The organism is Planococcus koreensis (genome assembly GCF_004761975.1).
Lineage (GTDB): Bacteria > Bacillota > Bacilli > Bacillales_A > Planococcaceae > Planococcus > Planococcus koreensis.
The window spans coordinates 1-57,671 of record NZ_RQII01000053.1 but is presented as its reverse complement, the minus strand read 5'-3'; the positions used below and the strand labels follow the sequence as shown (position 1 = coordinate 57,671).

General features: G+C 50.0%; 56 protein-coding genes, 1 pseudogene and 1 other annotated feature (1 of these 58 running past the window's edge). Of the genes and pseudogenes, 46 read left to right on the top strand and 11 right to left on the bottom strand.

Annotated elements, in window-relative coordinates; all coding sequences use genetic code 11:
* From EGV91_RS17540 to EGV91_RS12380, 4 genes and pseudogenes are all read left to right on the top strand, one after another.
* Nucleotides 1-229 (top strand): annotated as a pseudogene (locus tag EGV91_RS17540) (cytochrome c oxidase assembly protein); it begins 475 nt to the left of the window's first position.
* A gap of 134 nt (nt 230-363) precedes the next feature.
* Complete coding sequence (locus EGV91_RS12390) at nt 364-822, top strand: CopY/TcrY family copper transport repressor (protein WP_135504195.1); 459 nt, start codon at nt 364-366, stop codon at nt 820-822.
* 22 nt (nt 823-844) lie between these two features.
* The gene (locus EGV91_RS12385; protein ID WP_135504193.1) at nt 845-3,301 is read left to right on the top strand and encodes a heavy metal translocating P-type ATPase; all 2,457 of its coding nucleotides are present in this window, start codon (nt 845-847) and stop codon (nt 3,299-3,301) included.
* A 24-nt stretch (nt 3,302-3,325) separates the two neighbouring features.
* Nucleotides 3,326-3,607, top strand: a complete 282-nt coding sequence (locus tag EGV91_RS12380; RefSeq protein ID WP_135504191.1) for a glutaredoxin family protein — start codon at nt 3,326-3,328, stop codon at nt 3,605-3,607.
* Nucleotides 3,608-3,646: 39 nt separating this feature from the next.
* Here the strand turns inward: EGV91_RS12380 and EGV91_RS12375 are convergent, their stop codons facing one another.
* Nucleotides 3,647-4,693 (bottom strand): bifunctional glycosyltransferase family 2/GtrA family protein, encoded by a 1,047-nt coding sequence (locus tag EGV91_RS12375; RefSeq protein WP_135504190.1) that lies wholly within the window; start codon nt 4,691-4,693, stop codon nt 3,647-3,649.
* Between the two features lie 205 nt (nt 4,694-4,898).
* Here EGV91_RS12375 and EGV91_RS12370 point away from each other — a divergent pair, with 205 nt between their 5' ends.
* Nucleotides 4,899-5,597 carry an ABC transporter ATP-binding protein gene (locus tag EGV91_RS12370; protein ID WP_135504188.1) on the top strand — a complete coding sequence of 233 codons (699 nt, stop codon included), beginning with the start codon at nt 4,899-4,901 and terminating at the stop codon, nt 5,595-5,597.
* Entirely contained in the window at nt 5,587-6,858 is a 1,272-nt protein-coding gene (locus EGV91_RS12365) for an ABC transporter permease (protein ID WP_135504187.1), read from the top strand. Before EGV91_RS12370 ends, EGV91_RS12365 begins: the two co-directional genes overlap by 11 nt.
* 153 nt (nt 6,859-7,011) lie before the next feature.
* On the opposite strand, the gene EGV91_RS12360 is transcribed toward EGV91_RS12365, so the two are convergent.
* Nucleotides 7,012-7,566: a M15 family metallopeptidase gene (locus tag EGV91_RS12360; protein WP_135504185.1), complete on the bottom strand. Its 555-nt coding sequence runs from the start codon at nt 7,564-7,566 to the stop codon at nt 7,012-7,014.
* Nucleotides 7,567-7,668: 102 nt separating this feature from the next.
* Here EGV91_RS12360 and nfsA point away from each other — a divergent pair, with 102 nt between their 5' ends.
* The 4 genes from nfsA (at nt 7,669) to EGV91_RS12340 (ending at nt 10,285) form a co-directional block, all read left to right on the top strand.
* Nucleotides 7,669-8,400: an oxygen-insensitive NADPH nitroreductase gene (nfsA, locus tag EGV91_RS12355; RefSeq protein WP_135504184.1), complete on the top strand. Its 732-nt coding sequence runs from the start codon at nt 7,669-7,671 to the stop codon at nt 8,398-8,400.
* A gap of 11 nt (nt 8,401-8,411) precedes the next feature.
* Nucleotides 8,412-9,026: an NAD(P)-dependent oxidoreductase gene (locus EGV91_RS12350; protein WP_135504182.1), complete on the top strand. Its 615-nt coding sequence runs from the start codon at nt 8,412-8,414 to the stop codon at nt 9,024-9,026.
* Between the two features lie 24 nt (nt 9,027-9,050).
* Nucleotides 9,051-9,773 carry an alpha/beta hydrolase gene (locus EGV91_RS12345; protein WP_135504180.1) on the top strand — a complete coding sequence of 241 codons (723 nt, stop codon included), beginning with the start codon at nt 9,051-9,053 and terminating at the stop codon, nt 9,771-9,773.
* A gap of 92 nt (nt 9,774-9,865) precedes the next feature.
* Nucleotides 9,866-10,285 (top strand): hypothetical protein, encoded by a 420-nt coding sequence (locus EGV91_RS12340; protein WP_135504179.1) that lies wholly within the window; start codon nt 9,866-9,868, stop codon nt 10,283-10,285.
* Between the two features lie 53 nt (nt 10,286-10,338).
* Here the strand turns inward: EGV91_RS12340 and EGV91_RS12335 are convergent, their stop codons facing one another.
* Complete coding sequence (locus EGV91_RS12335) at nt 10,339-10,593, bottom strand: hypothetical protein (RefSeq protein ID WP_135504177.1); 255 nt, start codon at nt 10,591-10,593, stop codon at nt 10,339-10,341.
* Nucleotides 10,590-11,747: a class I SAM-dependent methyltransferase gene (locus EGV91_RS12330; RefSeq protein WP_135504176.1), complete on the bottom strand. Its 1,158-nt coding sequence runs from the start codon at nt 11,745-11,747 to the stop codon at nt 10,590-10,592. Before EGV91_RS12330 ends, EGV91_RS12335 begins: the two co-directional genes overlap by 4 nt.
* Nucleotides 11,748-11,910: 163 nt before the next feature.
* Between EGV91_RS12330 and EGV91_RS12325 the strand changes: the two genes are divergently transcribed.
* The 5 genes from EGV91_RS12325 to cydC all read left to right on the top strand — a co-directional run bounded on the left by EGV91_RS12325 (nt 11,911) and on the right by cydC (nt 19,072).
* Nucleotides 11,911-13,554 carry an AMP-binding protein gene (locus EGV91_RS12325; protein WP_135504174.1) on the top strand — a complete coding sequence of 548 codons (1,644 nt, stop codon included), beginning with the start codon at nt 11,911-11,913 and terminating at the stop codon, nt 13,552-13,554.
* 194 nt (nt 13,555-13,748) lie between these two features.
* Nucleotides 13,749-14,363: an NAD(P)H:quinone oxidoreductase gene (wrbA, locus tag EGV91_RS12320; protein ID WP_135504173.1), complete on the top strand. Its 615-nt coding sequence runs from the start codon at nt 13,749-13,751 to the stop codon at nt 14,361-14,363.
* 208 nt (nt 14,364-14,571) lie between these two features.
* Nucleotides 14,572-15,180 carry a hypothetical protein gene (locus tag EGV91_RS12315; protein WP_338325052.1) on the top strand — a complete coding sequence of 203 codons (609 nt, stop codon included), beginning with the start codon at nt 14,572-14,574 and terminating at the stop codon, nt 15,178-15,180.
* 464 nt (nt 15,181-15,644) lie between these two features.
* Entirely contained in the window at nt 15,645-17,369 is a 1,725-nt protein-coding gene (gene cydD, locus EGV91_RS12310) for a thiol reductant ABC exporter subunit CydD (RefSeq protein WP_135504170.1), read from the top strand.
* Entirely contained in the window at nt 17,366-19,072 is a 1,707-nt protein-coding gene (gene cydC / locus EGV91_RS12305) for a thiol reductant ABC exporter subunit CydC (RefSeq protein ID WP_135504168.1), read from the top strand. Before cydD ends, cydC begins: the two co-directional genes overlap by 4 nt.
* A 38-nt stretch (nt 19,073-19,110) precedes the next feature.
* Here cydC and EGV91_RS12300 read toward each other — a convergent pair whose 3' ends face one another.
* The gene (locus EGV91_RS12300) at nt 19,111-19,341 is read right to left on the bottom strand and encodes a hypothetical protein (RefSeq protein WP_135504167.1); all 231 of its coding nucleotides are present in this window, start codon (nt 19,339-19,341) and stop codon (nt 19,111-19,113) included.
* Nucleotides 19,342-19,540: 199 nt separating this feature from the next.
* Between EGV91_RS12300 and desA the strand changes: the two genes are divergently transcribed.
* From desA to EGV91_RS17485, 4 genes are all read left to right on the top strand, one after another.
* On the top strand, nt 19,541-20,557 hold the full coding sequence (gene desA / locus EGV91_RS12295; RefSeq protein ID WP_135504166.1) for a Delta(5) desaturase DesA: 1,017 nt from the start codon (nt 19,541-19,543) through the stop codon (nt 20,555-20,557).
* 93 nt (nt 20,558-20,650) lie between these two features.
* Nucleotides 20,651-21,787: a sensor histidine kinase gene (locus EGV91_RS12290; protein WP_135504164.1), complete on the top strand. Its 1,137-nt coding sequence runs from the start codon at nt 20,651-20,653 to the stop codon at nt 21,785-21,787.
* On the top strand, nt 21,784-22,383 hold the full coding sequence (locus EGV91_RS12285; protein WP_135504162.1) for a response regulator transcription factor: 600 nt from the start codon (nt 21,784-21,786) through the stop codon (nt 22,381-22,383). The genes EGV91_RS12290 and EGV91_RS12285 overlap by 4 nt, the downstream gene beginning before the upstream one ends.
* A gap of 403 nt (nt 22,384-22,786) precedes the next feature.
* Complete coding sequence (locus EGV91_RS17485; protein ID WP_277751545.1) at nt 22,787-22,918, top strand: hypothetical protein; 132 nt, start codon at nt 22,787-22,789, stop codon at nt 22,916-22,918.
* A gap of 45 nt (nt 22,919-22,963) precedes the next feature.
* Here the strand turns inward: EGV91_RS17485 and EGV91_RS12280 are convergent, their stop codons facing one another.
* Both EGV91_RS12280 and EGV91_RS12275 read right to left on the bottom strand, forming a co-directional pair.
* A complete protein-coding gene (locus tag EGV91_RS12280) occupies nt 22,964-24,049 on the bottom strand; it encodes an IS4 family transposase (protein ID WP_135504160.1) in 1,086 nt (361 codons plus the stop codon).
* A 446-nt stretch (nt 24,050-24,495) separates the two neighbouring features.
* Complete coding sequence (locus tag EGV91_RS12275; RefSeq protein WP_135504158.1) at nt 24,496-24,861, bottom strand: DUF2188 domain-containing protein; 366 nt, start codon at nt 24,859-24,861, stop codon at nt 24,496-24,498.
* 111 nt (nt 24,862-24,972) lie between these two features.
* On the opposite strand from EGV91_RS12275, the gene putP reads away from it, so the two are divergent.
* From putP to hflX, 3 genes are all read left to right on the top strand, one after another.
* Complete coding sequence (gene putP, locus EGV91_RS12270) at nt 24,973-26,463, top strand: sodium/proline symporter PutP (RefSeq protein ID WP_135504156.1); 1,491 nt, start codon at nt 24,973-24,975, stop codon at nt 26,461-26,463.
* A 108-nt stretch (nt 26,464-26,571) separates the two neighbouring features.
* The gene (locus EGV91_RS12265) at nt 26,572-27,294 is read left to right on the top strand and encodes a VOC family protein (RefSeq protein ID WP_135504154.1); all 723 of its coding nucleotides are present in this window, start codon (nt 26,572-26,574) and stop codon (nt 27,292-27,294) included.
* Between the two features lie 110 nt (nt 27,295-27,404).
* Nucleotides 27,405-28,676, top strand: coding sequence for a GTPase HflX (hflX, locus tag EGV91_RS12260; RefSeq protein WP_135504152.1), 1,272 nt, complete (start codon nt 27,405-27,407; stop codon nt 28,674-28,676).
* Between the two features lie 59 nt (nt 28,677-28,735).
* Here hflX and EGV91_RS12255 read toward each other — a convergent pair whose 3' ends face one another.
* Nucleotides 28,736-30,454 carry an ABC transporter ATP-binding protein gene (locus tag EGV91_RS12255; RefSeq protein WP_135504150.1) on the bottom strand — a complete coding sequence of 573 codons (1,719 nt, stop codon included), beginning with the start codon at nt 30,452-30,454 and terminating at the stop codon, nt 28,736-28,738.
* A gap of 512 nt (nt 30,455-30,966) precedes the next feature.
* Here EGV91_RS12255 and EGV91_RS12250 point away from each other — a divergent pair.
* The 5 genes from EGV91_RS12250 to EGV91_RS12230 all read left to right on the top strand — a co-directional run bounded on the left by EGV91_RS12250 (nt 30,967) and on the right by EGV91_RS12230 (nt 35,392).
* Nucleotides 30,967-31,917 (top strand): ABC transporter permease, encoded by a 951-nt coding sequence (locus EGV91_RS12250; RefSeq protein ID WP_135504149.1) that lies wholly within the window; start codon nt 30,967-30,969, stop codon nt 31,915-31,917.
* Nucleotides 31,910-32,860 carry an iron chelate uptake ABC transporter family permease subunit gene (locus EGV91_RS12245; RefSeq protein ID WP_135504147.1) on the top strand — a complete coding sequence of 317 codons (951 nt, stop codon included), beginning with the start codon at nt 31,910-31,912 and terminating at the stop codon, nt 32,858-32,860. The genes EGV91_RS12250 and EGV91_RS12245 overlap by 8 nt, the downstream gene beginning before the upstream one ends.
* On the top strand, nt 32,857-33,618 hold the full coding sequence (locus tag EGV91_RS12240; protein WP_135504144.1) for an iron ABC transporter ATP-binding protein: 762 nt from the start codon (nt 32,857-32,859) through the stop codon (nt 33,616-33,618). Before EGV91_RS12245 ends, EGV91_RS12240 begins: the two co-directional genes overlap by 4 nt.
* 40 nt (nt 33,619-33,658) lie before the next feature.
* The gene (locus tag EGV91_RS12235; RefSeq protein WP_135504142.1) at nt 33,659-34,609 is read left to right on the top strand and encodes a siderophore ABC transporter substrate-binding protein; all 951 of its coding nucleotides are present in this window, start codon (nt 33,659-33,661) and stop codon (nt 34,607-34,609) included.
* Between the two features lie 168 nt (nt 34,610-34,777).
* Nucleotides 34,778-35,392, top strand: a complete 615-nt coding sequence (locus EGV91_RS12230) for a phosphatase PAP2 family protein (protein ID WP_135504140.1) — start codon at nt 34,778-34,780, stop codon at nt 35,390-35,392.
* 45 nt (nt 35,393-35,437) lie between these two features.
* Here EGV91_RS12230 and EGV91_RS12225 read toward each other — a convergent pair whose 3' ends face one another.
* The gene (locus EGV91_RS12225) at nt 35,438-36,718 is read right to left on the bottom strand and encodes an ammonium transporter (protein ID WP_135504138.1); all 1,281 of its coding nucleotides are present in this window, start codon (nt 36,716-36,718) and stop codon (nt 35,438-35,440) included.
* A gap of 12 nt (nt 36,719-36,730) precedes the next feature.
* The gene (locus EGV91_RS12220) at nt 36,731-37,072 is read right to left on the bottom strand and encodes a P-II family nitrogen regulator (RefSeq protein ID WP_135504136.1); all 342 of its coding nucleotides are present in this window, start codon (nt 37,070-37,072) and stop codon (nt 36,731-36,733) included.
* A gap of 132 nt (nt 37,073-37,204) precedes the next feature.
* Here EGV91_RS12220 and EGV91_RS12215 point away from each other — a divergent pair, with 132 nt between their 5' ends.
* From EGV91_RS12215 to EGV91_RS12125, 19 genes are all read left to right on the top strand, one after another.
* Entirely contained in the window at nt 37,205-37,849 is a 645-nt protein-coding gene (locus tag EGV91_RS12215; RefSeq protein ID WP_135504134.1) for a uracil-DNA glycosylase, read from the top strand.
* A gap of 101 nt (nt 37,850-37,950) precedes the next feature.
* The gene (zupT, locus tag EGV91_RS12210) at nt 37,951-38,760 is read left to right on the top strand and encodes a zinc transporter ZupT (RefSeq protein ID WP_135504132.1); all 810 of its coding nucleotides are present in this window, start codon (nt 37,951-37,953) and stop codon (nt 38,758-38,760) included.
* Between the two features lie 192 nt (nt 38,761-38,952).
* On the top strand, nt 38,953-40,170 hold the full coding sequence (locus EGV91_RS12205; RefSeq protein ID WP_135504130.1) for an MFS transporter: 1,218 nt from the start codon (nt 38,953-38,955) through the stop codon (nt 40,168-40,170).
* A gap of 190 nt (nt 40,171-40,360) precedes the next feature.
* Nucleotides 40,361-41,206, top strand: coding sequence for a GNAT family N-acetyltransferase (locus tag EGV91_RS12200; protein WP_135504128.1), 846 nt, complete (start codon nt 40,361-40,363; stop codon nt 41,204-41,206).
* 233 nt (nt 41,207-41,439) lie between these two features.
* Entirely contained in the window at nt 41,440-43,080 is a 1,641-nt protein-coding gene (abc-f, locus tag EGV91_RS12195; protein WP_135504126.1) for a ribosomal protection-like ABC-F family protein, read from the top strand.
* Between the two features lie 79 nt (nt 43,081-43,159).
* On the top strand, nt 43,160-44,128 hold the full coding sequence (locus EGV91_RS12190; RefSeq protein ID WP_135504124.1) for an ABC transporter ATP-binding protein: 969 nt from the start codon (nt 43,160-43,162) through the stop codon (nt 44,126-44,128).
* On the top strand, nt 44,125-44,763 hold the full coding sequence (locus EGV91_RS12185; RefSeq protein ID WP_135504122.1) for an ABC transporter permease: 639 nt from the start codon (nt 44,125-44,127) through the stop codon (nt 44,761-44,763). Before EGV91_RS12190 ends, EGV91_RS12185 begins: the two co-directional genes overlap by 4 nt.
* Nucleotides 44,764-44,776: 13 nt before the next feature.
* Nucleotides 44,777-45,685 (top strand): ABC transporter substrate-binding protein, encoded by a 909-nt coding sequence (locus tag EGV91_RS12180; protein ID WP_135504120.1) that lies wholly within the window; start codon nt 44,777-44,779, stop codon nt 45,683-45,685.
* Between the two features lie 147 nt (nt 45,686-45,832).
* Nucleotides 45,833-46,981 (top strand): thiolase family protein, encoded by a 1,149-nt coding sequence (locus tag EGV91_RS12175; RefSeq protein ID WP_135504118.1) that lies wholly within the window; start codon nt 45,833-45,835, stop codon nt 46,979-46,981.
* Nucleotides 46,982-46,999: 18 nt separating this feature from the next.
* Nucleotides 47,000-47,770: an SDR family NAD(P)-dependent oxidoreductase gene (locus EGV91_RS12170; RefSeq protein ID WP_135504116.1), complete on the top strand. Its 771-nt coding sequence runs from the start codon at nt 47,000-47,002 to the stop codon at nt 47,768-47,770.
* 19 nt (nt 47,771-47,789) lie between these two features.
* A complete protein-coding gene (locus EGV91_RS12165; RefSeq protein WP_135504115.1) occupies nt 47,790-48,938 on the top strand; it encodes an acyl-CoA dehydrogenase family protein in 1,149 nt (382 codons plus the stop codon).
* Entirely contained in the window at nt 48,939-49,925 is a 987-nt protein-coding gene (locus tag EGV91_RS12160) for a CaiB/BaiF CoA transferase family protein (RefSeq protein WP_135504113.1), read from the top strand. It abuts the gene before it with no gap.
* Between the two features lie 21 nt (nt 49,926-49,946).
* Nucleotides 49,947-51,563, top strand: coding sequence for a long-chain fatty acid--CoA ligase (locus tag EGV91_RS12155; protein WP_135504111.1), 1,617 nt, complete (start codon nt 49,947-49,949; stop codon nt 51,561-51,563).
* A gap of 129 nt (nt 51,564-51,692) precedes the next feature.
* Nucleotides 51,693-51,925, top strand: a binding site (T-box leader).
* A 63-nt stretch (nt 51,926-51,988) separates the two neighbouring features.
* A complete protein-coding gene (gene trpD / locus EGV91_RS12150; protein WP_135504109.1) occupies nt 51,989-52,981 on the top strand; it encodes an anthranilate phosphoribosyltransferase in 993 nt (330 codons plus the stop codon).
* Nucleotides 52,978-53,751 carry an indole-3-glycerol phosphate synthase TrpC gene (gene trpC / locus EGV91_RS12145; protein WP_135504108.1) on the top strand — a complete coding sequence of 258 codons (774 nt, stop codon included), beginning with the start codon at nt 52,978-52,980 and terminating at the stop codon, nt 53,749-53,751. Before trpD ends, trpC begins: the two co-directional genes overlap by 4 nt.
* Nucleotides 53,748-55,544: a tryptophan synthase subunit beta gene (gene trpB, locus EGV91_RS12140; RefSeq protein WP_135504105.1), complete on the top strand. Its 1,797-nt coding sequence runs from the start codon at nt 53,748-53,750 to the stop codon at nt 55,542-55,544. Before trpC ends, trpB begins: the two co-directional genes overlap by 4 nt.
* Complete coding sequence (trpA, locus tag EGV91_RS12135; protein ID WP_135504103.1) at nt 55,541-56,311, top strand: tryptophan synthase subunit alpha; 771 nt, start codon at nt 55,541-55,543, stop codon at nt 56,309-56,311. Before trpB ends, trpA begins: the two co-directional genes overlap by 4 nt.
* Before the next feature lie 23 nt (nt 56,312-56,334).
* On the top strand, nt 56,335-56,925 hold the full coding sequence (locus EGV91_RS12130) for a DNA-3-methyladenine glycosylase (protein ID WP_135504101.1): 591 nt from the start codon (nt 56,335-56,337) through the stop codon (nt 56,923-56,925).
* Between the two features lie 68 nt (nt 56,926-56,993).
* Nucleotides 56,994-57,515 (top strand): type 1 glutamine amidotransferase domain-containing protein, encoded by a 522-nt coding sequence (locus EGV91_RS12125; protein ID WP_135504290.1) that lies wholly within the window; start codon nt 56,994-56,996, stop codon nt 57,513-57,515.
* 58 nt (nt 57,516-57,573) lie between these two features.
* On the opposite strand, the gene EGV91_RS12120 is transcribed toward EGV91_RS12125, so the two are convergent.
* Nucleotides 57,574-57,671, bottom strand: a 98-nt coding sequence (locus EGV91_RS12120; protein WP_135504099.1) for an IS3 family transposase, incomplete at its 5' end; no start/stop codon positions are given.

Here is a 57,671-nt window from a genome sequence, read left to right as displayed (position 1 = left end):
CTTGCGTTCGGCAGTCTTGATGGCCGCATTGGCCGCGCATAAAATCCTGGCCAAGCTGATTTACGCTGCACCGCCGCCCGGTGTCGGAAAAACGGATGGTGAGGCTGGTGCGCTATTGATGTACTACGGCGGAGATGCCATAGACTTGGCTTTGATCATCATCCTTTGCTATCAATGGTACAAGTCGACTGCTCCACAGGAAAGTTCACAGCGCAATTTGCTGAAATGAAAAACCTGCGTTTCCGCTCTGAAATCCCAGAGCGGAAACGCAGGTTTTTTTTAAGAACTAAGTGGTTGACAAATAACGATTACAAACGTAAACTGAAATTAATCGATTACAACTGTAAATGAAGGAGGGCCATTATGGCAGTAGAAGAGAAAGTGGAGATTACAGACGCTGAATGGGAAATCATGCGCGTCGTCTGGACGCTCGAGCAAGCCACAAGCAAAGAAATCATTGAAGTGCTCCAGGAAAAGAAAGATTGGAAGCCGGCAACGACGAAAACGTTTATCGGGCGCCTTGTCAAAAAAGGAATGCTGCTGGCAGCACCGCAAGGCAATAAATTCATTTATTCGGCCGGCATCAGCGAAGAAGGCAGTGTAAAAAGTGCGACGGACCGGTTATTTGGACAGATTTGCAGCCGTGCAGCAGGCAAAACAATCGCCGATATGATTTCGAAAGCATTGCTCAGCCATGAAGATATACAGCTGCTGCAGGCGGCGTTGGATGCGAAAAAGAGTGAGGCGGTTGATACGGTTCCTTGTAATTGTATTCCCGGCCAATGTAAATGCAAAAAAGAACATAATATAAATTGCCACTAACAAGCAAGGAGTTGAGAGCGTAATGGAAAAAACATTGAATGTAGAAGGCATGACCTGTGCAGCGTGCGCAAAAGCGGTCGAACGAGCGGTCAATAAATTGCCCGGAGTAGACGAATCGAACGTCAATTTGGCAACTGAAAAAGTGAAAGTCGTTTATGACGAAGCGGCTGTTTCTGTGCAGGATATCCAGGATGCTGTCGAAAAAGCGGGATATAAAGCAAGTACTGACAGCGTCGTGAAAAGTTTTGTGATTGAAGGCATGACTTGTGCTTCCTGTGTCCAAGCCGTTGAACGAGCGACGCGCAAACTGCCGGGAGTGGCTGAATCGAATGTCAATATGGCCACCGAAAAAATGGTGATCCGCTATGATCCATCCGTTTTGGCCATCTCGGATATCAAATCGGCGGTCAGCGACGCCGGCTACGAAGCGCATGACGATGAATCGACAATCGATTCCGCTGATGAAGATCGGGAAAAAAAGCAGCAGCATATAAAAGAAATGTGGAGAAGGTTCTGGATGTCCGCCGCTTTGACTGTGCCGCTCTTGCTCATCTCAATGGGGCATATGTTCGGAATGCCGCTGCCGTCAATCATCGATCCTGAAATCAACCACACGAATTTTGCCATGATCCAGCTGCTTTTGACCATTCCTGTGATGATCTTAGGGGCGAAATTCTTCACAGTAGGATTCCGCACTTTATTTAAAGGGCATCCGAATATGGATTCGCTTATCGCGTTGGGGACAAGTGCGGCGTTTGTGTACAGCTTGGTTGTCACAGCGTTCATGTTTGCAAGCGACGAGCACGCTGCTGATAACCTGTACTACGAATCAGCTGCAGTCATTCTGACGTTGATCACCTTAGGGAAATATTTTGAAGCCTTGTCAAAAGGCAAAACGTCCGAAGCCATCAAAAAATTGATGGGGATGGCGCCGAAATCCGCTGTTGTTTTCAGAGACGGCGAAGAGCGTGAAATCTCTGTCGATGAAGTGGAAGTAGGAGACATCGTCGTCGTCAAGCCGGGGGAAAGAATGCCGGTGGACGGAATCGTTACAGAAGGCACCACGTCTGTCGACGAATCGATGATTTCGGGTGAGAGTTTGCCGAGCGACAAAGCTCCGGGAGACGCCATCGTCGGAGCGAGCATCAACAAGAACGGTGCAATCCGCTATCGTGCGACAAAAGTCGGCAAAGACACCGTGCTCGCGCGGATCATCAAATTGGTGGAAGATGCACAAGGCTCGAAAGCGCCGATTGCCCGATTGGCAGACATTATTTCGGCATACTTTGTGCCTGTTGTCATCGGTTTGGCATTGATTTCAGGCCTGGCCTGGTATTTCGGCGGCCAGACAGCTGTCTTTGCGCTGACGATCACGATTTCCGTATTGGTCATTGCCTGCCCGTGCGCCCTCGGCCTTGCGACGCCGACTGCGATTATGGTCGGCACCGGGAAAGGCGCGGAACATGGCGTATTAATCAAAAGCGGTGAAGCGCTGGAAACCACCCATAAAATACAAACAATCGTCTTTGATAAAACAGGAACCATTACGGAAGGAAAGTTGAAAGTGACTGATATTGTGTTGGCTGACAGCACATTAACAGAAGAACAATTGCTGGCGCTTGCGGCGTCCGCTGAAAAAGGTTCTGAACATCCTATCGGGGAAGCGATTGTTGAAGCGGCAGCTAAAAAAGGGCTGCTTCTTGGCAAAGGCGAAGCGTTCAAGGCGATTCCAGGCCATGGCCTGGAAGTTGAGATAGACGGCCGCAAAGTGTCAATCGGCAATCGCAAGTTAATGGCTAGCCAAAATATTTCGCTCAGCGTCCTATCGGAAGCGGCCGACAATTTGGCGGGCCAAGGGAAGTCATTGATGTTTATCGCAGCAGACGGAAAACTGGCTGGCGCAATTGCTGTGGCTGACACAATCAAAGAATCAAGTGCCTTGGCGATCCGCCGACTGCAGAAAATGGGCATCGAAGTCGCCATGCTGACAGGCGATAATAAGCTGACAGCTGAAGCAATCGCCAAACAAGTCGGGGTGGACCGTGTCCTGAGTGAAGTTTTGCCTGAGGATAAAGCGGACGAAGTCAAAAAACTTCAAGCAGAAGGCAAGGTTGTGGCAATGGTCGGAGATGGCATAAACGATGCGCCGGCTTTGGCGCAGGCGGATGTCGGCATCGCTATCGGCTCCGGCACTGACGTAGCAATGGAATCAGCGGATATCGTGCTGATGAGAAGCGATTTGATGGATGTCTTGACTGCAGTGGATTTGAGCAAATCCACAATCAAAAACGTAAAACAAAACCTGTTCTGGGCTTTCGCCTATAATATTCTGGGCATACCGGTAGCGATGGGAATCCTCTATTTGTTCGGAGGCCCACTGCTAAGCCCGATGATTGCCGGCGCCGCCATGAGTTTCAGTTCCGTTTCGGTGTTGATCAATGCCTTGAGGCTTAAAAGCTTCAAACCGGCGGTTGCCTAAGATAACGTTGACGGAGGGATGAAGATGGGCAAAGGAATGGAAATGGTGCTGTATACGCGCCCCACCTGCAGCGACTGCCAGGATGCCAAGACCTATCTCGCGGCCCATGGCATTTCCTACGAACACAAGGATGTCGAAGCGGCTAAGGAATTGGAGATCGATATGAAAGAGATATCCGGCAGCCGCATCGTGCCATTGTTCGCTTTCTATAAGAGAGGGCTGTTCGGAAAGCGCAGGCTGGAACACCATTTTATCGGCTTTGAAGAGAATAAGGAAGAGCTCAAGCGCTTGTTTGCGCTCCTATAAGTAAAAGGCCGTTGCCCAATCGAGGGCAGCGGCCTTTTTTTAGTCTTTCCGGAATACCCAGGCACGCTGGGCGATAAATCCGAAGATGAATAACACGGCGTCGACCATGACCTTCAAGATGACTTCCCCGCGGCCAAGCCATTCAGCGTAGAGCAGATGGACAGAAGCCGCAGATAACAGCATGATAAAACCGGCCAGCAGATAATAGCGGTAAAATGACTGGCGGCTGCCTTGTTTGAACACTTTATTGCGGTTGATATAGTAATTGAACAGCGACGACAGCACGCGTGCTGCAATGGTAGCGAAAATGATGAACAGCTCGGGCGCTTCATCGCGCAACAGCTGGATGAAAATCCAATAAAGGCCGATATCCAGCCCGAACGAAGCGGCACCCGAAATTCCATAAAGCAGGAACACTTTATAGATATGGAATGAATCCTTGAGCGGATTGAAATGCGACGATTTATTGGCATCAAGGTAGACGGTTTGGATTGGCACTTCTGAAATCGGGATGTAATTTTTCTTTAATGCGGCTAGAACGTTCATCTCGTATTCAAAGCGCTCGCCGAGGACACCGAGCAGCCGGGGCAAGTATTTGACCGGTATGCCCCGAAGCCCTGTCTGGGTGTCGGTCAGCACAGTTCCAGTGGACAGCCTGAACAGCAAGCGGGTGAAACGATTGCCGAAGCGGCTCCGGAAAGGCACTTCCTTATGGTTGAAATCCCGCGCCCCGAGAACGACGTGGTTCGGTTCTTCAGCCATTTCCCGGCTCAGTTTAATCATGTCCGAAACCAGATGCTGGCCATCGGCATCGGCGGTGATGATGGCATCGAACGGCAATTGTTCGTTGACTATGTAATGGAATGCGGTTTTGAGGGCGCGCCCTTTCCCTTGGTTTGCAGCATGCCGCAGCACAGTGGCTTGCGGGATGGAGAGAAGGGAGCTGAAAAAATCGGCATATTCGGGGCCGCTGCCATCATCGACGACGATAATATGCGGAAAACCGGCAGCCAGTATGTCCTCAATCAAGTCGAGGCAATTGCTGCCTGGTTTATATGCTGGAATTACGACAGCAATGTGCATCATCTGCTTGTCCCCCTTTGCGCAATTTAGAATGTGCTACGGCAATTCCACATAGTATATAAGGTTTTATATGACTAAATACTTAGTACTCAATTACCCTTATTCGATGGCTCTTACTCTATTCTTAAGGAATTCTTCAGAAAAGGCAGGACTGTTTGTTAAGATTTACCTCTTATACTAAAGGCAGGAAGTAGAAAGGGGCATAACAATGATTGAAATTAACACGCTATCCCATTCTTTTGCAATCGGCAAAAAAGGAAATGAACGCAAAATTCCAGTATTGGAAGAGATTACACTCCACGTCAAACAAGGAGAGATTGCCGCGATTTTAGGGAAAAGCGGATCGGGCAAGTCGACACTGTTGAACATTCTGGCGGGCTTCATGGTTCCGGAATCCGGGGTGGTGGCAGTCGGCGGGCAGGAAATTTCTTCGCTGAAAGAATCAGAGATGGCAGATTTCCGGCTGAAGAACTTTGGCTTCATCTTTCAAAGTTTTCAATTGATGCCGGGGCTGAATGCCTTTGAAAATATCGAATTGCCATTGAAGATAAAAGGCATGAAAGCGCCGGAGCGGAGAGCGGTGGTGGAAAAACTGATGATGGAAGTCGGGTTGTCAGAAGTCGCCAGCCATTATCCGAATGAGCTGTCAGGAGGCCAGCAGCAGCGCGTCAGCATCGCTCGTGCGTTAATCACCAACCCGCCGGTTATTCTGGCGGATGAACCGACCGGAAGCCTCGACTCTGAAACAGAGCAGGAAATACTGGACTTGATCCGTTCGCTCAACCGCAATCTTGGCGTGACATTCGTGATTATTACCCATGATGATGAAGTGGCGGGAATTGCCAACCGGCAGTACCGGCTGCATGATGGGAAATTAGTGAAAGGGGTGCAGCGCCATGCAATTTAAAGATCAGCTCGGGTTTATCGGGCAGCACATGAAACGCAACAAACTGCGGGTGGCGACGACGATACTCGCAGCTACAATGGGCTGTGCTTTTCTCATTGTCCTGGCTTCAGTCGGCTTCGGCCTGCACAAAACCTTGTCAGATGATATCTTGGAAAACCGGACCGTAACGAAAATCGAAGTTCCTGGCAAGGAAGATTCAGACAGTGTGATAACGCCCCAGGAAGCGGAAGCAATGCGCGGAATTCCACACGTCAAAGCCGTAGCAGAACGGAGCCGGCCACAGGCTGAAGGAGAAGCTCGTTTAGGAGAACGGAGTGCATATGCTGATTTGGTGTTTGTCCAGTATGGCAATGAAGAAAAAGCAGGGCTTGCTTTATCGGATGGCGCCATGCCCGCTGCCGAAGGAGAAGTGCTGGTGGGCTATCATTTTGCCCAGTCGCTCGTAACGGAGGAAGAACAAGAAAACGCTGCCGAAGGGGAAGAGTTGGATGGTTTTGCCGGCAGTTTGGTGGGCCAGACTTTCGAAATCGAGCTGAAGCCATTTGAAGGGGAAGGTGAGCCTGTCATCCGGGAATTCACAGTAGCGGGAGTTACAGAAGAGCCGGCGAAAGACTGGATGATGGACAGCTCGATTTATGCGGATGCATCATGGAGTAAAATCATTGCAAAAAGCTTAGGGACCGAAGAGACGCCACGTGAAGTGCTCGTTTATGCGGACGAATTGCAATACGTAGAAGGCATCACGGAAAAGCTGAAAAAGGATGGCTATTACGTCTATTCCGTTACGGAAGAGTTGGGGTCGATGAACATGTTCTTCACGCTATTGAAAGCAGGGTTGATTTTTGTTGGAACGATTGCGATTTTAATCGCTTCGATCGGCATATTCAATACGATGACGATGGCTGTGACAGAGCGTACGCGTGAAATCGGCGTCATGAAAGCGATCGGCGCACAACCGAAATTGATTCAGCGCCTGTTCCTTATGGAAAGTGCGGCAATCGGCATCATCGGCACCGTCCTGGCAGTCATCATTTCCTATGGCATCAGCATGCTCGCGAACTGGCTAGTGCCGATGATCGTCATGAGCTCGCTTGGAGAAGAAGAAACGGGGGATTTCAATATCCTGATTTCCGTTATTCCGTGGCAGCTGGTCGCGATTTCAGCAGCCATCAGCATCGGGGTCGCTATGATTTCCGGATGGCGTCCAGCGCGCAAAGCGACGCAAATCGATGTGATTCAGGCTTTGCGTCAGGAATTATAGGTGCTGCAGACGGCAAATGCAGCTGTTGCAAGTAAATAAAAATACCTGCTAGCCATGCAGACGTATACGATAAAACCCGCGCGATTCCATTGGAATCGCGCGGGTTTTTCGTGCTATTCAACAGCGCCGGTGTGATGCGGTGATTGTCAGGGCCTAATCCATGACATCCTCGGGCCGGTAGCCTTCTTGCAGCTCTTTGATCGACAAGCCGAACGTCATTTCGAGATGCGGGTAATCCTTGAAACGCCGCCAATCGCCGCCCCATGAAAACCCGAGCTCTTTGCCGATGGCGGCCACTTCGAACCAGTCGCTCTCGCCATTGCGGTTCACGTCGCGCTCAATGTCCCAGACAACGCCGCCGTTGCCGTCACGCAAAGCAAAGTCGATGGCAAGGCCGTAATTGTGGTACGAACCGCCGCCTTGTACTTGTGTCACGACATTGCCCGGCGCACTCCGCCCCTGGGCATGCAGCCGGTCCTGCTCATCGCGTGAACGGAACCCGTCGGTGATAATGATGTCGATGCCGGCTGCTGAAGCCAGGCGGACGAGTTCATCGCGCTTTTCTTCGATTATGGGATGCAAGCCCGAAGGCATCGGACGCTGCTTCAATTCTTCGCGAAACTCCATTTCCCGTTGAATCCATATAAATGAAAAACCGCCAAGGACCAATAAAAAAAGAACGGAAAAAGCGGTTTTAAGCTGTTTCAATCGTTTCACCCCTCTGCTTTTATTGTACCAAAAATCGTCGCGAGGGTATCTGCTGAAAGTTTTTGATAGGATAGAGGAAAGACTGGAAAGGGGCAATGGAGAATGGTTATTGAATTGATGAAATCCCACGCATCCGTGCGTGATTACAAAGACAAGCAATTGAGCCGGGAGGAGCTAAGCGAATTGATCGAGGCGGCCCAGCATGCGGCAACTTCGCATTTTGTGCAAGCTTACTCGATCGTTTGGGTGACGGACCGCAACAAGCGCAAGAAGCTCGGGGAATTGTCCAAAAATGCGAAGCAAATGGAAGGCGCTGGCGCCGTGCTGTTGATGTGTGCGGACTACAATCGCTTGAAACATGCGGCGGAATTGCAGGGCGGATCGATTGTCTTTGACCAAGCGGAAAACCTGATCGTCGCCGTGACGGACGTCGGGCTGCTGGCACAAAATCTGGCGCTTGCGGCGGAATCGAAAGGCTATGGCATCTGCTATATCGGCGGCGTGCGCAATAATATGCAAGCGATCAGCGACTTGGTCGGTTTGCCGGAGGGCGTGTTCCCTGTCTACGGGCTGACAATCGGCGTGCCGAACGAAGCCAATGAAGTGAAGCCGCGGTTGCCGGTGGAAGCGATTTTGCATGAAAATGACTATGACGAAGAAAAATATAGCAGCTTATTGCCGGCATACGATGCCACTGTGCAGAACTATTACGAAGCGCGCAGCACGAACCAGAAACAGGCGACATGGACGCAGCAGATGGCGCAGTTCCTGAGTACGCCAAAGCGTCCGGACATTAAAGAAGTGCTGGCGAAAAAAGGCTATCATTTTAAATGAGGGGGATACCTATGGAAATCGCGATTTTTGGTGCAACTGGCCGTGTCGGCGAACAGATACTGAAACAGGCCCTTGCTGACGGGCACCATGTCAAAGCACTCGTGCGCTCAACAAAACTTGAACCGCACCCGAATTTGGAAATGATCGTCGGCGACGTGCGCAAAGCCGAAGACGTCGAACGCGTGATTGCCAGCACTGGCGCAGTTTTCAGCGCAATCGGAACCGGCCGCACGACAACGCTTTCGGAAGCTGCGCCATTGATTGCGGCCGCGATGAAAAAGCATGGCGTCTCGCGCATCATTGCCATCGGCACAGCAGGCATCCTCGACAGCCGGCTGTCACCGGGACTGCTGCGCTACCAAGGCGGCGACTCCAACCGAAAATTGACGTTTGCAGCTGAAGAACATGAAAAAATGTACCGCGAGCTGGAAAACAGCGCTTTGGATTGGACAATCGTCTGTCCAACCTACCTGCCAGATGGCGAAGCACGCGGCAATTACCGCACAGAAAAAGACCTGCTTCCGGAAGGCGGCAAGGAAATCACGGTGGGCGACACGGCTGCGTTTGCCTATAACTTGCTGGCGCATCCGGAATTCCTGCAGCGCCGTGTCGGCCTTGCGTATTAAAAGGACAGCGGGGAGCTGGAATTTATGGTGAAATGGAGCGTCCGGTTATTGCTGGCAGCTATCGCCGTGCTTTTGGCGGCAATTGCCGGTTTTGTGATTTATGCGCAATTTGATTATGGGCCAAGCGCTGAACTGAAAGAACGCGTCGCTGTTGATGCGCTCGAACGGGACGGATCCGGCTTGATTTTCCAGCCGGAAAAACCGAACGGCAAAGGCGTCATTTTGTACCAAGGTGCGAAAGTGGAAGCTGCTGCATACGCCTATCTGGCTGAAAAGCTGCAAGCCGCAGGCTACACGGTAGCCATACCGGACATGCCGCTGAAATTTCCAATCCTCGCTGCGGGCAAAGCTGACGAAGTGATCGCGACTTATCCGGCAGTCGAAAAATGGTTTATCGGCGGGCATTCCCTTGGCGGCGTAGCCGCTGCCCAGTACGCAGAAGAACATCAGGACGAGCTCGCCGGCCTTTATTTTCTGGCGGCCTATCCTGTTGGTGATTTTGCGTTGAGTGATTTGCCGATGCTGTCGGTGTCTGCGGAAAACGATGGCTTGACGCTTCCGCAAGACATCAAAGAACGGCAGATGCTGTTTTCGGCGAACAGTGAATTCATTGAAATAGCTGGCGGCAACCATGCCCAATTCGGCTTGTACGGCGAGCAGAAAAACGACTTGCCCGCCGCCATCAGTCCGCTCGACCAGCAAGACCAAGTGGCCCAGGCTTTACTGGACTGGATGGCGAATAAATAAAAGCACATGATTTTTGAAAAGCGCATTGCATGCATAATAATCATCAAAAAAGGGAATAAACCAGTAAATGACACTTTACCGGAGGGATTTCCGTGGCAGAACTGATGGATAAGGAACAAGTGCTGATGGCCTATTACGCCCAATATTACCGTGAGGCTTCAACAGATGAAGTGAGAAAGCTGGACGCCAGGCTTTCTGAAGGATTGGGCGAGGCGCGCTACGCAGAATTGATGGAAGAATTGATCGATGAAGGATTGGCTATCGGCATGGCAGAAGTGGAAAAGCGGGAACAGCAAGCTTCTCCTGCACCTATGGCGACAAACGAAGGGATGCTCTACATAAACAATGTGTTGAATCTGCAGTCCTACGCAGTGGAAGAGCATCAGCTCGATTACTTGCAAAACCATCTGGAGACAAGTGGATTGGAATTGACGCTTGAACCTGTCAAAAGTTACATCCAGGAAGTTATCGATAAAGAAGCGGATGAAGAACCTAATTCCAACCGTCCTTGAACAGAAACGCATAAAAAAACCGCCTTTCCGAAATGGAAAGGCGGTTTTCGCGTTTACAGGCCCAAGACGAAAAATGCCAGAAAGATGGTGAGGACCACAATGGTATTGGTGATTGCCGCAGTCCGTTTTGAAACCGGTTCGTCCAGTGAAGGGATACGGTCGACGACTTTCATCAGAACGAAAATAAGGCCCGCAGTGAGCAATAAAGTCACCAAAAGATTCATATCGTACACCCGGACGTCGATAAAGCGGATCAGCACGACCGAGAAGGCGAGGATCATGCCGTTGACAAGATTTTTCTTTTTCATAAGAGCTCCTTTAATTCGTTTTCAAGAAAAGGTTTGGCGGAAAGCAGCCCGGTGAATTCCTTGTAGCGCTGGAATTGGCCGGGTGCAGGCTTGCGTCCGGTTTTATACGCGCGGATTAAAATGTTCTTCGGTGTGTTTTCGATGTCGATAAACTCCACCAATTGTGTTTCATAGCCGACAAGCGACAGCAGCTCCGCGCGGATGGAATCCGTCGCAAGTGCGCTGAAGCGTTCTTTGATCAAGCCGTGCTGGAGCATAAGCCCAAGTTCTGGTGCATCGATTTGGCTATTCAATTCGTGCTGGCAGCAAGGGACGCTCAAGATGACTTTGGCGTTCCACTTCACGGCGCGCGACAACGCCATATCCGTTGCGACGTCGCAGGCGTGCAGCGTGACCACCATGTCCACTGCCGATTCTTCATTGTAATCGTTGATGTCGCCGACCAAAAACTCCAGTTGGCTGTAAGAGAGGTCGTCGGCAATGCGCTGGCATTCCTCAATGACTTCTTTTTTCAAATCGAGTCCGGTGACGCGCAGGTCGAGTCCTTTTTCGACGCGCAAATAATGGTACAAGGCAAACGTCAAATACGATTTCCCAGAACCGAAATCGAGAATCCGCACGGGCCGTTCTTTCGGAAGGTGGGCAAGCGCATCGTCGATGAACTCGATAAAACGGTTGATTTGGCGGAATTTATCGTATTTCTGTTTTTTCACGCTGCCATCCGGATTTTGGACGCCAAGCCGCACTAGGAATGGATAAGGGATGCCGTCCTCCAGCAGGTAGCGTTTTTTGCGGTTATGGGAAAGTTCAGCGGCTTTTTGCGCCGTTTTTTCTGTTTTCCACGACACCTTGAATTTCTTCGACAATTGGAGTTGCACTTTCTCTGCCGTGAACTGGAAGAGTCCTTGCCGGAAATCTTCGAACAAAGACTCGAGCTTCGCAGCCGCTTCCTGCATCGACAGGTTTTCATGTTTCAGTACATGTTCATACTGATATTCGAATTGGATGAAGTATTGATTTTTGATTTCCACAGGCTTCAGTTTAATGCGTTTGATGTTATTGGATTTTAAGCGCGGCTGGCTGATCGTGCCCGCTACCAATTCCCGCTGGCTGATGCGGGCTGCCAATTCTTCGTTCATAGTTTGGATGTCCATTGGATTTCCTTTCGTTGCACATAATGCTTCCATTTTATCATGGCTGGCTCGAAAAGGGCGATTGGAGCGTTTGGAAACCAGGGCTTTTGCCAATCACATAATTTGGAATTTTGTGATAAAATCAAAAGTGGATTGAAAACGTTTACATCAAGGGGGAATGGAAGTGGCTATTTTACAAAAAACGGTCGGACAAGTCGTGCGTGAGCAAGCGGCGCTGTATCCGGACACAGAGGCATACGTCTATCCGGAGTATGGCATCCGGAAAACCTATCAGGAATTCAACGAGGAAACGGATCGCCTCGCAAAGGCATTCATGGGAATGGGCATCGCCAAAGGGGAGCATGTTGCCATCTGGTCGGACAATAAGCGTGAATGGCTGCTGAGCCAATTCGCAACGGGCAAGATGGGCGGTGTCTTGGTAACTGTCAACACAAGCTACCAAGCGAGTGAATTGGAATACTTGCTGCAGCAATCCGATGCCACGACCCTGATATTGGGGGAGGAATTCAAAGGCTCGAATTACATCGACATCCTGAACGCGGTATGCCCGGAGCTGAAGACAGCCGAAAAAGGCGCAATCGAATGCAGCCGGCTGCCCCATTTCAAACGGGTTATAGTCATGTCTGAAAGGAGCTATCCCGGCATCCATACGTGGAGCGAGTTTGAAGCTTTCGCGAGCGGCGTTTCGGACGGGGAACTAGAAAGCCGCTTCGAGTCGATGGAGCCGGAAGACGTCATCAATATCCAATACACTTCCGGTACGACAGGCTTTCCGAAAGGTGTCATGCTGACGCATTTGAACGTGGTCAATAACGGGAAACTGGTCGGCGATACGATGAATCTGACGGAGAAAGACCGGCTGTGCATTCCAGTTCCGTTCTTTCATTGCTTTGGCTGTGTGCTTGGAACAATGGCAGCGGTGACACATTCATCCACGATGGTCATTGCCGAACAATTCGAACCGAAAAAAGTGCTGCAGATGGTTCAGGATGAAAAATGCACTGCCCTTCACGGCGTGCCGACGATGTTCATAGCTGAGCTCAACCATCCTGATTTTAAATCATTTGATACCTCTTCCCTGCGTACAGGCATCATGGCCGGTTCGCCATGCCCGATTGAAGTCATGAAGAAAGTGATCAGCGATATGGGGGCATCGGAAATTACCATTGCTTACGGCCAGACCGAATCTTCTCCGGTCATCACGCAGACGCGCGCTGATGATGACATCGAAAAGCGGGTAGCGACTGTCGGCAAGCCCCATGCAGAAGTCGAAGTGAAAATCATCGACCCGGCAAGCGGCGACAGTGTGGCTGCCGGTGTGCCAGGCGAGCTTTGCACGCGAGGCTACCATATCATGAAAGGCTATTACCATAACGAAGAAGCGACCCGTGATGCCATCGACAGCGAAGGCTGGCTGCATACGGGCGATATCGCGGTCGAAGACGAGGACGGCTATATTGCCATCACCGGACGCATGAAGGACATGGTCATCCGGGGAGGCGAGAATATCTACCCGCGCGAAATCGAAGAATTCCTTTACCGCCATCCCGCCATCCAGGACGTCCAAGTCGTCGGAGTGCCGGATCAGAAATATGGGGAAGAGCTGATGGCGTGGATCATTCTTAAGGACGGCGAAAAACTGGATGCTGAAGGATTGCGGGAATATTGCACCGGCAAAATTTCCCGCCATAAGATACCGCGCTATTTTGAATTCACGAAGGATTATCCGATGACGGCATCCGGCAAGATCCAAAAGTTCAAGCTGCGGGAGCAAGCGGCTGAACTCAGCCGGAGAACGGAAGTCTAAGAAACAGGCAGGAAACCAGGCGCGCTGCACCTGGTTTTCTGCTTTTTTGAACTCTCGGACAGTTTTTGCGCAAGCCGATTGTTTAAAGAAAGCCGAATGCGGGGAAGATAGGAAGAGAAGAGCCATCTCAAAGTCGAGGTATTTCCCGTTTATAGCAGCAGTCCCGGACTTGATGCAAAAAAGGAGAGAGAATAATGGCAAATGTGAAATTGGCAATTATCTATTACAGCTCAACAGGCACCAATTATAAAATGGCGAAATGGGCAGAAGAAGCCGCTGCATCGGTTGGTGCAGAAGTAAAATTGGCGAAAGTGAAAGAAAATGCGCCACAGCAGGCTATCGCATCGAATCCGGCTTGGCAGGCACACGCGGAGGCGACAGCCGACGTACCGGAAGCGGAAGTGGATCTGCTTGATTGGGCAGATGCCATCATCTTTAGCATCCCGACGCGCTTCGGCCATGTTCCGTCCCAATTCCAGCAGTTTTTGGATTCGACGGGCGGCTTATGGGCGCAAGGCAAATTAGCCAATAAAACCGTCAGCGCCATGTCATCTGCACAAAATGCTCACGGCGGACAGGAAGCGACGGTCCTCGCCATTTACACAAGCATGTTCCATTGGGGAGCCATCGTGGCTGCGCCGGGCTATACGGACGAATCGCTGTTTAAAGCAGGCGGCAATCCTTACGGCACAACCGTTTCTGTTGACCAGGACAATAACATGGTGGAAGACGTGGAAGATGCCGTGAAGCACCAGGCGAAGCGCACTGTACAAGTGGCTGGTTGGATGAAAGACGGACAAGGCAAGTAAGGGATTCGCACATCTGTAGACACGGCAGGCGGACTCGACGCGAGTCCGCCTGTTATTATTCTAGTGGACAAAGGAGCTGAAGGCAGTGGAATGGCTCAGCTTATTATTTGTAATCGGTTTTGTATTTATCCATCTATTTTCCAAGAGAATGAAGCTCATGAAAGTCTTGCCGCGAAGCCGATTCCTGTCGATTGCAGGGGGAATATCCGTGGCTTACGTTTTTCTGCACTTGCTGCCAGAACTCGGTGTTTTTCAGGAGGAGCTGGAAGGCGAAGTCGGAAATGAAGGCTGGAGCTTTTTAGAAAGCCATATTTACCTGGTCGCTATGCTTGGGCTCATCATCTTTTATGGACTGGAACAGATGGTGAAATCTGCTAAACGGCGGCAGGCGGATATTCGAGAAGAAGGCGTGGAAGCCGGAGTTTTCTGGGTTCATATCGGTTCTTTCACGCTCTATAATGCTTTAATCGGCTATTTGCTGGTCCGTGAACATTACGATTCGGCATGGGGCATGCTATTCTTTTTCATCGCAATGGGCGTCCACTTCATCACGAATGATAAAGGGCTGCGGGCGGCGCATAAAGAAGAGTACGATCGATACGGCCGCTGGCTTCTGGCCGCTGCTATCCTGGTTGGGTGGGCTTTCGGGCTGGTATCGGAAGTCGGTGAATTGACGGTGTCGATTCTTACCGCATTGCTTGCAGGCGGCATCATCCTCAATGTCATGAAAGAAGAATTGCCAGAAGATCGCGAAAGCAGTTTTGTTTCTTTTTGCTTAGGTATAGTTGGTTACTCTGTCTTATTATTGATATTATAAATAATTTAACGCTAATTAATAGCGTTTGATTTTAATTTTTGATATGATTGCTTGACGAATGCACGTACAAAGAACGACTTCTCCAAATTCAATGAGCTGGGGTGTTATCAGTGATTTCACAAGAAGAAAAAATAGTTTTTGAATGTGAACTGAATAAGCTTAGCCATGAGTATCGGAAATGTCAAAATGACCTCGTGAAATCACAGATCAAAGAAGACATTATATTTTTGTATGCTGTGCTTGAAAGACCGCCAGAACAGAAATCCGGAAAAAAATAACCCTAATTTTGAAAGCCGCTGGAATGTCCAGCGGCTTTTTTTGCGTTTCGCTGTAAAATCAGTGTTTTGTGAACGTTTCCTGTAACAAAATGGAGAATTAACCGCTTCAGCCATGCGTGGGAAACGGCAACAAAGGGCAGTTGCTTTATAATGGAAGCATGAGCAATCGAAAGGGAGAATGGGACAATGGAGTTGAAACAGCTCGCATTTGAACAGAGAAAATGGATGGTTCTGCTAACGGCAGCATCCCTTGCAAAAGGAGCCGCAATGGTCGGGCAAGCCTTGTTTTTTGTGCTCGCCGTCAATGGCGTTTTTCTTGAAGATGCTGCGTTTGCCGATATCACACCTTATTTATATGGGTTATTGGGCGCCATTTTGCTGCGTGCCTTCTGTGGCTATGCAATCGGCCGCGCAGGAGTCGAATTGTCGACTGAAGTGAAATTGAAGCTGCGCCGGCAATTGATTAGTTCGTTTGCAGCGGATCCGCTATTGGCTTCGGAACACGGCCAGTCAGGCCGGAAAGTGAGTTTGCTAATGGACGCAGTCGATGAAGTAGATGGCTATTTCAGCAAATATATCCCGCAAATGATCCAAACTTACATCATTCCGATTGTGCTGCTTGCGGTCATTTTCTACCAGCATTGGATAACGGGGCTGATCATTTTGATAACAGCGCCGTTTATCCCGGTATTCATGGCGCTCGTGGGAATCCGCACAAAAGAAAAAGCGGATGAGCAGATGGAAAAGCTGGGGCAATTCTCAGGGACATTTTTGGACGTCCTGCAAGGCCTTACTACATTGAAACTGATGGGACAGGCGGACCGCCAGCAGAAAACCATTAAAAAGAGCAGCCTCGATTTCCGGGATTCCACGATGGAAGTGCTGAAATCCGCCTTTTTATCTTCGTTGATGCTGGAATATATTTCGATGCTGAGTATGGGGATCATTGCGCTTGAAATCGGGCTGCGCCTTGTCGTATTCGATAGCCTGACTTTCTTTACAGCATTTTTCGTCATGATTCTCGTTCCGGATTTTTTCAATATGCTGAAAGATTTCGGGAGTGCGTTCCATACGGGCAGAAGCAGTGCGGCTGCGGCTGGCCGTTTATCGGAGGAGTTAACGAAAAAGACGGAACCGGTCCGTTTCGGAAACACCGAATTGGCATTGCAAGGCCCTGGCCTATTGGAACTGGAGGAGTTGGAATTCCAATACGGCGGCGGATTTTCACTTGGCCCCGCTACACTGGAGATTCCCCCGTTCAGCCAGGTCGCTTTCATCGGCAAAAGCGGTTCGGGCAAAACAACGCTGCTGCATGCGATAGCCGGTTTGCTGCCGCTGACCGGCGGCCGTCTGCTTGTGGATGGAATGGACAGACAAGATATATCAGAACAGTCCTGGTTCAGCCAAATGAGTTATATTTCCCAAAACCCGTATTTATTCGCTGGTTCCATTAAAGAGAACATCGCTTTGGGTGCAGGACGTAAAGTGGCCGATGAAGAAATTATGGCAGCTGCAAAACAAGCGGGAATCGCTGAAATGGTCCTCTCTTTGAAACAAGGCCTCGATACCCCAGTCGGCGAAGCGGGGAGAGGGCTATCCGGAGGGGAGAAACAGCGCATTGCTTTGGCGCGGGCCTTCCTAAAAAAGCCTTCCCTCATATTATTCGATGAACCGACAACTGGGCTGGACTTAAAAACCGAACGGATCTTACAGAAATCCATGGCCGAGCTCGGCAAAGGGGCGACTGTATTGACTGTTGCCCACAGGCTGCACACGATTAAAAAGGCGGATATGATTCTCGTTCTGGATAACGGAAAACTTGCTGGAGCCGGCTCGCATTCTGAATTATTGAGTTCTGAGCCGTTGTACCGGGAAATGATCGAAGCGCAATTTGGAGGTGTCCTGCAATGAGCGGGTTGAAACAAATATTATTTTTGACGCTCCATGAAAAAAGAGATGTTGCGCTCGCGGTATTTTTCGGCTTTCTGGCAGGCGTCGCAGGGGTTGCGCTTCTCGCTTCCAGCGGCTATTTGATTTCACGTGCGGCGCTGACTTCGCAGATGACGATTTTGATCGTCATGGGCGCGTGCCTGAAATTGTTCGGACTGGCTTCCGCTTTGAGCCGCTATGCGGAAAGGCTGTTTTCACATCGCGCAACATTTACGATGCTCAGCAATTTGCGTTCGTCTTTCTTCGAAAAACTATCGCCGTTGGCACCGGGCATCTTCAGCCATTACCGAAGCGGCGATTTGCTGGCGCGCATCGTCGGCGATGTTGAGAGCCTGCAGAATTTTCTGCTGCGCGTCCTGTATCCGCCAATCGTGCTGCTTCTTGTCTTTCTCAGTACGATTTTCTTCAGCGCCTACTTCTCTATGGGGATTGCAGCCGTCATTGCCATCGGCGCCTTCTTGACGGTTTTTGCAGTGCCTGCGGTTTTTGCAATGCGGCAACGGACCATTCACAATGCTGCACGGGCAAGCCGTGCATCGCTTTCAACAGAATCGGCCGAGCTGTTGCACGGTTTCCGCGATTTGAAGATCAATCAGCGGCTTGAACAAAAGCAACAGCAGCTTGAGGATTTCTCCGGTGATTATGGAAGCCAGCAGCGCAAGGAGGGGCTTGAAGAAAACTTGAGCCAGTCGGTGAATGGATTGGTTGCCCTCCTCGCGTCCTTTTTTGTACTGGGCCTCGGCGCGTATTTTACAGCTGCAGGCGAATTGGATGGTTTATACCTCGCCATGCTGGTGATGATCTCGTTGGGGGCATTTGAAAACGTCTCTCCGATGGCAGCATTTCCGGCTCATTTCGAAGAAAACCGAAAAGCGGCGAGCCGTTTGGATGAAGTTGCGCCAGCTGCACCAGTCCTGAAAGGGGATGGACAGCCTCCTCAATGGCCGTTCGATATCACGCTGGACAACATCAACTTCACTTACAGAGGGGAAGAACGTGCTGCTTTAACCGATATCTCCCTGCAAATTGAGCCGGGTACGAAAACGGCAATCGTGGGTCCGAGCGGTTCCGGCAAATCGACACTTCTTCAGCTCTTATTGAATATCTTGGAACCGGATGAAGGAACGATCCGGCTTGGCGGGCGTGAGCTGGCCGAATTGGATCAAGAAAAAGTATGGGAAAGCATGAACGCGGTGCTCCAGGAAAACCATTTCTTCTTTGGGACGATTAAGAGCAACTTGCTGATTGCCAATGAATCGGCATCCGATGAACAATTGGAAGCGGCGCTGTCGCAAGTCCAACTGGCTGAATTGGCGCTGTCGATGAAAGTCGGCGAAAAAGGCCAAAACTTATCAGGCGGCCAAAAGCAGCGCTTGGCTATTGCCCGGGCAATAATCCGGAGAAAGCCGCTTTGGATATTGGATGAGCCCGTATCTTCTGTAGACAGCATTACGGCAAAAGCGATTTACTCAGAACTTTTCAGCAGTGGAAAAGATGAATCCTTCATTATCGTGAGCCATGATTTAACAGCTTTGAGCCAGATGGATCAAATCATTGTCATGGACGGCGGCAAAATAGTGGAAAGCGGAACATACGACAGCTTGATGCAGAAAAAAAGTTATTTCTATGAATTGAAACAAATTGAAAAAGATGTTTTTGCCTAAAAAAGGCATGCCGCGTTTGACCAGCGGCATGCCTTTTCTTATTTCATCAATAAATTCTGTCCTTTTTGTTCCTGCTCCAATTTCATCTTTTCAAGTTCGAGGCGCATCTTCTCGGTTTCGAGGATGAAATTTTCGTGTTTGATTTTTTCGAGTTCCTGCTCTTCGACGATCCATTTATTTTTCATTTCGGCGTGTTTGAGCCAGTAGGAACCGATAATAGCGACGAGAGGGATTGAAAAAATCATGATGATTGTCAGTGTACCAGTCATGAAAAACACCTCTTTCCCGTATTTCTTCTTAGTCCAAGTATACTGCATTTGCAAAAAAGCAGAAAGTAAGATTTGCGAAATACATGACAAGTGTCATGTAGGAAACAGGCGTTTATGACTTATTTGTCAGGTGCAGAATCTTTATGATAAGGATAATAAGTTATCCAGCCGCTTGAGCATGGATAGTAGGAGGAAGAATATGAGCAGAGAAAAAACAGCACAATTGCGCAAATTCGTTGCCCCTTTCGAAGGGTCGGACGTAAAAGCAAGTGTACGCCAAATAATGAACACCATTCCGCCATTCATCATTTCATGGGTTTTGGCATACCTGACATTGGACATCTCGATTTGGCTGACAGTTGCATTCTCAGCTATTGCTGCAGGATTCGTCATCCGCACATTCATCATCTTCCATGACTGCACACACGGATCATTCTTCAAAAACAAGAAAGCGAACGCTGTAGTCGGTACAATTACCGGTATTATGACGCTTTTCGCTTATGAAAAATGGAAACGCGAGCACTCTATCCACCATGCTTCAAGCGGAAACCTCGACAAACGCGGCGTCGGCGATATTTGGGTCATGACAATCGAAGAGTACGTTGAAGCTTCAAAATGGGAACGTTTCAAATACCGCATGTACCGCAACCCGTTGGTAATGTTTGGTGTGGGACCGCTATTCCTAGTCTTGATTTCAAGCCGTTTCAACCGCAAAGATGCACGTAAAAAAGAACGCAATAACACGTATTTGATCAACATCTCGCTAGTTGTTATCTACTCATTGCTTATCTGGGCAATCGGCTGGCAGGCATTCGTGATCGTACAAGGATTGACAATGTTTATCGCAGGAGCATTAGGCATTTGGTTGTTCTATGTCCAGCACACATTCGAAGATTCGTATTTTGAAGACGAAAGCGAATGGGATTATGTGAAAGCGGCTGTAGAAGGAAGTTCATATTACAAACTTCCAAAAGTGCTTCAATGGGTAACTGGCAACATCGGTTTCCATCACGTGCACCATCTAAGCCCGCGTGTTCCAAACTACAATTTGGAAAAAGCGCATGAATCCACTCCGCCGCTTCAACAAGCGACGACAATTACAATCAAATCAAGCCTTAAATCATTGCGCTTTAAATTATATGATGCGAAAAACAAAACGTTTGTCACTTTTGGCGATATTAAGCATTTGCTGAACGAAAACAAACTCCCAGCTTAATCACCTAAAGAAAAAACCATTCTGCTGAATGGTTTTTTCTTTTTTCCATTATTTGATATGATAATGAATAATAGTGAATCGAGGAGCGAAATTATGCAAAGCTGGTACCAAATATTTCCGAAAAACCCTTGGCTCAGCTTATATGCCTGGGTCATCTTCTGTATCCTGCCCTTCTTTTTCATTTTCCGTTCTTCATCGCCTCTCGAAATTACATTGGGCATCTTGTTGTTGATCATGTTCTTTCTGGCGTATCGGCTGTCATTCAATTCGAAAACCGGGTTTGTGTATATGTGGATCGGCATCGAAATAGCGATCAACATCGGCATGATTTTTCTGTTCGGCTACGTATATCTGGCTATTTTCCTGGCGTTTTTTGTCGGCAATATCCGCAACAAAGTAGGGTTCTTCATCGTTTACGGAATTCATATCGGCACTACCATCTTGGCGCTGACAATCGGGATTATTCTTCACGAAGCGCTCTACACCGCGCAATTGCCCTTCATTGTTTTGAGTATTTTGGGGATTATCCTGTTGCCCTTCAACACCTACAACCGGCACAAACGTGAAAAACTGGAAGGTCAGTTGGAAGATGCAAACAAACGGATTTCGCAATTGATTGTCATTGAAGAGCGGGAGCGGATAGCCCGCGATCTGCACGACACGCTCGGGCAGAAGCTGTCACTTATCGGTCTCAAAAGTGATTTGGCCGGCAAGCTGATGAAGCGGAATCCTGAAGCTGCGATGAATGAAATCAATGATATCCGCCAAACAGCCCGAACTGCTTTGAAAGAAGTGCGCGAATTGGTTTCGGATATGCGGGGCACGAAGCTTGAAGATGAACTGCTGCGGATTCAGCAGATTTTGAAAGCTGCAGACATCGATTTTGTCTTGTACGGAAATCCAAAACTCGATAATACCCCGCTATTAGTGGAGAACGTGCTGAGCATGTGCTTGAAGGAAGCAGTGACGAACGTCGTGAAGCACAGCCGCGCAACTCGTTGCAGTATCCTAGTGAAACAAAATGCCCAAGAGATTTTGGTGCAGGTCCAGGACGACGGCGTCGGGATTGAAGGCATGCATTGGAATCAAGGCAATGGTCTCTCTGGCATGCGTGAACGCCTGGAATTTGTCAATGGCAGCGTGGAAATCAAGAAGGTGGATGGCGTTACGTTGAACATCCGGGTCCCGAATGTCATTCTTTATCAGAAGCCGAAGGAGGAATTGGTGTGATACGGATCGTATTAGCTGAAGATCAACGCATGATGCTCGGTGCGCTCGGGTCGCTGTTGGACCTTGAAGAAGATATGGAAGTCGTGGGAAAAGCGACGAACGGCGAAGAAACGATTGAACTGGTCAAAAAGCTGCAGCCTGACATCGTCGTCACGGACATTGAAATGCCCGTCAAAAGCGGGTTGGATGCCGCCGAGGCGCTGAAGGATGAGCCGTGTAAAATCATCATCCTGACGACTTTTGCACGCTCCGGCTATTTCGAACGGGCGCGGAAAGCGGGGGTCAGCGGCTATTTGCTGAAAGACAGCCCGAGCGAAGACTTGGCTGCCTCGATCCGGACCATCATGGAAGGGCGCCGCATCTACGCGCCCGAACTGGTCGACCTTGCATACGCGGATGCGAACCCGCTGACTGAAAGGGAAAATCAGGTCATGGAATTGATTGCCGAAGGCAAGAGTACGAAAGAGATTGCAAAAGAATTATTCATCACGACGGGCACTGTCCGGAACTACATTTCAACGATTTTGGATAAGCTGGAAGTAGGAAACCGCATCGAAGCCATTTCCCGTTTCAAGGAAAAGGGCTGGTTTAAATAAGAAATCCGCTGCCTTCACTGGCAGCGGATTTCTTGAATTTGTCGAGAAAGGTAAATACTTTTTCTGATGGAGCCGATATTCCGCAAAACAGCTACGCTTGCCGCGGGCGAGCGCCAAGCCCATAGCTGTCAACTTAAGCGATAAATGCTGTTTTACGATTCGGGCTTTCTAACATTTTTCTGGTTTTTTTCTCTCATCAAAGGGGTTTCATTTCCACGAACTATGGCAATGGAAATAGTGAGAACGCCAAATAAACCTCCCGGTTTGGAGAGGTGTGAATGGGGTTCTGCTACGCGATTTGAAGGCGCTCTAGGGCGGTCCCCTTGATGGAATTCGGCTTCCGTGCGGTTGTGATGAGTAACCGCGTGATCATTGGGACATACTCTTGAAGCGTCTTCTTTTTGTGCCGAAAAGACTCGTAGAGTTTCGGCAACACATCACAGGCGATGCTGCGGATGGCAGTCATTTCACTGATTTCTTTTTCTTCCTGTTCCCAGATGCGATTCCGGAACTGGTAGGCGATCAGTTGGCTTAACAGGAAAACCAGTAAGATGCCATATAGATGGCACAACCAGCGTTCCTACTTGACCAACTTGAAATGATCGATCTTCAGAAACGATTTCAACGCCTTGAAATTCAGTTCGATTTGCCACCGCAACCGATACAATTCGACTACCTGCTCGGCAGAAACGTGTTCGGGCAAGTTGGTCATATACCCCGTGATGCCTGCCAAATCACGCACCTGCGGTTTTGGCTTCTTGCCCGATTTGGTTGCTCGCCGGTCGATTCGGCCCAAGCGTTGCTCCTTCTGTTCCGCGTTTCGGCTATAGAGGATGCACCGGGCGGGAAAATGCGCTTTATCGCCAAAATAGACATTTTCCAGTTCCAAGACTTCGCCTGGAGGCAAGTTCCGGCAAAGTCCTACCAGGTCAATCTTTTGGTAACGACTGTTCTGTACCACTCGCCCATCCGGGTGATGCGCAGGAAAAGGATTCTGGTAGCCAAGATACGCATCGCTTCGGAACTTGGTGAGGAAATAGCTGTCATGATTGTGGATATTTTTCAAGGTCTCATACGAAAAATAACCCATATCCTGAAGACATAATTCATGCTCTTCCAGAAACGGCACCCGTTTCTTACCGATGACGGCATCATTGGTATTGGTAAGGTCGAGATAAAAAAACGTGAACCTTCCGGTCAAATAGTCGAATTCATACTGTATTTTCACAGAGGTTTGATGCGTCTTTTGGGCGCGGGGTTTCAAATAATCGGGCACGCTAGCTTTCGTGGCATCTAGAAGCCGCAGGCTTGTGAATGGCCACTCGGTTGCCAGAATATGCCGCACAGGTTCAAGTTCTTGTTCGCTAAGGAATAACTCATCCACCAATCGATGGAGAAAATCCACGGCGTTCATTGTGAACTTCTTATCGAGTGCCGATCGAGTGATTCCGATGTCTTGTTCGAACAACAACTTGGTGCACAGTTCCTGCAGGGTAGCGTCCGTCAAATTTCCGTGAACCTGTAGAAGCAAGGACAGAAAATCACTGGCCGTAAGGAGCCTTTTTCGTTGGATGAATCCCGTCTCTTTCGCGAGGGCATCCAGTTTCTCCGGCTCCAAAAAAGAAAATAACGAATCAAGCAGTTGGGCAGTCGCTGGAGGCGACATAAGAAAAACTCCTCTCGTTTGAATGGTTAGTTATCTATACCATCTTTCAAGAGGAGTTAGGCTATTTTCTTAAGTTGACAGCTATGGAGCGCCAAGCCTCCTCAGTCGCTTCGCGCCTTGCGGGGTCTCGGCTGCCTCGCTTTCCCGCAGGCGTCTCCGCTGTTTTGCTCCATATCTGGAGAACAGGAAAGAAAGTGCAGAAGTGTATCTTTAGTGTTCTTGAGTAAAAGAAATAACTTACTAATAAGAAATACCTTTGAATGAAGCGGAAGGCGGCGACTCCAGCGGGACTAGCCTGAGCTGAAGGCCCCGCAGGAGCGCTAGCGACGAGGAGACTGAAGCCAGGCCCGCGGAACGCGTCCGCCTGAAGCGAAATGCATAACAAACATCTAAGTTTCTCGACAGTCTGAAGAAATCCGCTGCCTTTACTGGCAGCGGATTTCTTATTAGCTTTCGTATAATTTTTCTTCAAGGGAACCGTCTTTTGTGTAAATATGCAGTTCGCCGTGATGCTTGTTGGCGTAGCGTTTCGCTTCGCCCATCAGCTCTTCTTTGGTGTCTTCAATCAAAAGGGCTTTTTTACTGTCTTTTTTCTTGAGCTGCCAGCCTTCGTCATGAGCCCTGATCTCAAAAATAATCTTTTCTTCGCCGCCTTCGACGTTTTTCCGCGCCTGGTCCATGGCAATCGGAATCGCGCGGCCTTCTTCATAGCCGTCTCTTAAAAGGGCGTTCGCTATTTCAATGGCTTTGTTCCGCACATCGGCATTCAAGTTTTTGAATGAATCCGGGTAATCGTTTTTATCCCACGGCATGGCTATCGCCTCCTTGCGTATCATTTCCCCACTTTGCTCAAAGGTAAAACAAAATTCTGCTGTTAAAAAATTTAGAAAATGCTAAACTATAGACGAAAGGAGAGATGGAAGATGTCAGATACTACGTATCAAATCATTGCTTTGGCTATTTACATGGCTCTTATGCTTTGGATCGGTTATTATTCTTACAAAAAGACAGTGAACTTGACAGATTACATGCTTGGCGGACGCGGCCTTGGTGCAGCAGTCGGCGCTTTGAGCGCAGGCGCGGCAGACATGTCCGGATGGCTTTTGATGGGCTTGCCCGGTGCCATCTACGTCAGCGGTCTTGTGGAAGGATGGATTGCCATAGGCCTCGTAATAGGCGCTTACTTAAACTGGTTTTTCGTTGCTCCGCGACTGCGTATTTATTCATTCGTGACGAGCGATTCCATCACAATTCCAAGCTTTCTTGAAAACCGCCTGAAAGACACTTCGCGTTTGCTGCGGATTGTTTCAGGTATCATCATTCTGGTATTCTTCACGTTTTACGTATCATCCGGAATGGTTGCAGGAGGCGTTTTCTTTGAGAGTTCTTTCGGCCTTGACTACCATCTTGGCTTATTGATCGTCTCAGGCGTTGTTGTTGCCTATACGTTGTTCGGCGGATTTCTCGCGGTCAGCTATACCGACTTTGTCCAAGGCCTGATGATGTTCTTGGCCTTGATTGCGGTGCCGATCATCGGCGTCTTTAAAACAGGCGGCTTTGCGGAAACTGCGGATACCATCCGTTCAGTGGACCCCGCGATGCTCAGCCTGACAGGCGCGTCGCTTATCGGAATCATTTCCGCTGCAGCGTGGGGGCTCGGTTATTTCGGCCAGCCGCACATCATTGTTCGCTTTATGGCAATCGGTTCGTTAAAAGAAGTTCGCCAGGCTCGCCGCATCGGTATCAGCTGGATGATCTTAAGTCTGCTCGGTGCTGTATCGACAGCTTTGGTCGGGATTGCGTATTTCCAGCAAAATCCGGATGCGACATTGGCTGATCCGGAAGGTGTATTCATCGTCCTTGGCCAAATTTTCTTCCATCCATTGATTGCCGGCTTTATGTTGGCTGCCGTTCTTGCGGCAATCATGAGCACGATTTCTTCCCAGTTGATTGTAACTTCTTCTGCATTGGTAGAGGATTTATACAAAATCGCTTTTAAGAAAGTCGCTTCTGATAAACAATATGTCACATTAGGCCGTCTTGCGGTCTTAGCCATCTCTTTAATCGCCGGCTTTCTTGCTTGGGAGCAGAACAATACGATTTTGGATTTGGTCGCTTATGCTTGGGCCGGCTTCGGAGCCGCTTTCGGCCCGATCATCCTGTTGTCATTGTTCTGGCGTAAGTTGACTACGTGGGGCGCACTTTCCGGTATGATTGTCGGAGCTGTGACGGTTATTATTTGGGATATGCTGGATGCAGAGTTTGCTGTCAATCTTTATGAAATCATTCCAGGGTTCTTCTTGTGTGCGATTGTTGCAGTCGCTGTAAGTTTGGCGACATACAAGCAAAATGCTGAAATCGACGAAGAATTTAACGAAACAGAACGCCTTATTAAAGAAAAACCTGCTAAATAATGATCTTTGACAAGCTCCAGCCTGGAATTCAAAAGGCTGGAGCTTTTGTTTTGCACCGCCTTTTGGCTATTATCTTGAAGAAGGACAATTTAAAAATGAGGTGGAACCATGTTTTTAGACCATATTGTGCATTTTACAAAGAGTGAGCCTGCAAAAGCTGTTGAAGCATGGGAGTCGTACGGTTTCCATGCGGCTGTTGGCGGACAGCATATCCAATGGGGCACCCACAACGCGCTGCTTTACATGAAAGACTGCTACATCGAATGGCTTTCGCTTGCGGATCGTTCGGTTGCCGAAAGCGCAGAACATCCGCTGACGAAACTGCTGCTGCACGATGAAGAAGGGTTCGGTACGGTGTGCCTGCGGACTGCGGATATTGGCAGCCTGGACAAGCGGCTGCGGGAAGAAGGATTTGAAACGACAGGCGTATTGGACGCTGAACGCAAAACCAGAAACGGAGAAACCATCCGCTGGAAAATGCTCTTTATCGAACAAGAAGTTACGGATGCTTTGCCGGCACCGTTTTTCATCGAATGGCAGCAAAGCGACAGCGAGCGGTACAGCGCGTTGCGGGAAAGAGATGCCATCAAGCCTGACAATGAAAAACTCAGCGTCGAAGCTTGTGTGTTCGGCGTCCATGATATCCCGGCAAGTGAAGCACTATTCCGCAAAATCCTGCAAGGCAAGTTGGAGACAGAAAATTGCCGATTTGAGTTCCGCGAGACAACAAGCCGCAAAGAACGCTTGGAAGAAGTGCGCCTTGCTGGCGGCTCAAAACGCATCGTTTTTGAAGAAGGGGTTTATTGCCTTCCAGGGGACGGGAATATATGATAAGAGAAGCACAGCAAAAGTGGACGGAATGTATGGCAGCGAAAGAAGAGTGCAAACTCTTCTTTTTGTCATAATCGGAAAAGAGTTCCGCTGGCTGAGGAGGAAAACGAATGGATGTATTAATGGAAAAAGCAATTCTTGTGGGAGTTCAGTTGCAGCAGGACCTCCATTTTGAGTACGAAATGGAAGAGCTGCGCAATTTAGCGGAAGCCTGCGAGGTGGAAGTGGTGGGCGAAGTGATGCAGAACTTGGATCGCATCCATCCCGCTACCTATGTGGGAAAAGGCAAAGTCGAAGAAATCAAAGCGTTCTACGAAGAAGCGGAAGCGAACCTCATCATTTTTAACGATGAACTGTCGCCATCGCAAATCCGCAACCTGGAAGAAGAACTGGAATGCAAAGTCATTGACCGGACGATGCTCATCCTGGATATTTTCTCGCGCCGGGCCAAAACGCGAGAAGCACAGGTGCAGGTTGAATTGGCGCAGCTGCAATACATGCTTCCGCGCCTTGTCGGCTTGCGTGCTTCGCTGGGTCGCCAAGGAGGCGGCAGCAGCGGCGGCTTTTCAAACAGAGGTGCCGGTGAAACGAAATTGGAGCTTGACCGCCGTAAAATCGAAGACCAGTTATCGAAACTCCATAAAGAATTGGAGCATATCCGCGCACAGCGCGAAACGCAGCGCAAACAGCGGACACGTACAGGTACGCCGGTCGTTTCGCTTGTCGGCTACACCAATGCCGGGAAATCGACAATCATGAATGGTTTATTGGCCAAAACGGGCCAGGGCGAGGAGAAAAAAGTATTTGAAAAAGATATGCTGTTCGCGACGCTTGATACGTCGGTACGGAAAATCGTACTGGAAGACAATAAGCATTTCTTGTTGTCGGATACCGTCGGCTTTGTCAGCAAACTGCCGCATCACTTGGTGAAAGCTTTTCGCTCGACGCTCGAAGAAGCGCGCAACTCTGATCTGCTCTTGCACGTCGTCGATGTGTCGAATGATGAATATCGCCACATGATGGATGTCACGAACGCGACGCTTCATGAAGTCGGCGTCGAAAACATCCCGACTTTGTTCGTCTACAATAAATCGGATTTGGCAGGCGTCCCTTACCCGAAAGTGAGCGGCGACGGTCTTTGGATGTCCGCTAAAGAAGGCAAAGGGCTGGATGAACTGCTGGAGAAGATCAAAGGGCATATTTTCGCCGGACATGTCACGTGCCGGATGCTCATCCCTTTTGACAGAGGGGACATTGTCGCTTACTTGAACGATTCAGCAACCATAATGGACACGGAATACGAAGAAAACGGCACCCTCATCAAAGTGGAGCTCGGAAGCGTGGATTACGACCGCTTCCAGGAATTCGTCATCGGTAAATAAATGAAAAAGAGCACCTGCCATTTCTGGCGGGTGCTCTTTTTGCTTTGGGGCGGTAAAGATTAATTTTGGAATTGGATGCGGTGGAGATTGGCGAAAATGCCATCTTGCTCGAGCAATTCGCTATAGCCGCCTTGTTCCGCGATGCCGTCTTCGGTGACAACGATGACACGGTCTGCGTCACGGATGGTAGCCAGGCGGTGCGCGATGATGAGCGTCGTACGGTTTTCCGCAAGTTCGGCAAGCGCTTCTTGGATGATGCGTTCCGTCTCCGTGTCGAGTGCAGACGTCGCTTCATCCAAAATCAGGATCGGCGGATTTTTCAGGAACATGCGTGCAATGGCCAGGCGCTGCTTTTGGCCGCCTGACAATTTCAAGCCGCGTTCACCGATCTGCGTTTCATAGCCGTCCGGCAATTTGCTGACGAAGTCTTCCAAGTGGGCTTTTCTCGCAGCAGCCAGAATTTCTTCTTCGCTGGCATTGCGTTTTCCGTAAGCGATGTTTTCGCGGATCGTGCCGGTGAACAGGAAGACATCCTGCTGCACAATGCCGATATGTGAACGCAGCGAATGCATTGTCATGTCGCGGATATCGATATTGTCGATGGTGATGCTGCCTTCTTGGATGTCGTAGAAACGTGGGATCAACGAACAGATTGTTGTCTTGCCGGCACCGGATGGTCCGACAAATGCGACCGTTTCGCCGGATCGCACCGACAAATCAATGCCGTTCAATACGCTTTTATGGCCATCGTAAGCGAAGTGGACATCTTCGAAAAGGATATTGCCTTTCAATCCGCTGACTTCAATAGCGTCAGGGCGGTCCAAAATCTCAGGTTCTTGTTCCATCAACTCCTGGAAGCGTCCAAAGCCCGCCATCCCTTTCGGATAAAGCTCCAGCAATGCGCTGATTTTATCGATCGGTTTGATCAAGACATTGAGGAACAGCACGAAACTGACCAATTCCCCATAAGACAATTCATTTTGGTAATTAAGCCAAGCGCCATAGACAAGAACCAGCAGCGTCAACATGCGGGTCATCATATAGATGCTTGAATGTGTTGCGGCCATGACTTTATAGGCGACAATCTTTGCCACCCGGAAGCGGCCATTGTCTTTTTTGAAGCGGCTGATTTCAAATTCTTCATTGGTGAACGATTGGACGACGCGAGCGCCGGAAACACTGTCTTCGACGCGTCCGTTGACGTCGGCGATTTTCCCGTACATGCTGCTCCAGGCGCCGTTCATCTTGATATTGCAGTAGGTGATAAGCCAAATCAGGAACGGAATGACGATCAGCGTCACCAAGGCAAGTTTCGGATTGATCCAGAACATGATGCCGAATGCGCCGAAAAACGTCATGATGGCAATGAAAAAATCTTCAGGGCCATGATGGGCGAGTTCGCCGATATCGAACAAATCGTTGGTGATGCGGCTCATGACATGGCCGGTCTTGATGTTATCGAAAAAGCGGAAAGACTGCCGCTGCACGTGCGTGAATAATTCCTCGCGCATATCGGTTTCGATATTGATGCCAAGCACATGGCCGAGGTAACTGACCACGAATTGGAGGAACGTGCTGAGCAGGAACACGGCGAGCAGCAGGACGCTGACCGTTACAATCGTATTCCATTCGCCGCTTGGCAGCAAGTCGTCGATGAACCATTGGACAGCGACGGGAAATGCCAATTCAAGGATAGCGACAATGACTGCGCTTGTGAAATCGACGATAAAAAGCCGTCTATGCGGTTTATAATACTTGAAAAATTGTTTCAATCTCATTAGATGGACCACCTCGGTATTTTTGTCATAAGGAAAAGTATAAGCCAATTCAAGTGAATACACGACAATTATTTCGATTTCTGAAGTAATTGTCGTTTTTTGCATATAGTATGTTGAACTAATAATTCGTCATATGGGTACTCCATACCTACAAAATAGCAGATCCAAGTATGCTATTTGTTTCTCAAAGAGCTTACCCAGCGAAGGCGCGGCAAAGGGCTAGACGGAGCAATGAGACGGGTGTTCTTCCCGGCTTATTGCGGGAGTCAAGGAGGTGCCAAATACTTTTGGCACCTCCTTTGCGACGAGCTTGCGCAGGAGCAATCGTCTTTGCTCTGCCCAAAGCGACCGAAGCGGTTTTTAACAAATTACTTTTTGATAAAGTTTAAATGAAAATAATTCTCAATTAACTATTGAATGTTCCTATCCTCATGATATACTAAAAAAGTTGGTAAGTGATAATGATTATCATTCTTACTGAGAATTTAATTAGTTAAAGATGAGGGACAGCTATGAAGAAACGCATTTTAATACCCATATTGGTCATACTGTCATTCGTCTCTTTGTTTGTCGGAGTCAGTTCAATCAGCCCGATTGATTTGCTGGACTTTCAGTCGGAGGAAACGCAGATATTCCTGATCAGCCGCCTGCCGCGGCTGGTTGCGATTTTATTGGCGGGCGCTGGAATGAGCATGGCAGGGCTCATCATGCAGCAATTGAGCCGCAATAAATTCGTTTCACCGACAACGGCCGGTACGCTCGACGCCACACGGCTGGGGATTCTGGTGTCGATGCTGTTGTTCGCCAATGCCAGCATGATTGAAAAGATGGCCGTGGCGTTTGCTTTTGCGCTTGCCGGAACCTTCCTGTTCATGCAGATTTTGGACCGCATCAAGTTCAAGGATGCGATTTTCATCCCGCTTGTCGGATTGATGTTCGGCAACATCCTGTCTTCGATCACCACCTTTTTCGCGTACCGGGCGGATGTCATCCAGAACATGTCGGCTTGGCTCCAAGGGGATTTTTCGATGATCATGAAAGGCAGCTACGAATTGCTCTACATCAGTGTGCCTGTTTTCATCATCGCCTATATTTACGCCAACCGCTTTACAGTCGCAGGTATGGGGGAGGACTTTTCCAAGAACCTCGGCTTGAAATACCGCAGCGTCGTCAACATCGGTCTGGTGCTCGTAGCGTTGATTACCGCAACAGTCGTGCTGACGGTCGGCATGATCCCGTTCCTCGGGCTCATCATCCCGAATATCGTCTCCATTTTCAAAGGGGACCATTTGCAAAAGACATTGCCCCATACTGCGATGCTCGGTGCGATTTTCTTGTTGCTCTGTGACATTTTAGGCAGGGTGCTCATTTATCCGTACGAAATCTCGATCAGCTTGATGGTTGGCGTCATCGGCAGCGCCATCTTCCTGTTCCTGTTGTTTAGGAGGAGGGCATATGCGTAATGTACATAAAATGATGTTATTGGCCGGTTTGGCAGTGGCGGCATGCGCACTGTATTTATTCCACGATTTGAATGGCAGTTTCGATTATGCGCTGCCGCGCCGCGGAGTCAAGGTCTTTGCGATGGTGTTGACGGGCGTGGCGATCGCTTATGCGACGGTCGTGTTCCAGACCATCACGCATAACCGCATTTTGACGCCGAGTGTCATGGGCCTCGATTCGCTGTATATGCTGCTGCAGACCTTGCTGATTTTCTTTCTAGGTTCCGACCACGTGACGATTCTCAATAAACAAGTGAATTTCCTGTTGTCGATTGCGGTCATGGTGGTCTTCGCATTGCTGTTTTACCGCTTGCTGTTTAAAAAAGGCAACCAGCCGATCTATTTCCTGCTGTTGATCGGCATCATCTTCGGGACGTTCTTTTCGAGCATTTCCACGTTTCTGCAAGTGCTGATCGACCCCAATGAATTCCAGATGGTCCAGGATCGGATGTTCGCCAGCTTCAATAACGTCAACGCGGACCTTGTTTGGACATCGCTCGCGTTCGTTGCCGTACTGATTGCGGTTGCTTGGCGGCATAATGCGTCTTTGGATGTCTTGTCGCTCGGCCGCGATGCGGCAGTCAACTTGGGTGTCAATTACGATTCCTTGGTGAAAGGGATGCTCGTGCTGTCGGCGGTGCTTATTGCCATCGCGACCGCGCTAGTCGGGCCGATAACATTTTTTGGGCTGATTGTAGCGAACCTGTCTTATCAATTTTTCAAATCGTATAAGCATTCGGTGCACCTTACAGGCGCAATCGTCATCAGCATCATTGCTTTGGTTGGTGGGCAATGGGTAGTTGAACGGGTTTTCACGTTCAATGCAACGCTTAGCGTCATCATCAATTTCATCGGTGGAGTTTACTTCATCTATCTATTATTGAAGGAGAGTCGATCCAAATGATTCAAGTCCGTGAATTGACGAAGTTCTATGGGAAAAAGCAAGTCGTCGAGAATGTTTCTGTCGATATCCAGCGCGGCAAGATCACGTCATTTATCGGGCCGAACGGTGCCGGGAAGTCGACACTCCTTTCTATGGTCAGCCGGCTTCTTGATGCGGACACGGGAGAAGTGCTCATCGATTCCACCAATACGAAGAAAATGAAAGCCAATGATTTATCGAAGCGCGTATCGATATTAAAACAATCGAATTACATGGACGTGCGCTTGACCGTGCGCGAACTGGTGTCGTTCGGCCGCTTTCCTTATTCCAAAGGGCGCTTGAATGGCGAGGACGAGAAAATGGTCGACCAGGCAATCGGCTACATGGATTTGGAAAGCATGGAGCAGAGTTATTTGGATGAATTGTCTGGCGGCCAGCGCCAGCGCGCATTTATTGCCATGGTCATTGCACAGGATACCGATTACGTTCTGCTCGACGAGCCGCTCAATAATTTGGACATGAAGCATTCTGTGCAAATCATGAAAATCCTGCGCCGCCTCGTCGACGACCTTGGCAAAACGGTTGTCATCGTGCTGCACGACATCAATTTCGCATCGGTCTATTCCGACCGCATTGTCGCGATGAAAAATGGCCGTGTCGTCAAAGACGGGACGACTGAGGAAATCATCCAATCGGCGGCGCTGAAGGAAATCTACGACATGGACATCCCGATTCAGCAGATGGACAATTGCCGGATCTGTGTTTATTTCAATTCGTAAATTGCATTAAAAAACTACATAAAAAGGGAGTTTGATTGAGATGAAAAAATGGCTATTGATTGCAATGGCGTTATTGGTGGCTGGCGTGCTTGCAGCATGCGGCGCTGGAGAAACAGAAGAGGGGACTTCAGCGGAGGCGCAGGAAAAAGAAACGATGACCGTAACGCACGAATTGGGCGAAACCACATTTGAAAAAAATCCGAAGAAAGTCGTCGTCTTTGATTTCGGCGTTCTTGATACGATGGACAAATTAGGCATCGAAGCAGCAGGTGTACCACAGGAATCACTGCCGGCGTACCTTGATAAATACGCGGACACGGAAAAGTATGAGAATGTTGGTACGTTGAAAGAAGCAGATTTCGAAGCGATCAATGCACTGAAGCCGGACTTGATCATCATTTCCGGACGCCAAGCGGACATGTATGAAGAATACGCAGCGATTGCACCAACTGTCCATATCGCGGTTGACACGGATAATTACATGGAATCTTTTACGGGCAACATGGAATTGATCGGGGAAATCTTCGATAAAGAAGAGCAAGTGAAAGAAGAGCTGTCAGCGATTACAGAACAGATTGAACAAGTAAAAGAAACGGTCAGCAGTTCCCAAGCGCAAGCGTTGATCGTTTTGGCGAATGAAGGGAAAGTCAGTGCGTACGGCCCGTCTTCACGTTTTGGCATCATCCATGATGTCTTTGGCGTAAAAGCGGTAGATGAAGGGTTGGAAGTATCGACGCACGGCCAAAGCATTTCGTTCGAATACATTTTGGAGAAAAATCCTGGCATGATTTTCGTTGTGGACCGCAATGCCGCAGTGGGCAATGAAGCCAGCGCGAAAGATTCACTTGAAAACGAATTGGTGCAAAAAACGGATGCATATAAAGATGGGAAGATCGTTTACTTAGATCCGGATTATTGGTACCTGTCAGGCGGTGGGCTGCAATCGGTCAGCCAAATGGTCACTGACGTGGAAACGGCATTCAAGGAATAAAAAAAGTGTATTGCACAGGCTGCAGGCGAGTCCGGGAATCCGGTTGGCCTGCAGCTTTTTATTCGCCAAACCAGAGAGTGGAGAAATGCTGGAAGCCTTCTGGTATTTTTTGAATAGACAGATAAATTGGGCTATAATAGATGGAAGCAACAGGGAGAGGGTGGGGTCATGCGACGTATTTTTTATCCGCTGGGAATGGCTACATTAATCGGTTTCTTTGCAATCCTTATGGCATACTCGACACCGGAATTCAAAGAAATTGATGCTTGGGCGGCGGACAAGTTATATGGTTTAGCTTGGCTGGACAGCCTGTCGGTCCTTGGGGAAGATCCGGTGCTGTTCGTAGTGGGAATGGGCATGATCTTATACTTATGGTTCCACCACCGGAATTACCGGGCGATGCTTTTTGTTTTCCTGACCGTGGGAGCTGGAAAAGCGTTGAACGTCTTGTTGAAAGAGGCATTAATGCGCGGCCGGCCACCGGTTCCGCAAGAGCTGGAAAGCTATAGTTTCCCTTCCGAGCATGCGATGGGCGGACTCTTGTATATTTTCACAGCCGCTTACTTCATAACGACGTATATGGCTTCTGAAATAGGGAAATGGCTGGTGTGGCTGGCTGCGGTTGGACTGGTTGCGGGAATCGGGCTTTCCCGTGTGGCTGGGGGCGAGCATTATTTTTCGGACGTGCTGGCCGGCTGGTGCGCAGGGTATACATTATTCGTGGCAGTCGCCATCTGGTACGAGTTCCGGGAACACCGTTTTGAAAAGCTGCAGAATAGATGAAAAAGCAGCGCTTCCATTATCGGAAGCCCTGCTTTTTGTATTGGATTAAGGTTTGGATGTGCTTGGCCGTTCACCCATGCGGTTCAAGCGTGTAGCAAATGATTCCGCGGAAGGAGTTGAACCGCGAAGCACGTCCTGCATAGCGTATGCTTGTGAACCGTGTTCGGAAAAGTCCAAGCCGTTTTCTTCTTCTTCAGCTGAGACGCGGATCGGCGAAATGGCATTGACGGCGTATACAACGATTCCGGATGCTAGTGTAGTCCATCCGATGACAGCCAGGATGCCGACTGTCTGAATGCCGAGGATTTCTGCACCGCCGCCATAAAGCAAGCCGCCTGTTGTATCGAAGAAGCCCAGTGCAATCGTTCCCCAAATGCCTGCTACACCATGGACTGCGATGGCGCCGACCGGATCGTCAATACGGATCTTGGAGTCGAGGATGCGAACAGCTTCGGTCATGATGATGCCTGCCAGAAGGCCGATTGCCATGGCCCCGAGAAATGAAACGTTTGCAGCGCCGGCAGTTATGCCTACTAATCCTGCAAGAGCTCCGTTCATCGTTAACGAAGGGTCGATTCGGCCGTAGCGGAAACGGGTATAAAGAGCTGTAGAAATAACTGCTGCTGATGCAGCAAGCAATGTATTTAAAATGACTGGGGGCACGAGTTCCGGATCGGCGGCAAGTGTGCTCCCGCCGTTGAAGCCGAACCAGCCGAGCCAAAGGATGAAGACGCCAAGGGCGCCGAGCGGCAAGTTATGGCCAGGAATCGAGTTGACGATTTTGCCGCTGTATTTGCCAAGGCGCGGCCCTAATTTCCAGGCCGTCACGAACGCTGCAGTGGCACCAGTCAAATGCACAACCGTCGAACCGGCAAAGTCGATAAAGCCGATTTGGGAAAGCCAGCCGCCGCCCCACACCCAATGTCCGACGATCGGGTAAATAACGGCGGTCATAGCGACAGTGAGCATAATATAAGAAGACAGTTTCATGCGTTCTGCAACTGCACCGGAGATGATGGTGGCGCAAGTGGCGGCGAATACTGCCTGGAAAACGAAGAAGGAGATGTCTTCGCGCCCTGCGAGCAAGAATCCGTCAGTGCCGATCATTCCGAAAGCCGAGGTGCCGAACATCAAGGCGAATCCGACAAAAAAGTAAAGGATCGAACCGAGTCCGACGGTGATCAAGTTTTTCATTAAAATATTCAAGGTGTTCTTGGAGCGGGTAAAGCCGGTTTCCAACATAGCGAATCCTGCGTGCATAAAAAAGACCAAAATCGTGCCAATCATTACCCATAACATATCTACTGAACTTTGGACTGCTTCCATTTGGTTTCCTCCTTATCCTACGGCGACTGCGCCGCGTTCTTTAGTTCGGATGCGAATAGCTTCTTCAACCGGAAGGATGAAAATCTTGCCGTCTCCGACTTCTCCAGTGGCAGCGTATTCAAGCAGCGCTTGGACGATATCTTCGACCTTGGAATCATCGACCACCATTTCCAGTTTTATTTTTGGTGAAAATTCCATGGTATAGGCATTTCCTCGGAACAAGCCAGTGCGCCCTTCCTGTTTGCCGATGCCGGCGATTTCCGTGACGGTCAATCCATCTATGCCTTCAAGCGCTAATGCTTGGCGGACGTCAGCGAAAACCGAGGGGCGGATAATGGTTTCGATCTTTTTCATGTGTTTCTCCTCCTTGGTGTTAGGTTTGTTAACATCATAATCATTATTTTCTGACAATGCAAGCTTTATTTTTATGAAATGTAAGGAAACCTTACATAATGGAACGAATAATAAAAAATCGGGGTGTTTATCATGTATGAATTATCAGATGAATTGGTCCAGTTAGGGCTGCAACGCATAAAAGGATTTCCGGTCGATGGCTTTGTCCGAAGCCGAGGTGCACAAAACCCGGCGTTGATGCTGGTGGGGGAAGCGCCTGGCGAAAACGAGATTGAAACCGGGGTTCCGTTTACAGGGAGAGCGGGAAAGGAATTAATGGCTTCGCTTGGCAGCATCGGTTTGGAGCGCGAAGACGTTTACATCACAAGCGCTGTGCGCAGCCGCCCTTATAAATGGGGAAGCAAAAAAGAGCGGGATGGCTCTTTAACCGAAAGAAAATACAACCGTGCGCCTACAAAAAAAGAGATTATTGCCCATGCGCCTATTTTGGACGCTGAAATCAATGACCTCAATCCGCCGCTGATTGTCACGCTCGGCAATATCGGCCTGCAGCGGTTGATCGGTCCCCAGGCAAAAGTGACTCAATTGCATGGCGTGCTATTGGAAACGCCGATTTTGAAATGGGATGAGGAAAATCAACGGTTTATGGAGACGGAGCAGCATTATCATTTATTTCCGACATTCCATCCGGCGAGCGTGTTTTACAATCCCCCGGTTCGGGCGTTGAAGGATGAGGATTGGCTGAAACTTGGGGAACTGCTGCGCACGAGGGGATAAGTAAGAATAATGGAAAATTTTTCTTCGTCAAAAAAAGTTGTGCGCAGGAAACTTCTATCGTACAATAACCTTAATCATCAGAACGGAAGGACGTCGGGATTATGGACAGTACGGTATTATTTGCGCTTGGCTTGACGTTATTTGCGGGATTGGCCACAGGGATCGGCAGTTTGCTCGCCTTTTTTGCATCCCGGACCAACACGAAATTCCTGTCGGTATCTCTTGGTTTTTCGGCAGGGGTCATGATATATGTATCCATGATTGAGATTTTCGTAAAAGCGAAAGATTCTTTGACAGGTGCCCATGGCGACTCGGCTGGGTACTGGCTGACGATTGCTGGATTTTTTGGCGGCATGATTTTCATGGCCATACTTGATCGGATTTTGCCGCAGCTCGGCAACCCGCATGAAGTGCGTACGGTAGAGGATATGGATGAAGGCCCGAGCAATGACGAATATGCCCGGCTGCGAAAAATGGGTATTTTTACTGCGTTGGCAATCGGGATCCACAATTTTCCGGAAGGCATTGCGACGTTCATGTCGGCCATCCAGGATCCGGGACTCGGGATTGCCATCGCTATCGCGGTAGCGATCCACAACATACCGGAAGGCATTGCCGTATCAGTGCCGATTTATTACGCGACAGGAAGCCGGCGCAAAGCGTTAAAGTATAGTTTCTTGTCCGGCATCGCGGAGCCGATTGGAGCAATTGCCGCATGGCTGATTTTGATGCCGTTTTTGAGCGATACGCTTTTCGGCATCATATTCGCTGGTGTGGCGGGATTAATGGTTTTCATTTCGCTGGATGAACTGCTGCCTGCAGCTAAACGCTATGACGAAGCACATTTATCGATTTATGGGTTGATTGCTGGTATGGCAGTGATGGCGTTGAGCCTGGTGCTGCTGGCATAATTGGAAATGAAAGTGTAAGCCTCTTTATCCATGGGTATTGGATAAGGAGGTTTTTTCTATTTCAAGCCATCATCCGAATTGATTTTTCCGAAAAATTAAACATTTTCAATGTTATTGCAGTGCATAAATTCTAGGAGTATAGTAGTGGTGTAAAGACACTGTGTTACACGTGTAAAGACAAGGGGGATTAGAATGGCTACACTAGCTGAAAAAAATACCACTGGCATTTCGCGCAATAAATTATTGGGCGTTGCGGGATTAGGTTGGCTATTTGACGCGATGGATGTCGGTATTTTATCGTTCGTCATCGCTGCGCTTAAAGTGGATTGGAATTTGTCGGTTCAGCAGATGGGCTGGATTGGCAGTGTGAACTCGATCGGGATGGCGGTCGGAGCATTCGTTTTCGGCATCTATGCGGATCGGGTGGGAAGAAAAAAGATTTTCATCATTACGCTCTTATTATTCTCAATAGCAAGCGGGCTTTCCGCTTTCACCACCACGCTCGCAGCATTCATGGTTCTGCGTTTCTTCGTGGGGATGGGCCTTGGGGGAGAACTTCCTGTTGCGGCAACGTTAGTTTCTGAAAGCGTCCCGGCGAAAGAGCGTGGGCGCGTCGTCGTGCTGCTCGAAAGTTTTTGGGCAGCAGGCTGGCTGTTGGCGGCCATCATTTCCTATTTCATCATCCCTTCATACGGCTGGCAAGTAGCTTTGCTGCTGACAGCATTGCCTGCATTCTATGCATTGTATTTGCGCATCAATTTGCCGGACTCGCCCCAATTCACGGCGAAAAAGAATGTGCTGCGTTCTGTATCGACCAATATTAAAGAAGTATGGTCTAAAAAATACCTGCGGCCGACGATTATGCTGTGGATTGTCTGGTTCACAGTCGTGTTCTCGTATTACGGCATGTTCCTGTGGCTGCCCAGCGTAATGATATTGAAAGGATTCACGTTGATCCAAAGTTTCAAATACGTTTTGATTATGACTTTGGCACAGCTGCCGGGCTATTTCTCCGCAGCGTGGCTGATTGAACGCATGGGAAGAAAATTCGTGCTCGTCACGTATCTGCTCGGAACGGCAGCCAGTGCGTTGGTATTTGGCAACGCGGAAACGCTTGGCATGCTTATAGGGGCGGGTATCTTCCTTTCCTTCTTCAATCTCGGGGCATGGGGCGCGCTTTATGCTTATTCACCTGAACAATATCCGACAGTCATACGGGCTACCGGGACGGGCATGGCGGCATCGTTCGGGCGCCTCGGGGGCATTCTCGGACCGCTTTTGGTCGGAACGATGTTGGCGGCTGATTACGGCGTAGGCTGGATTTTTGCGATATTCTGTGGCGCCATCGTCATCGGCGCTATGGCAGTAGCGTTTCTCGGCACTGAAACGAAACAATTGGAATTGGAATAGAAGCATTGGAACTGCCCTTTTAGCTGGCTAAGCTGAAGGGCAGTTTTTTATGCACTTGAATCGGGCAACGCGGCGAGTTCAAACCCTAAAACTTTGCATCGTCCCATTAAAATACAAGAGAAAGAAGGAAATTTCCTTTTTCTAGCCAATAAGATGGTATAGAAAGATTTTAGAGAAATGAGTGAGCGGGATGGAATGGGAAATGTACAGCGATGCCATGGTTTTTGCAGAGCAGGTTGAAGCGCTGCTTTATAAACGGGAAGACGAATATAGCTTGTTCATCGGAATCCTGGAGCAGATCAAAGAAGGGCGATACGAAGAATATTATTTGGGGATTGCGAAAATGGACGGCGAAATTGCGGCAGTGTGCTTGATGACGCCTCCTCATCCGTTGCAGCTGATCTCTTTTAATGGATATGCTGGACTTGAGAAAAGCATTGCCGAAAAATTGATGGATTCAGGGATTTTGGTGGATTCCATTATCGGCGACCGGCAGACGGCGGACGCCTTTGCCCGGGCTTGGTCCGCGAAAAAAGGGACAGTGCCCAAAGAAGTGATGAACCAAGGCTTGTACCGCGCTGATTCAGTAAACCGGAAGCTGGTGAAAAGCCCGGGCACGTGGCGCGTTGCAAGCGGCAAGGACGCGCAGCTATTGGAAGAGTGGATGCTGCTGTTCGAGCGGGATACCGGCATCGCCGCTTCAACGCCGGCGGAAGCGGCCCGGAAAATAGATGATTTTTTGGAACGCAAAGAAGTGTTCGTTTGGGAGGATCGGGGGGAAGTGGTGTCGTGCATGAAGAAGGCACGTCCTTCAAAGCATGGCATCACGGTGTCGTTTGTTTTTACGCCTGCCAAATATCGCCGCAGGGGCTACGCGAGGACGCTGGTCGCCGAAGTGACGGAGGAGTTGCTGGAGGAATATGATTTCGTCATGCTGTATACAGACCTTGCCAACCCGACCTCCAATAAAATTTATCGGGAAATTGGTTATGAGCAGATTGCGAACCCGGTGCATCTGAAGTTTGAAGAGAAATAGAAAGAATAATGTGATAGTATGGACTTATTAAACCGAAGGGAAGATGGGTGGCCGATGGATAACTGATCCTTTTTCTAAAAAACCAAAAATCTTGGTAAAACAGAAATTGGATTCGTCTGCCCATTTTTAAAAAAGGTTTTCCGCCGTTTAACGGCTTATTTGGGCATGCGAATCCTTCCGACTAAGAAATCGGAGGGATTTTTTAATTCCTCTATATAAGGGGGCATTACGCTATGGCCATACGTGGTAGATTAAATAAATTATCCATTCAATACGGCGACCGAACGGTATTGAAAGACATTCGTGCGGAAATTCCAGAAGGTGCGCGCATCGGCATTGTGGGGCCGAATGGTGCAGGGAAATCGTCGCTTCTGAAAGGAGTGGCTGAAGGAGGAGCTGGCGTCCGATGGCTGGGTGCGGAACCATCAATCGCTTATATGGAACAAGAAAATGTCGGATTGGAATACGCCGCCGCCACTATAGACAGCCGGAAACTTGAAATGCAATGGAAGGTTCCGGAAAAGCGCGTTCAGCTTAGTGGAGGAGAAGCGATCAAGCTGCGTTTGGTGCGGACGCTGGCACAAAAAGCGGAGATCCTGCTGCTGGATGAACCGACGAACCACCTTGATGCCGAGAGCATTCAGCTTGTTACAGACCAATTAAAAAAATATGAAGGCACCCAGCTTATCGTGTCGCATGACCGATATTTTTTGGATGAAGTTGCTACGCACATCTGGGAATTAGAAGCTGGGAATCTGATCGTCAGCGAAGGGAATTACAGCGATTCCCGAAAGGCGAAAGAACATCGGAAGTTAACGCAACAGCGGAAATACGACAAGCAGCAAGCCCGGATTGCAAGTGTCGGACAACAAATCTCCGAACTCCGGTCATGGTCCGGCAAAGCGCATGCGGAATCCACAAAGCAGGACGGATTTAAGGAATTTTACCGGTCAAAAGCAAAGCGGATGGATGTCCAGATCCGCAGCAAGCGAAAGCGGCTGGAAGCGGAGCTGGAAAAAGAGCACGTAGAACAGCCTGAAGATGATGCGGCAGTGAAATTTGAAATCAGCGGCGCTGCCAAAAAAGGCCGGCGTGTAATGGAATTGAAAAATGTCGAAAAAACTTTTGGGAGCCGGGTGTTGTTCAGTGGTGTATCCTTTACTGTGCAGCATGGAGAACGGGTCGGGCTGGTCGGCCCGAACGGCAGCGGGAAATCCACTTTTTTCCGTATGCTGATGGATGAAACGGAATATATGGGTGAATTTTGGCGGACAGAAGGCATGAAGGTGGGGTATTTGAGCCAGGATGTTTTGGATTTGCCTGAAGATGAAACACCAGCCCAATTGTTCAAAACCGTGAGTTTTGAACGGCAAGGCGAGGTACGTACTTTGATGGCTAATTTGGGCTTTGGGAAACAGCATTGGAACGAACCAGTCCGCCATATGAGCATGGGCGAGCGGGTGAAATTGAAGTTGATGGAGTTCATGCTCGCTGAATGCAATGTACTTGTGCTTGACGAGCCGACAAACCATTTGGATCTCCCTTCGAGAGAGCAATTGGAGAAGACCCTAGCTGCATTTCCGGGGACGCTTTTAATTGCCACGCATGATCGCTTTTTCATGGAAAGGCTGGCAGACAGGCTATTGGTGTTCGAAAGCGGCAAACTGACGAAATACGAAAGCGGCTATGCCCGATGGTCGGGCAAGAAAGCTGAACACGTTGAAAGCGATTTTCTGCAATTGGAGACAGAGCGTCAAGCGGTTCTCGGCAAACTGAGTTTTATGAAGCCGGGAGGCGAAGAATATGCCGCGCTCGACAGCCGTTTTACCGAATTGACCCAAAAAATAAAATCGCTTCAAGCGCCGCCGAAATAAGTTTCGCGCAGGAGTAGCGCGCCTTGAATAAGGGTAAAGAAATAAGCATCAAGAAATCGGGTGGAAAGGGGCGGATGCAGTGATTCGCTTTGACAATGTTACGAAAAGGTTTCCGGACGGCACGGAAGCGCTGAAAGAGGTATCCCTTACCTTGCCGGCTCATCGGTTGACTGCCATCATCGGCCCCAGCGGCTGCGGCAAAACCACGTTGATGAAGATGATCAACAAACTGGAAAAGCCAAGTGAAGGGGAAATCTATATTGACGAAAAGCCGATAACGGATTTAGAGGAAGTTGAGCTGCGCAGATCGATCGGTTATGTCATCCAGCGCATCGGGCTGTTTCCGCACATGACGATTGCGGACAATGTTTCCCTTGTTCCCAGGCTTCGAGGCTGGGCAAAAGACAAGACGGACCAGCGCGTTCGCGAATTGCTGGCGCTTACCGGACTGGATCCGGAAGTGTATTTGGAGCGCTATCCGCTTGAATTGAGCGGCGGCCAGCAGCAACGCGTCGGAGTCGTGCGCGCGCTTGCGGGTGACCCGAACATCATTCTGATGGATGAACCGTTCTCTGCGCTTGACCCGATCAGCCGGGAACAGCTGCAGGGCGAACTGCAGAATTTGCAGCGGGAAATCCAAAAAACCATCGTCTTCGTCACGCATGACATGGACGAAGCATTGAAAATCGCGGATACCATCGTGGTCATGCGTGCCGGGCAAGTGGAGCAGATTGGCACACCGGACGAGCTGGTAGCTGAACCCGCAAATGATTTTGTCCGGAATTTTATCGGTACGGAACGGATCGAGCGCCAACGAGTATTCGGCGAGAAGAAATTGAAAGAGTTTGCCGGCTTGTTTGCGCTTGAATGGAGCGGCGACGCCCAGAAGATTTCTTCTGGTGCAACTATCGAAGAAGCGGTGCTCGAGCTTGAAAAGAGCCAGCATAGCCGGCTTGCAGTTGTGGATGAAGACCGCGTAATCGGCTACGTTTCAGAACATGATCTGCTAAGGGCAGCGCTCCGCAAGGAAGAAGGTGCTGTCGGATGAATAATTTCCTTAATACATTATCGACTCGGCAAGACATGATCCAAAGTGCGTTTTTAGAGCATATTTATTTGTCTTTCGTAGCTGTGGCAGTCGGCGTGGCGTTAGCTTTGCCAACAGGCATCCTCATTGCGCGCTACCGGAAATACGCCGAACCTATCATCGGAGTGACAGCGGTTTTTCAGACGATTCCAAGTTTGGCGCTGTTCGGATTTCTGGTGCCGATTCTCGGCATCGGCTCGCCGACGGCATTGATTGCGTTGATCATTTATGCGCTGCTGCCGATTTTGCGCAACACGTATACGGGGATTACTGGTGTCGACGGCTCAATTATTGAAGCAGGGAGAGGCATGGGCATGACGCGCACGCAGATTCTGCGGCAGATCGAATTGCCGCTCGCGCTGCCTTTTATTATGGCGGGAATCCGGACCGCAACCGTGTTGACAGTCGGAATTGCCACACTTGCGACATTCGTCGGTGCCGGCGGCCTTGGCGACATCATTTACCGCGGGCTGCAATCGTATAATAATTCCTTGGTGCTGGCAGGAGCCTTGCCGGTTGCGTTGCTTGCCATCGGCTTTGACCTCATTCTAAAATGGATTGAGAAGCGTGCGACGCCTAAAGGATTGAAACTTTAAAGGGGGAAAAGAAATGAAGAAATCAGCTGCAGTGATTTTATTGGCGGCATCAGCGGTTTTAGCGGGATGCGGCGGAGATTCGGGCGGAAGCGCGTCGGATCCGATTGTCATCGGCGGTAAGCCGTGGACAGAGCAATACATTTTGCCTCATATTCTCGGCCAGTATATTGAAGCGAATTCGGACTATACAGTAGAGTACGAAGATGGCCTTGGTGAAGTTGCCATACTGACCCCTGCCTTGGAAAAAGGGGACATCGATATGTACGTTGAATACACAGGCACAGGCTTGAAAGACGTATTGAAAGAAGAGTCGAAACCTGGCCAGTCTTCAGAAGAGGTGCTGGAACGCGTGCGTGCCGGCTATGAAGAAACCTTAGGTGCGACATGGCTTGAGCCTCTTGGATTCGAAAACGGCTATACGCTGGCGTATTCAAAAGACAGCGGCTATGACGCGAAAACATATTCTGAGCTTGCTGAGATCTCCAAAACGGAAGATATGTCATTCGGCGCTCCGCATCCATTCTACGAACGCCAAGGCGATGGGTTTGATGACATGATCAAAACATATCCGTTCAATTTCTCCGCAACTGAAAGCTTCGATCCGGCAATCATGTACGAAGCTGTGAAAAATGGCGATGTGGATGTCATCCCAGCCTTTACAACAGACAGCCGAATCGGATTATTCGATTTGGAAACGACCGAAGACGATAAATCATTCTTCCCGAAATACGATGCGGCGCCAGTCGTTCGCATGGATACGCTTGAAGAGTATCCGGAACTTGAGGAAGTGCTGAAAGGTTTGGCAGGGCAGATCTCTGAAGAGGAAATGCTCGCGATGAATGCGAAAGTGGACGTCGATCAGGAAGTGGCAAGCGATGTTGCACGCGAGTTCCTTTTGGAAAAAGGATTAATTGAAGAATAACGCACAAATCCCGCAGAAGTTTCTGCGGGATTTTTTGTATGGCATTTGCCAATGAACTCTTGTACAATAATTTTAATGAGTGAATAGTCATTCAATTCAGGGAATTGGAAACGCTTGCAGAAGAATAAATATAGATGGGGTGTAAAAATGAGAGAAGTGGTCATTATTGAAGGGGTGCGTTCGGCAGTCGGACGCCGCAAAGGCATGTTTGCAGAAACACGGCCGGATGAATTGGCAGCACTCGTGCTGGAGGAATTGGTAGCACGAGCCGGCGTGCAAAAAGGCATGGTGGAAGATGTGATTTTAGGCTGTGTTTCGCAAGTGGGCGAACAAGGCGGCAATGTTGCGCGGACCGCGGCTTTAATCGCTGGATTCCCGGATTATGTGCCGGGTGTGACAATCGACCGGCAATGCGGCTCGAGCCAGCAGGCGGTCCATTTCGGTGCGCAAGCAATATTGGCAGGTGATATGGAAATCGTCATCGCCGGTGGAGTGGAAAGCATGACGCGCGTACCGATGTTCTCGAATATGCAAGGCGCGAAGCCGAGCGGAAAATTAACTGCGCAATACGAAATCATCAACCAGGGGCTGTCGGCTGAACGCATCTCAGAAAAATGGGGTTTTACGCGGGAGCAATTGGATGCTTACGCGGTCGAAAGCCACAAGCGTGCGCAGCGGGCCATCGATAACGGTTTCTACGAAAAGGAGATTGCGGCTATCCCGGTAGAAAGCGAGAACGGGGAAAAGCGCTTAGTATCTGTTGACGAAGGGCCGCGACCGGGAACGACAATGGAGGTTTTGGCTGGCCTGAAGACGGTGTTCCAGGAAAATGGCGTCATTACAGCAGGCAATGCCAGCCAAATGAGCGACGGCGCATCGGCGGTATTGTTGATGTCCCGTGAAAAAGCGGACGAACTCGGCTTGCAGCCGAAAGCCCGTATCATTGCCCGGTCAGTCGTCGGTTCTGATCCGACGTTGATGCTGACGGGGCCGATTGCCGCAACGAAGAAAGTGCTTGAAAAAGCGAAGCTGGAAATCGGCGATATGGACCGCTACGAAGTGAACGAAGCTTTTGCCCCAGTGCCATTGGCGTGGCTGGTGGAAACGGGCGGCGACCCGGAAAAATTGAATGTCAATGGCGGTGCCATCGCACTTGGGCATCCACTCGGTGCAACCGGCACAAAACTTATGGTGTCGCTGCTGCACGAGCTTGAACGCAGCGGCGGGCGCTACGGCTTGCTGGCAATCTGCGAAGGGATGGGCATGGCGAACGCGACAATTATTGAACGTTTATAGAAGAAAGGGGCAGCATAGATGAAATTTTCAGATGTCAAAGCAGTTGTGACTGGAGGGGCTTCTGGCCTCGGGGAGGCGACAGTCCGCCGTATTGCAGCAGGTGGCGGCAAAGCGGCCATCTTTGATTTGAACAAAGAACGGGCACTTGCGCTTGTTGCGGAGCTCGGGGAAGAAACAGCCGCTTATTTTGAGACGAATGTGGCCGATGCGGCACAAGTGGAAAAGAATTTTGCGGAAGCGGTTGGACGCTTCGGTTCAATCAATGCAGTTGTCAATTGTGCAGGTATAGGGACGCCTGGCAAAGTCGTTTCGAAAGGCGCGCCGATCGACCTCAGCCAATTTGAAAAAGTCATCCAAGTGAACTTGGTCGGTACATTCAACGTCATCCGCGTGGCAGCTGCAGCGATGCAGCAAAATACGCCGAATGACGAAGGGGAGCGTGGCGTCATCATTTCGACGGCTTCAGTGGCTGCGTATGAAGGGCAGATCGGACAAGCTGCCTATAGCGCTTCGAAAGGCGGCGTCGTGTCAATGACGCTGCCGATTGCACGTGAACTTGCGCGCGATGGCATCCGCGTCCTGGCAATTGCGCCAGGACTGATGCAGACGCCGATGGTTGACGGCTTGCCGGATGCGGCAATCGAGTCGCTGTCCCGTGCTGTGCCATTTCCGGCGCGCCTCGGCCGGCCGGCAGAATATGCCCAATTGGTGCAGAGCATGTTGGAAAATACTATGCTGAACGGTGAAGTGATCCGCCTTGACGGAGCAATCCGCATGCAGCCGAAATAAACGATAGGGGGAACTGGAAATGGCGAAATATCGTTTTGAAGAACAAGAGCATGAAATGTTCCGCAAATCACTCCGCAAATTTCTGGAGAAAGAAGCGGTTCCGCAATACGACCAATGGGAGAAAGACCACCTGATACCGAAATCGTTCTGGAAGCGCTTGGGCGATATGGGCTTTTTATGCCCGCAAGTTGAAGAACAATACGGCGGCCTCGGCCTTGATTTCCGTTACGCGGTGATTATCGGGGAAGAAATGGAACGGGTAGGCGCCAGTTTGACGGGTGTCGGCCTCCACAATGACATTACGGTGCCTTATATTGAAGCATACGGTACGGAAGAACAGAAGCAGCGCTGGCTGCCGGGCTGTGTGTCGGGTGAGTTTATCACTGCAATCGCTATGACTGAACCGGGTGCAGGGTCCGACTTGGCCAATATTTCGGCTACTGCCGTGCGCGATGGCAGCAATTACATCGTCAATGGCCAGAAGACCTTCATTACCAACGGCATCAATTCCACGCATGTGGTGGTCGTAGTCAAAACCGACCCGAAAGCGGAGCCGAAGCATCGCGGGATTTCACTGCTTATGGTCGAAGAAGGCATGCCTGGCTTCACGAAAGGGCGCAAGCTCGATAAAGTTGGGCTTCATGCGCAAGACACGTCTGAGCTGTATTTTGAGGATTGTGTCGTGCCGGTCGAAAACCTCATCGGCGAGGAAAATAAAGGCTTTACATATTTAATGGAAAAATTGCAGCAAGAACGTCTGGTAGTGGCGCTTGCTGCCCAGACGGCTTCGGAAGATATGCTTGAAATGACTTTGGATTACGTCAAATCAAGAAAAGTGTTCGGCAAACCGATCGGCTCATTCCAGAATTCGCAGTTTAAGCTAGTTGAAATGGCCACTGAAATCGAATTGGGCCATTCCTTCCTGGAATCGCTCATCGAAGACCATATGGCGGGCAAAGACATCGTTTCGAAAGTGTCGATGGCGAAATACTGGCTGACGGACACCGCCAAAAAGATTGCGGGCGAATGCATGCAGCTTCACGGCGGCTACGGCTATATGGAGGAATACAAAATTGCGCGCCGTTATCGGGATATCCCGGTGGCTGCGATTTACGCCGGCTCCAACGAAATCATGAAGACGATCATTGCCAAACGGATGGGCTTGTAAATGGAGGGGGCGCTGAAGGGGATCCGTGTGCTGGATGTGACCTATTATGTTCCTGGTCCGTATGCGGGCATGCGCCTCGCGCGGATGGGAGCGGAAGTGATCAAAATCGAACCGCCAGCAGGCGATCCCGCCAGGTATATGGGCGGTGGATTGGTGCATGAAGCCAATAATGCCGGCAAAACCATTGTCGCCATCGATTTGAAGTCGGAAGAAGGCCTCCAGGAAATGCGTGCTTTGGTGGGAACGGCGGATGTCCTTTTGGAAACCTTCCGTCCAGGGGTCATGGAAAAGCTCGGGCTAGGCTATGAAACGTTGAAGCGCATCAAACCCGATTTGGTGTACTGCTCGCTTTCGGGCTATGGCCAAAAAGGTCCGCTCGCATTGCTTGGCAGCCACGATTTGAATTATATGGCGTTGTCCGGTGCGCTCGAACAGATGTCGGACACCGTCGGACGCCCTGTGCATCCCACCAATACATTTGCCGATTATACGGGTGGGCTATTGGCTGCAGAACAGATTTTGTCAGCGCTGCTGCGAAAATACCGTACAGGCAAAGGGGTGCATTTGGATATTGCTTTGGCAGAAGCAATGGCTGAGTTTCAAGGCAATCACGATATTTACCAAAACCGGGGAGTTTCCGAAAGCGGCATTCCTGAAATTGGCGGCTCCCGGATCAGCTACGCAATTTATGAAACAAAAGACGGACGTTACGTTACCCTTGGAGCGCTGGAAGAGAAATTTTGGCATAATTTCTGTGAATGGGCTGGCCGTACCGAATGGCGGAGCTGGGGCGCAAAGGCCTTAGGAAGCCTGGAGCATGCGCAAGTTGCCGCTTTTTTCAAAGAGCGGATGTGGCAAGAATGGTATGAGGCGTCGTTAACAGTTGATTGCTGCCTTGCCCCGGTGCTGAAAGCGCATGAACGCTTTCAGCATCCTCAATTCAAGGCGCGTGAAAATTTCAAACAGCAGGTACAGGATGAAAAATGATGAAAAGGAGCTGGTTGTTTTATGATGGACGCACCGTTGTTATTGTCTTCATTCGTCAAAAGGGCTGAACGTTATTTTCCGGAGAAATTAATCATTTCGCGCACGGGGGAAAATACGATCCACCGCATCCCGTATAAAGATTTTGCCAAACGCACGCGCCAATTGGCTGCGGCGTTGGAGAAAATCGGCATGGGCCGGGGTGTGAAAGTCGGCAGTTTCGCCTGGAATCATCATCGCCATTTGGAATTGTATTTCGGCGTGCCTGGCGCAGGTGCGATTTTGCATATGGTCAATATCCGTTTGTCTCCCGAACACATCATTTATGTCATCAACCACGCAGAAGATGACATCCTGCTAGTGGACCATGATTTGTTTCCACTGATTGAAAAAATTGCCCCTCACCTCAAAACGGTCAAGCATTTCGTCATCATGAAAGATGGCTTGGACTTGCCTGAAACGCAGCTCGAGAATGTCCATTCTTATGAACAATTGATGGCGGCTGAAGACGGCAGCTACGAGTTCCCGGAAGACCTGGACGAAAATACGCCGGCTGGCATGTGCTATACATCGGCTACGACTGGCAATCCAAAAGGCGTCGTCTATACGCATCGCGGGCTGGTGCTGCACAGCTATGCACTCGGCATGGCAGACTCCATGGCGCTTTCAGAGCGGGACATCGCATTGTCAATCGTGCCGATGTTCCACGCCAATGCATGGGGGCTGCCGTTTGCGGCGGTATTGTTCGGCACGACGCAAGTGCTGCCTGGGCCGGGCTTCGCGCCAGGCATGCTGCTGGATTTGATCGAACAGGAAAAAGTTACATTGACCGCCGGCGTGCCAACAATCTGGCTCGGCGTGCTGAAAGAACTGGAAGCCAATCCACGCAATATCGACACGCTGCGCATGATCATCTGCGGCGGTTCGGCATCGCCGAAAGGCCTGATCCGCGCATTTGAGGAAAAATACCATGTGCCGTTCGTCACCGGCTACGGCATGACTGAAACGTCGCCGCTTGTCAGCTTGGCCGTAACCACTTCCGCGATGGAGGGCTTATCGATGGATGAGCGGATCGAGCGCCGGTCAATGGCCGGTCTCCCGATGCCTGGCCTGGAAGTGCGCATTGTCAATGAAAACGGCGAAGCGCCGTGGGACGGCGAGACGATGGGTGAACTGAACGTCAAAGGCGCCTGGATTGCAGATGAATACTACAAGGATGAACGGACGGCAGATGCCTTCCGTGACGGCTGGCTGTATACCGGCGATATCGCGGTCATCGAGTCGGACGGCTATATCAAATTGACGGACCGCACAAAAGATCTGATCAAGAGCGGCGGCGAATGGATTTCCTCCGTCGACCTCGAAAACGCGTTGATGACCCATGAAGCGGTTTTTGAAGCCGCGGTCATCGCCATCCCTCATGAAAAATGGCTCGAGCGCCCCTTGGCATGTATCGTGCTGAAAGAAGGCTACCGGGAAGACGATGCCATGAAGGCGGAGTTGTTGGCGTACCTGGAAAGCCAGTTCGCCAAATGGTGGGTTCCGGACGATGTGGTGTTCCTGAAGGAAGTGCCGAAGACGTCCGTCGGGAAATTCTTGAAAGCCGCGCTGCGCAAAGAAATGGCAGGCCATTATGGGTGAAAAATTTGTTTCCCGAACACATATGACTTGACAGAATAAACAAAACCTTTTAACATGAGGGACAACTTGTTGAACGAGCGGCAAGTCTATTTGAGAGAAGAGCCTAGAAAAGTTAAGAATAGAAGAGTGTACAAATCGAGGATTGAGACGAGTAGGCAAGGGGATCCATTTTAGAGAGTCAGCGGCTGGTGGAAGCTGATTGGATCACTTGCGCGAATGGACTTAGGAGAGCTGGCCAGAAAGCGGAAGCGAGTAAGGCAGACGTAAGCCCTGCGTTAAAGGGAAAGGCGAAGAGCCTGTTTTAAGTGAGTGCAAAATTTGCATTAATGCGTGGTGGTACCGCGGTTTAACCCGTCCCCGCAACCGGATATCTGTCCGGTTGCGGGGATTTTTGCATTTAAAAACGAGTTGAGGAGAGCTGAAAAATGAGCAGAGCAGAGAATATGACAGAACAGCAGATGCTGGAAAAATCACGCAGTTTATTGAACGGAGATATGGAAGACGCACAAATCAAGGAGTTTTTGATCGGTCTGCATGAAAAAGGCGAGACGGCTGATGAACTAGTGGGATTGGTGAAGGCGATGCGGGAGAAAGCCATCGCACTGCCGGAAGTGTCGGGAGAACTGGTTGATGTTTGTGGAACCGGCGGGGACCGGTCTTACAGTTTCAACATCAGCACTTTGACCGCATTTGTTTTAGCAGGAACCGGAATGACGGTGGCAAAACACGGCAATCGCAGCGTCTCGAGCAAAACAGGCAGCTCGGATGTGCTGGAAGCACTCGGCATCGCTGTTGATTCGGATACGGAGAAAATTCCCGGGATGCTCGAGGGGACAGGAATCGCTTTCTTGTTCGCCCCGGTGATCCATCCGGCACTCGGCAAATTGCGGGACATCCGCAAAAACATCGGTACGCCGACCATCTTCAATCTGGCAGGGCCGCTCGCGAACCCGCTGCCTGTCACGGTTCAAATGACCGGCGTCTACCGCCGCGATATGATGGAGCCAATGGCTGACGCATTGATGCGTCTAGGCCGCAAGCGTGGAGTGATCGTCCACGGTGCAGGCGGCTTGGATGAATTGTCGCTTGCGGGAACCAATGAATTGATCTTTTTTGATGAAACTGGCAAGCACGCGTCGACGTTCCATCCGCATGAAGCGGGTCTTGAAGTGGCACCAATCGAAGCGATCCGCGGCGGGGAACCGGAACGCAACGCGGAAATTTTCATGGATGTATTGAATGGCAATGAAAGCCCCTACCTCGATACGGTCGCTTTGAACGCAGGTGCCTGCCTTTACGCAAGCGGCCGCGCGGCAAGCATTGCGGAAGGCGTGCACCAGGCGCGAAAATCGATTTTGTCAGGAGAAACCGCTCGGGTTTTCGAACTGCATAGATTAACTTCGGAGGTGTGTGTATGACAATCTTGGACCAAATCATTGAAACAAAACGCATAGAGATACAAGGGTATAGCGAAGCAGCAGAGGTTCAGGAACAATTTCCGGCAAAAACCTTGTTGATTTCCCATCTGCAGGAACGGCGGGGGGTCGTTGCGGAGATCAAACGCGCTTCTCCTTCGAAAGGCGACATTTCCACGGATGTGGATGTTGTTGCACAAGCTAAGAAATACGAAGCGGCCGGAGCAGCAGCGATTTCGGTATTGACCGATGAAAGTTATTTCAAAGGATCGATCGAAGACTTGCGCCAAGTGGCGAGGGCGGTATCGATCCCGGTCCTGTGCAAAGATTTCATCGTCAGCGAAATCCAGGTCGACCGGGCGAAAGCGGCAGGGGCGACCATTATCCTGCTTATTGTAGCGGCACTTGAAAAAGAGGAGCTTCACCGGCTATTCGCTTACGCGGAGTCTGCGGGCCTTGAAGTGCTCGTTGAAGTGCACGACAGCGAGGAACTGGCAAGTGCACTCGAATTAGACGCGCAATTGATCGGTATCAATAATCGTGATTTGAAGACGTTTGAGGTGTCGCTCGAACGGACGGCCGAATTGGCAAAAGAATTCCCGGGCGACGGCAAGCGTGTATTGATAAGCGAAAGCGGCCTTGCGACAAAGCAGGATGCCGCGTTTGTATTCGGTCACGGGGCGTCAGGCGTGCTGGTCGGCGAAGCGCTGATGCGTGCGGCTGACCCGGGCTCATGGATTCAAGAAGCGACTTCAGAGGAGGCGGCGAAATGACGAAAGTGAAAATTTGCGGCCTCATGGAAGTCCAGCACGTAAAAGCTGCTGGACAAGCGGATGCCATCGGTTTTGTCTTTGCGCCAAGCAAGCGGCGGATCAGTGTGGAAAAAGCGGCAGAACTTGCGAAGCATGTGCCCGCAGGCGTCGATAAAATTGGTGTTTTCGTCAATGCAGCACTTGAAGAAATTGAGAGGACTGTCCGCGAAGTGCCGTTGACAATGGTCCAATTGCACGGCGATGAACCGGATGAGCTCGTGCAGGCGATTTCGGTGCCAGTCGTGCAGGCTTTCTCAATTCGCACCACAGCAGATGCCGAAAAGCTCGGCCGGTCAGTTGCTGATTTCGTTTTGGTGGACGCCCCGGGAACGGATTACCGCGGGGGCAGCGGCCATGTATTTGACTGGACGTTATTGGCAGGGGCTGGAATAGACACTTCCCGGCTGATTGTTGCCGGTGGATTGAATCCGGACAATGTGGCCGCGGCAATTGGGCAGACACAGCCGTTCATGGTGGATGTCTCGAGTGGAGTCGAAACAGAAGGCGTCAAAGACGCCGTGAAAATAAAGCATTTTATTCAGAAAGCGAAGGGTGATTCGATGCAGGAGACAATAGAGAAAGTTGGGTTTTTCGGTAAATACGGTGGACAATTTGTTCCGGAAACCTTGATGAAGGCGGTCAAGGAACTGGAAGATTCATATACGGAAGCAAAAGATGACCCCGAATTTCAGAAAGAATATCACCATTACCTGAAAGAATATGTCGGGCGCGAACAGCCTCTGACGTATGCAAAGCGTTTAACGGAGGCGTGGGGTGGACCGAAAGTCTATTTGAAGCGTGAAGATTTGAACCATACTGGCGCTCATAAGATCAATAACGCGATTGGCCAGGCATTGCTTGCCATGCGCATGGGCAAACGCAAAATTGTTGCGGAAACAGGAGCAGGGCAGCACGGCGTCGCAACAGCGACAGTGTGCGCATTATTTGACCTCGATTGCGTCATTTTCATGGGCGAAGAAGACATCAAGCGCCAGCAGCTCAATGTGTTCCGCATGAAATTATTGGGCGCGCGCGTTGAAAGCGTCACAAAAGGCAGTGCAACATTAAAAGATGCGGTCAATGAAGCGCTGCGCTACTGGGTCACGAATGTGGAAGATACACATTACTTGATCGGCTCTGCGCTGGGGCCGCATCCGTTCCCGACGATGGTGCGGGATTTCCAGAGTGTCATCGGCGAAGAAACGAAGCGCCAAATTGTGGAGCACGAAGGGCGTTTGCCAGATACCATCTTGGCGTGCGTCGGCGGCGGCAGCAACGCCATCGGCATGTTCTACCCGTTCTTGAAAGACGAGTCGGTGCGGTTGATCGGTGTTGAAGCGGCCGGAGAAGGAACAGAAACTGAAAAGCATGCGGCAACGATGACGAAAGGTACCGAAGGCGTCTTGCACGGCGCATTCATGAAGCTGTTGCAATCGGATTCGGGCCAAGTGCTGGAAGCCCATTCGGTTTCCGCTGGCTTGGATTATCCTGGAATCGGACCTGAGCACGCGTATCTTGCGGATATCGGGCGTGTTGAATACAAAGCGATCACTGATGCTGAAGCACTTGAGGCGGTCATTTCCTTTTCACGTTTGGAAGGCATCATCCCGGCGCTCGAAACGGCTCATGCAATTTCGCAGGCGGAGAAGACGGCCAAAGAGATGAACAAGGATGAAATTCTGGTTATCTGCGTTTCGGGGCGCGGCGATAAAGACATGGCGACTTACGCCGAGAAATTGGAGGGGTTGGCATGAACAGGCTTTCGGTATTGAAAGAAAACGGCGAGAAAGCTTTTGTGGCTTATATCATGGCTGGAGACGGAGGGCTGGATCGGCTGAAAGAGCAGGTCCAATACCTTCAGGAAGCCGGCGTTACTGCTATTGAGGTCGGCATCCCCTTTTCGGATCCTGTAGCGGATGGGCCAACGATTGAAGCGGCGGGTGACCGTGCGCTGAAAGAAGGCGTGACGCTGGAAAAGGTATTGAATGAGATGGCGGGCTGGACATTCGAAGTGAAAGTGCCGCTGCTGATTATGACGTACCTGAACCCGGTCATCAAATTCGGAGTGGAGCGCTTCGCCAAACAAGCGAAAAGCGCAGGCGTCTCCGCTGTCATCATTCCGGATCTTCCTTACGAACATCGGCAGCTGGCTGAGACATATTTGAAGAAAGAAGATATGGCGCTTGTCCAATTGGTCACGTTGACAACGACTGAGAAGCGTTTGGACGCGATTTTGCAGGAAGCGGAAGGCTTTGTCTACGCGGTCACAGTAACCGGCATCACTGGCGCACGGGATGAAATGTCCAACGATGTCCGGACGTTCATGCGGCGTGTGCGCGAAAAGAGCCCGGTACCTGTCTACGCAGGCTTCGGAATTTCGAAAACCCATCACGTCGACCTGCTGCGCGATGATGTCGACGGATTTATTGTCGGGAGCGCCATTGTCCAAGCCTTTTATGAAGATAAAATCGAAGACATCAAACCCCTCATAGAAGCGGTGACTGCCCCTAATCCGGTATAATTCCGGATAGGAGGGATCAATTCATGTTTAAACCAGTCTCTGCACAATTTTTTGATGCACCGACCCTCGAATTGGCGCGTTCTCTGCTGGGCCAGCTATTGGTCCACGAAACGCCAGCCGGAACGGTCGCAGGGCGCATCGTTGAAACGGAAGCTTATATGGGAGCGGAAGACCGTGCTGCCCATAGTTTCGGCAACCGCCGCACAAAGCGCACAGAAATCATGTTCGGCAAAGCCGGCAGTGTTTATACGTACCAAATGCATACCCATACTTTGGTCAATGTCGTCAGCGGACCTGTGGATACGCCGCGTGCAATTTTAATCCGCGCAGTCGAGCCTGTCGAAGGCATCGATTTGATGGCGGAATTGCGCGGCAAGCACCTGCCGATCAAGCAGTGGACGAGCGGCCCTGGAAAGTTGACCAAAGCGATGGGCATCACAATGGATTATTACGGCCATTATTTTACAGAGCGCCCGCTGTATATCGCAGAAGGCGATCCGGTCCACGCAATTGTGGAAGGCCCACGGGTCGGCATCGCCAATTCGCAGGAAGCTGTCCATTATCCGTACCGTTTTTGGGAGCAGGACAATCCGTTCGTTTCCAAATTCCGCTAATCTTAGTGTTTAAATTAGTTTTCTCGTGGAATACTAAGGGAGACTAAATAAACGAGGAGTGGAAGATGATGGCGAAAATTGCAACGTTAATTACTGACATGTTTGAAGATGTGGAATATACAGACCCGACGAAAGCGTTCAACGAAGCGGGCCATGAAGTCTTTACGATTGAAAAGGAAGCCGGCAAAGAAGTCACAGGCAAGCAAGGCGAAGCCACGGTGACGATCGACAAGGGCATCGACGAAGTCAGCCCGGATGATTTCGATGCATTATTCCTGCCAGGCGGATTTTCGCCGGATCAATTGCGCGCGGACGACCGTTTCGTGAAATTTACGAAAGCATTCATGGATGCGCAAAAACCGGTCTTTGCCATTTGCCACGGACCGCAATTGCTGATTTCAGCTAAAGCCCTGGAAGGACGCGACGCTACCGGCTTCAAATCGATTCAGACGGACATGGAATATGCCGGCGCGAAAGTGGTCGACAAAGAAGTGGTTGTCTGCCAGAACCAATTGGTGACAAGCCGCCAACCCGACGACCTGCCGGCGTTCAACCGCGAAGCGTTGAAGCTGCTTGAAAACTTGGGATAATGAAACACAGTGAGGCCCCGTGGACTGACCCGTTAATTTGAGACACCAGAAAAAACACCTAGGCTGCCATTGTCCGATATTCAATCGGAGAGTGGCAGTTTAATTTTTGGAACGGTCGTATATAGTTGTAATAATACATGTAATCTTCGACTTTTT

Coding starts and splice junctions, on each gene's coding strand:
- EGV91_RS12275 (WP_135504158.1), bottom strand. CDS start 24,861: ATGCCGTGGGATAAAAACGATTACCCGGATTCATTCAAAAACTTGAAT.
- EGV91_RS12130 (WP_135504101.1), top strand. CDS start 56,335: ATGTTTAAACCAGTCTCTGCACAATTTTTTGATGCACCGACCCTCGAA.
- EGV91_RS12215 (WP_135504134.1), top strand. CDS start 37,205: ATGTATGAATTATCAGATGAATTGGTCCAGTTAGGGCTGCAACGCATA.
- wrbA (WP_135504173.1), top strand. CDS start 13,749: ATGGCAAATGTGAAATTGGCAATTATCTATTACAGCTCAACAGGCACC.
- EGV91_RS12335 (WP_135504177.1), bottom strand. CDS start 10,593: ATGAAAAAGAAAAATCTTGTCAACGGCATGATCCTCGCCTTCTCGGTC.
- EGV91_RS12175 (WP_135504118.1), top strand. CDS start 45,833: ATGAGAGAAGTGGTCATTATTGAAGGGGTGCGTTCGGCAGTCGGACGC.
- putP (WP_135504156.1), top strand. CDS start 24,973: ATGTCAGATACTACGTATCAAATCATTGCTTTGGCTATTTACATGGCT.
- trpC (WP_135504108.1), top strand. CDS start 52,978: ATGACAATCTTGGACCAAATCATTGAAACAAAACGCATAGAGATACAA.
- nfsA (WP_135504184.1), top strand. CDS start 7,669: ATGGTTATTGAATTGATGAAATCCCACGCATCCGTGCGTGATTACAAA.
- EGV91_RS12330 (WP_135504176.1), bottom strand. CDS start 11,747: ATGGACATCCAAACTATGAACGAAGAATTGGCAGCCCGCATCAGCCAG.
- trpA (WP_135504103.1), top strand. CDS start 55,541: ATGAACAGGCTTTCGGTATTGAAAGAAAACGGCGAGAAAGCTTTTGTG.
- EGV91_RS12375 (WP_135504190.1), bottom strand. CDS start 4,693: ATGATGCACATTGCTGTCGTAATTCCAGCATATAAACCAGGCAGCAAT.
- EGV91_RS12385 (WP_135504193.1), top strand. CDS start 845: ATGGAAAAAACATTGAATGTAGAAGGCATGACCTGTGCAGCGTGCGCA.
- abc-f (WP_135504126.1), top strand. CDS start 41,440: ATGGCCATACGTGGTAGATTAAATAAATTATCCATTCAATACGGCGAC.
- EGV91_RS12290 (WP_135504164.1), top strand. CDS start 20,651: ATGCAAAGCTGGTACCAAATATTTCCGAAAAACCCTTGGCTCAGCTTA.
- EGV91_RS12125 (WP_135504290.1), top strand. CDS start 56,994: ATGGCGAAAATTGCAACGTTAATTACTGACATGTTTGAAGATGTGGAA.
- EGV91_RS12345 (WP_135504180.1), top strand. CDS start 9,051: ATGGTGAAATGGAGCGTCCGGTTATTGCTGGCAGCTATCGCCGTGCTT.
- EGV91_RS12255 (WP_135504150.1), bottom strand. CDS start 30,454: ATGAGATTGAAACAATTTTTCAAGTATTATAAACCGCATAGACGGCTT.
- EGV91_RS12225 (WP_135504138.1), bottom strand. CDS start 36,718: ATGGAAGCAGTCCAAAGTTCAGTAGATATGTTATGGGTAATGATTGGC.
- desA (WP_135504166.1), top strand. CDS start 19,541: ATGAGCAGAGAAAAAACAGCACAATTGCGCAAATTCGTTGCCCCTTTC.
- EGV91_RS12185 (WP_135504122.1), top strand. CDS start 44,125: ATGAATAATTTCCTTAATACATTATCGACTCGGCAAGACATGATCCAA.
- EGV91_RS12365 (WP_135504187.1), top strand. CDS start 5,587: ATGCAATTTAAAGATCAGCTCGGGTTTATCGGGCAGCACATGAAACGC.
- EGV91_RS12390 (WP_135504195.1), top strand. CDS start 364: ATGGCAGTAGAAGAGAAAGTGGAGATTACAGACGCTGAATGGGAAATC.
- cydD (WP_135504170.1), top strand. CDS start 15,645: ATGGAGTTGAAACAGCTCGCATTTGAACAGAGAAAATGGATGGTTCTG.
- trpD (WP_135504109.1), top strand. CDS start 51,989: ATGAGCAGAGCAGAGAATATGACAGAACAGCAGATGCTGGAAAAATCA.
- EGV91_RS12235 (WP_135504142.1), top strand. CDS start 33,659: ATGAAAAAATGGCTATTGATTGCAATGGCGTTATTGGTGGCTGGCGTG.
- EGV91_RS12265 (WP_135504154.1), top strand. CDS start 26,572: ATGTTTTTAGACCATATTGTGCATTTTACAAAGAGTGAGCCTGCAAAA.
- EGV91_RS12380 (WP_135504191.1), top strand. CDS start 3,326: ATGGGCAAAGGAATGGAAATGGTGCTGTATACGCGCCCCACCTGCAGC.
- EGV91_RS12250 (WP_135504149.1), top strand. CDS start 30,967: ATGAAGAAACGCATTTTAATACCCATATTGGTCATACTGTCATTCGTC.
- EGV91_RS12170 (WP_135504116.1), top strand. CDS start 47,000: ATGAAATTTTCAGATGTCAAAGCAGTTGTGACTGGAGGGGCTTCTGGC.
- EGV91_RS12370 (WP_135504188.1), top strand. CDS start 4,899: ATGATTGAAATTAACACGCTATCCCATTCTTTTGCAATCGGCAAAAAA.
- EGV91_RS12155 (WP_135504111.1), top strand. CDS start 49,947: ATGATGGACGCACCGTTGTTATTGTCTTCATTCGTCAAAAGGGCTGAA.
- EGV91_RS12280 (WP_135504160.1), bottom strand. CDS start 24,049: ATGTCGCCTCCAGCGACTGCCCAACTGCTTGATTCGTTATTTTCTTTT.
- EGV91_RS12350 (WP_135504182.1), top strand. CDS start 8,412: ATGGAAATCGCGATTTTTGGTGCAACTGGCCGTGTCGGCGAACAGATA.
- zupT (WP_135504132.1), top strand. CDS start 37,951: ATGGACAGTACGGTATTATTTGCGCTTGGCTTGACGTTATTTGCGGGA.
- EGV91_RS12205 (WP_135504130.1), top strand. CDS start 38,953: ATGGCTACACTAGCTGAAAAAAATACCACTGGCATTTCGCGCAATAAA.
- EGV91_RS12220 (WP_135504136.1), bottom strand. CDS start 37,072: ATGAAAAAGATCGAAACCATTATCCGCCCCTCGGTTTTCGCTGACGTC.
- EGV91_RS12230 (WP_135504140.1), top strand. CDS start 34,778: ATGCGACGTATTTTTTATCCGCTGGGAATGGCTACATTAATCGGTTTC.
- trpB (WP_135504105.1), top strand. CDS start 53,748: ATGACGAAAGTGAAAATTTGCGGCCTCATGGAAGTCCAGCACGTAAAA.
- EGV91_RS12300 (WP_135504167.1), bottom strand. CDS start 19,341: ATGACTGGTACACTGACAATCATCATGATTTTTTCAATCCCTCTCGTC.
- EGV91_RS12165 (WP_135504115.1), top strand. CDS start 47,790: ATGGCGAAATATCGTTTTGAAGAACAAGAGCATGAAATGTTCCGCAAA.
- EGV91_RS12240 (WP_135504144.1), top strand. CDS start 32,857: ATGATTCAAGTCCGTGAATTGACGAAGTTCTATGGGAAAAAGCAAGTC.
- cydC (WP_135504168.1), top strand. CDS start 17,366: ATGAGCGGGTTGAAACAAATATTATTTTTGACGCTCCATGAAAAAAGA.
- EGV91_RS12200 (WP_135504128.1), top strand. CDS start 40,361: ATGGAATGGGAAATGTACAGCGATGCCATGGTTTTTGCAGAGCAGGTT.
- EGV91_RS12180 (WP_135504120.1), top strand. CDS start 44,777: ATGAAGAAATCAGCTGCAGTGATTTTATTGGCGGCATCAGCGGTTTTA.
- EGV91_RS12160 (WP_135504113.1), top strand. CDS start 48,939: ATGGAGGGGGCGCTGAAGGGGATCCGTGTGCTGGATGTGACCTATTAT.
- EGV91_RS12245 (WP_135504147.1), top strand. CDS start 31,910: ATGCGTAATGTACATAAAATGATGTTATTGGCCGGTTTGGCAGTGGCG.
- hflX (WP_135504152.1), top strand. CDS start 27,405: ATGGATGTATTAATGGAAAAAGCAATTCTTGTGGGAGTTCAGTTGCAG.